The following is a 55,928-nucleotide window of genomic DNA, read 5'->3' as shown; positions in this document are numbered from 1 at the left end:
TGGCCGTGTTCGTTGCCTTCAGTTGGCAGCGCGTCGTAGTAGCGCGTGGAGGCCAGCTTCACGGTTTTCAGCGTGCTTTCCGCTGACGTACCGCCAATCACAAACGCGATATGGTAAGGCGGGCAGGCCGCAGTTCCCAGAGTGCGCATCTTCTCAACCAGATAGTTTTTCAGCTTTGCCGGGGTGATCAGCGCTTTGGTTTCCTGGTACAGATAGGTTTTGTTGGCAGAACCGCCGCCTTTTGCCATGCACAGGAATTTGTATTCGTCCCCGTCCACGCTGTAGAGATCAATCTGCGCCGGCAGGTTGGTGCCGGTATTCACCTCTTTATACATGTCCAGCGCCGCATTCTGCGAGTAGCGCAGGTTATCTTCAATGTAGGTGTTATACACGCCCTGGCTCAGGGCCGCTTCGTCACCGCCGCCGGTCCAGACGCGCTGGCCTTTTTTACCCATGATGATAGCGGTGCCGGTATCCTGGCAGGTCGGCAGCACGCCTTTGGCCGCGATTTCGGAGTTGCGCAGGAACTGCAGGGCAACGTACTTGTCGTTCTGGCTGGCTTCCGGGTCGTTGAGGATGGCGGCAACCTGCTTCTGGTGGGAAGGACGCAGCATAAATGCGGCGTCGTGGAAGGCCTGCTGCGCCAGCAGGGTCAGCGCTTCCGGCTCCACTTTCAGGATCTCCTGGCCTTCGAATTCGGCAACGGAGACGTGCTCTTTGGTCAGCAGGTAGTATTTGGTGTCGTCATGCGAAAGAGGGAAGGGGTTCTGGTAGATAAAGGGTTTGTTTGACATAGCGTATTGCTCCACATCCCCGTCATACTTCAAGCTGCATGTGCGTTGGCTGCGTTCGTTCACCCCAGTCACTTACTTATGTAAGCTCCTGGGGATTCACTCTCTTGCCGCCTTCCTGCAACTCGAATTATTTAGGGTATAAAAAAATAAAACCGCCGGAGGAGAAGTCCGGCGGTCAGGAATCAGAACATCATGGACATCCACGGATAACCAATCAGCAGCAGGGCCGCCAGGAAGATGGCACCGAAGATGGTGCCGAGGCGCCAGTAGTCTTTGGTTGGCAGGTAGCCGCTACCATAGTAAATCGGGCTTGGGCCAGTACCGTACGGGGTGATGATCCCCATCACGCCCAGCGAGGTCACCATCAGCAGAACAAACACTTCCATATTCATGCCCGGAATGGTGGAGGCGATGGTCAGCATCGCTGGCAGCAGCGCCGTGGTGTGCGCGGTGGTGCTGGCAAACAGGTAGTGCAGCAGGTAGAACGCCAGCAGCAGGACGATGGTCGCCACGCCCGGAGAGATACCGCTCATCAACAGACCGCCTTCTTTGCCTAACCAGCTGATAAAGCCGGTAGAGGAGAGGCCATCCGCCAGCGCAACCAGGGTCGCGAACCAGACGAAGGTGTTCCATGCGGCTTTGTTACCGGTGATATCGTTCCACTCCAGCACGCCGGTCCACAGCATCAGGCCCACAATGAGCAGGGCAGCCATAGCGGGTTCAATCCACGCGGCGGCGAAGATCCACATCAGCAGCGCGCAGCACACGAACACCAGCAGCAGGATTTCATTGCGGGACAGTTTGCCGAGTTTTTCCAGCTCACGGGTCGCCCACAGCGGCACTTCGTTGTTCACCTTCACTTCTGGTGGGTAGAACCAGTAGGCCAGCAGCGGCATGGCCAGAATCAGCAGGATACCCAGCGGCAGGAAGGCGAGGAACCAGGTGCCCCAGGAGATGTCGATACCTACCGTACTTTTCACCAGCGCCAGAGCCAGCAGATTCGGTGCGAGGGCGGAGAGGAACATTGAACTGGTGATACAGGCCGCGGTGATCGCCACCCACATCAGGTAAGAACCAATCTTACGCGCGCTTGGGTCGTTCGGTTTAGAACCGTACAGCGGCGGCAGGTTAGCGATGATCGGGTAGATGGTCCCGCCGCTGCGCGCGGTGTTGGACGGGGTGAACGGTGCCAGCAGCAGGTCAGCAAACGTAATCGCGTAACCGAGCGTCAGGCTGCGACGGCCGAGGTATTTCACCAGAATCAGCGCCAGACGGCGGCCGAAGCGGGTTTTGTCATAGCCTGCGGCGAACATGAAGGCACCGAAAATCAGCCAGACGGTCGAGTTACCAAACCCGCTCACCGCCCACTTAAAGGAGGCGCCTGCCAGCTTGAATTTCGGGTCAGCCAGCTGCTCAGGGCTGAACAGCACCCACTGGCTGCACAGGGCAATGGCGACCACGCCGGTCAGACCGATCACCGCGCCCGGCAGCGGTTCGAAGATCAGACCGACGATCACGCCGACGAAGATAGCGAAGTAGTGCCATGCGTAAGGAGGCAGTCCTTCCGGTACCGGAACAAACAGCAGCAGTACGGCGACGACGATGGGTAACGCCATCATCAGCAATCGTTTTGCGTTTCCATTTGATGCCTGGTTCGCCACAGGGGGCGTTACAGCAGTTTTTGTATTCATAGTTTCACGTCTTAAGTTGTCAAAAATTCGGTCGCACTGAAAAACAAAATCACTTTCTTAAGTTTCTTTGCTTTTTTTAGTTATTAAAGATGCTGTTTTGTATTTTCAGTAATAGCAATTTAACGCTTTTATTGAGGCGCTAAATTAAAAAATGTTGATGTTTTTATATTGCGCTTTTGGATGCCATAACTATTGATCGGGATCAAAAAAACAGAATTGCAGCGTTATTTTTATGCTTTTATTAATAACCACTCAGGCGTATGTGGGTATTGCGTATTTTATGAGTAAATTTTATCATTCTTGTAACATTTTTACCTTTTGTTATTTTCCATTGTATTGATTTTGAATGATTTTCATGTGTTACGGTGAAATGGTTTTACCATTGATTATTTAACGAATTTTAAATTATTGTGAATGACTGAATTACATTCGCTAACACCAATGTGTTATTTGTGTTATTGCAGGGATTAAATAGTTTTTTAACTAACGTAATAACTTTAGAAGCTAAAAAAATCATTATATTAATATCATGACATCGGCAAATAACGACGAACTAAAAAACCAATCCGATAACGAATTCTTAATTTTTAAAAGTTTGGAGTTTCTATTATGAGCACTAACGAACGCATTCTTAGCCCCTTCACATTACCGAATGGTACTGAACTGAAAAACCGTTTGTTAATGGCCCCTATGACCACCTGTACCGGCTATTACGACGGCACCGTCACCAGTGAACTGGTGGAGTACTATCGTGCCCGTTCCGGCAGTATCGGCACCATCATTGTGGAGTGCTGCTTCGTCGACGATCTCGGCCTCGCCTTCCCGGGCGCAATCGGTATTGATAATGACGAGAAAATTGCCGGGCTGGCGAAAATCGCAGAGGCCATTAAGTCCAAAGGCTCTAAGGCGCTGCTGCAGATCTACCACGGCGGCCGCATGGTTGACCCGAAACTGATTGGTGGCCGTACCCCGGTTGGCCCGAGCGCCGTAGCTGCGCCGCGTGAAGGTGCCGCAACGCCAGTTGCTCTGACCGCTGAAGAAGTTGAAGGCATGATCGGCAAGTTTGGTGAGGCCGTGCGCCGCGCCATCCAGGCCGGTTTCGACGGCGTGGAAATCCACGGGGCGAATACCTATCTGATTCAGCAGTTTTACTCACCGAATTCAAACCAGCGCGATGACGAGTGGGGCGGCAGCCGCGATAACCGCGCGAAGTTCCCGCTGGCGGTGCTGGATATCACCCATAAGATGGTGCGCCAGTACGCGGACGACGCGTTTATTATTGGCTACCGCTTCTCCCCTGAAGAGATGGAAATCCCGGGCATCCGCTTTGACGACACCATGTACCTGCTGGAGAAACTGGCGGCGCGCGGCGTGGACTACCTGCACTTCTCCGTCGGCGCCACCCTGCGACCTTCCATTGTCGACACCCAGGACCCTACGCCGCTTATCGAAAAATACTGCGCGATGCGTTCTGAAACGCTGGCGCAGGTTCCGGTCATGGGCGTGGGCGGCGTGGTGAATGCTTCAGACGTGAATGAAGCGCTTGACCACGGTTACGACCTGATTGCCGTGGGCCGCGCCACCATCGCTTATCCGGACTGGACAGACCGTATCGCGGCTGGCGAAAGCCTTGAGCTGTTTATGGACAGCACCAAACGCGAGGCGTTGAGCATTCCTGAACCGCTGTGGCGCTTCTCGCTGGTAGAAGCGATGATCCGCGACATGAGCATGGGCGAATCCAAATTCAAACCGGGTACCTTTGCTGAGAAAGTGCAGGATGACGCTAACGAACTGGTGATTAACGTCAGCCTGGAAACCGACCGCATTGCGGACATCGAGCTGGCCTCCGGCCCGAGTGAAGACGTTGAGTTTGTGACCAGCTTTGAAGAGATCCGTACCCGCATTCTGGACGCTAATACCCCGCACGTGGATGCCATCACCGGCGCAACCAGCCAGAGTGAAGCGGTGAAGAAAGCGGTCTCGAAAGCGATGCTGAAGTCCAGCAAGGCGCTGGCAGCGGAAGAGGGCGTTGACCCGAACGAAACCCGCAGCGTGGACGTGGTGGTTGTCGGCAGCGGCGGCGCCGGTCTGGCGGCGGCGATTCAGGCGCACGACGAAGGCGCGAGCGTGCTGATTGTCGAGAAAATGCCGACCATCGGCGGGAACACCATTAAAGCCTCTGCCGGTATGAACGCCGCTGAAACCCGCTTCCAGCGCGTGAAGGGCATTCAGGACAGCAAAGAGCTGTTCTACCAGGAAAGCCTGAAAGGCGGCGGCAACAAGAACAACCCTGAACTGCTGCGTCGCTTTGTCGAGAACGCGCCGCAGGCAATTGAGTGGCTGGCAACCCGCGGCATTATGCTGAACGACATCACCACCACCGGCGGGATGAGCATCGACCGTACTCACCGTCCAAAAGACGGTTCTGCGGTGGGCGGTTACCTGATTAGCGGCCTGGTGCGTAACGTTAACAAACGCAACATCGAGGTGATGCTGGATACCTCCGTCAGCGACATCCTCTTCGAAAACGGTGAAGTCACCGGCGTGCGCCTGACCACCGAAGAGAATGAAACCATCACCGTGGCAGCGAAAAGCGTGATTGTGGCAACCGGCGGCTTCAGCGCCAACAGCCAGATGGTTGTGAAATACCGTCCGGATCTGGAAGGGTTCGTCACCACCAACCACAAAGGGGCTACCGGCGGCGGCATCGCGCTGCTGGAGCGTATCGGGGCGGGCACTGTGGATATGGGCGAAATCCAAATTCACCCAACCGTCGAGCAGAAAACCTCGTACCTGATTTCCGAATCCATTCGCGGCGGGGGGGCGATTCTGGTCAATCAGAAAGGGGAGCGCTTCTACAACGAAATGTCGACCCGCGATAAAGTCTCGGCGTCAATCATCGCGCTGCCGGAGAAATACGCTTACATCGTCTTTGACGAGCACGTACGCGCCAAAAACAAAGCCGCGGATGAGTACATTGCCAAAGGCTTCGTGACCAGCGCCAGCTCGCCGAAAGCCCTGGCAGAAGCGCTCGGCATGGATTACCACGCTTTCCTCGCGACCCTGGAACGTTACAACGGTTTCGTTGAGAAACAGCACGATGACGATTTTGGTCGTACCACCGCGCTGCGTGCACCGATCAACGAAGGGCCGTTCTACGCCATTCAGATTGCGCCGGGCGTGCACCACACCATGGGCGGCGTGACCATCAACACCGAAACCTGCGTGCTGGACAGCAACCACAACGTGCTGCCAGGGGCGTTTGCGGCCGGTGAAGTGGTCGGCGGGATCCACGGCGGTAACCGTATCGGCGGTAACGCGGTGGCAGATATCATTATTTTTGGTACCCTTGCAGGACATCAGGCGGCTCTGCGTTCGAAAAAGAGGTAAGGCACCTGCTATGTAGGCCGGATGCGTGCAGCGCTATCCGGCATTTTCCCCGGCGGCGCGGTGCTTGCCGGGGCTACATCTGAGGACTCATACCATGCCTGATAGCCATCGCGTTTACAGCTACTCCGCCGTCCTGATGGGCTCACCCATCCTCCTGAAGCTCTTCTCCCATGACGAAGCCCTCGCGTCCCGCGTGTTTCGCCTGATCAAACAGTACGAAGACCTGCTTACCGTTAACCGCGCGCACTCGCAGGTGATGGATATCAACCATGCGGCCGGCCAGCATCCGGTTACCGTCAGCCGACCGGTGTTTGAGCTGATCCGCTGTGCAAAAGCGGCAAGCCTGCTCAAGGACAGCGCCTTTAATCTGGCGATCGGTCCGCTGGTGAAGCGCTGGAAGATTGGTTTTCAGGGGGACAGCGTTCCGCCTGCCGATGAAATCGCGTCGCTGCTGGCGATGACCCGCCCAGAGGATGTTCTCCTTGATGAGGCCAGCTTCAGCGTGTTTCTGACCCGGGCGGGGATGGAGATCGATCTGGGGGCCATCGCCAAAGGCTATATCGCCGACAGGGTGCGTGATTACCTTCGTAAAGAGGGGGCTGAGCTGGGGCTGATCAACCTTGGCGGAAACATCCAGACGTTAGGCTCGCCGGAGGGGGGCTGGGGCGTGGGGCTGAAAAAACCGTTCGCCGGTGACGCGCTGATCGGCACGATGACCGTAGAGAACCTGTCCGTCGTGACGTCGGGAACGTATGAGCGCTACTTCGAACAAAACGGCAAGCGCTATCACCACATTCTCGATCCGCGCACCGGCTATCCGCTGGACAACGAACTGGACAGCGTGACGATTATTTCGAAAGACTCCATCGACGGTGATATCTGGACCACGCTGATGTACGGCATGGGTGTGGAGAAGGGCTGTGCTGCCCTGCGCGCGCGACCCGATATTGAAGCAATCTTTGTGACCAAAAAAAAAGAAGTGGTGATCTCCTCGATGCACCACTTCCGCTTTACCCTGCTGGATAACGACTACCGCGTTACTGACAGTATTGCTTGAGCAGGCCGGTTTGCTCCGGCTGGAGACGGTAGCGATACACCGGCCGGCCGGTGGCGCCGTAATGAATGCTGGTGAACAGAATATTGATTTGCGCGAGCCAAATCAGGTATTTACGGCAGGACACGCGGGAAATATTGACGGCGTTTGCCAGGTCATCGGTAGAAAACTCCGTCTCCGGGTGAGCGTCAATCCACTGGCAAATCGTGCGCAGCGTTTGCGGCGTTAACCCCTTCGGCAGCTTTTTACTGTCGGCCAGTTCCGGCGCCCCGCCGTGGATCAGCCGGTCGACGTCGGCCTGCTCATAATACTGGTGCGAACCCATCAGATTGTGCTTTGCCTTCCAGCCGTTCAGCGCCTCTTCAAAGCGGGGGAACTGGAACGGCTTGATCAGATAATCCACCACGCCGTAATGAATGGAGGTCTGGATCGTGGCGGCGTCGGCAGCGGACGAGATCATAATCACATCGATTGGGCGACCGGATGCGCGAATAACGGGCAGCAAATCCAGACCGTTATCCTGCTGCATATAGACATCCAGCAGCACCAGATCGACAGGCTGTCCGGGGTTATTAATGATGGCCTCGGCCTGGTTTAGCGTGGAGGCGACGCCGCAGCAGCTAAAACCTTCAACACGGTTGACATACAGACGGTTGAGGTCGGCTACCATGGCGTCATCATCGACAATTAATACATTTATCACGCGATATTCCTCTCGCTATCCCAGGGGATGTGAACAAAAAATTGGGTAAATACGCCTGGCTCAGACTCGACGGTGATATCGCCGCCGAGGTTCTGGATTTGCTGGCGAGCAAGGAACAGCCCAACGCCGCGGTTTTCACCTTTTGTTGAGAAGCCCTTGGTAAAAATAGACTCCAGCTGAGCGGGATCAATGCCGGGGCCATCGTCGCTGACTTCACAGCTTAGCCAGCCATTCTGATAATGCAGCAGCAGGCCGATCTCACCTTCCTGCTGTCCTTCCATCGCGTCAAGCGCGTTTTCAATGAGGTTACCCAGCGCGGTGATCAGCACCGCGACCTGTTCTTCACTCGCGGTATCCGGTATCTGGCATTCATCTGCCAGCGTCAGGGTGACGCCCGCTTCTTTCGCCCGGTTGATTTTACCCAGCAGGAACCCGGCGATAACCGGGGATTTTACCTTGCTCTGTATCGTACCGATATCCGTCTGGTAATTTTGTGCCGTCTGCAGGATGTACTCTTCCAGCTTGTCGTAGCGCTTCATGTGCAGCAGGCCCAGGATCACATGCAGTTTATTCATAAACTCGTGCGTATGGCTGCGCAGGGCGTCGACGTAGTTGACCATGCCATCAATACGCTGCATCAGCTGGCTGATTTCCGTTTTATCACGGAAGGTGGTGATGGCGCCGATCACCCGATCCTGACTTTTAACGGGCACCATATTGCACAGCAACAGACGCCCGTTACAGCTGATCTCCTGATCCTGGCGCGCGACGCCCGTCTTTGAGACTTCACGCAGGCTGGCCAGCAGGGGCGCGCTGGCGTTTTCGGTCTGCTTGCCGGAGGGGAGAAGCAATATTTCTCTGGCGGTCTGGTTGATCATCGTCACCCGTCCGTGAATATCGACGGCCAGCACCCCCTCCCGAAGCGACTGTAGCATCGCCTGACGTTGTTCGAACAGGGCGGAAATTTCGTAAGGTTCGAGTCCGAACAGGATGCGTTTCAGTACCCGCACCAGGCCCCAAATTGCCATGGAGCTCATAAAAATACTGAATAAAATGGTCCAGACGGCGTTTAGCCGCCCGCGGGCAATCTGCTCTTCAACCTTATTCAGGGAGATACCGACCACCACCACGCCGATCTGCTCGTGCTGGCCGTCGTAGACGGGCGTAAAAACGCGCAGCGCTTCGGCGAGCGCGCCCCGGTTAACCGATACGTTCTCTTTGCCTTCCAGCGCGGGGGTTAAATCATCGCCGATAAAATGCAGCCCCAGCAGCGCCTCGTTCGGGTGTGAATAGCGGATCCCGCGCATATCGGTGACCACGGTGAACAGCAGATCGTTTCGTTTTGTCACCGCCTGGGCGATGGGCTGAATAATATTCTCCTGCGGTGCCTGCATCAGGCCGCGCTGTATCTCGGGGCTGTCGGCGAGGGTGCGGGCAATGCCGAGCGCAGTGTCTTTAACATCATCGCGGGTCGCCCGGGTGATTTGTACGGAGTAAAGCGCAAAGACCACCAGCAGCACAGAGGCAATAATCGCGCACACCATCAACGTGACCAGCGTGTTCAGTTTCATGGGGCGCTTGCGCGTCGAAAGGAAAGGCTGCAAATCGATCATCAACACTCCGCGATGATTAAGAAAGGGGTAATTATCGCCGATGACGCGCTTTTCTTAAAGCCATGTAAAGGCGTGGATTTGGTCCTCTTTTCGTGACCCTCCTCGCAGGTCATCTATATAAAACACTTTATAGTGTGTGGGTACTCATAATAAGGAGGCTGTTTATGAGCATTATGCTTACCGGTTCGGTCAAGGAAAGACGGCACGCCAGCACGATGAATATTGATAGATTGTCCACGCTGGACATGCTGAAAGTCATTCACCAGGATGATGCACTCATTTCTGCTGCGATTACCCCCTGTTTACCTACTCTCGCCCGCGTGGTGGACAACGCCGCTGCGACGCTCAGCCACGGCGGTCGACTGGTCATCGTTGGCGCTGGGCCGTCAGGGCGCATTGCGCAACAGGTTGCCGATGATTATGCGCCGGGCAAAACCCCGGTGGTGGCCGTTACGGCACAAGAGGGGGAAGGGAGCTACGAGCGCGGCGTTGCCGATTTGCAGGCCATCAAGTTTGGTGAACACGATATGATGCTGGCCGTGACCGTCAGCGGAAAAACGCCGTGGGTCTGGGGGGCAATGCGCCATGCGTGGTCGCTGGGTTCACCGGTCGCCATTATTACCGGTGATGCGCAAAGTGAAGCTGCACAGCTGGCGAGCATGGTTATCGCTCCGGAGCTGGGGGCCGACGTCGTCGCAGGCTATCTCAACACCAAAGCGGGGATTGCGCAGAAAATGATCCTCTCGATGATCGCCACCGGGCTGGCCGTCCGAACCGGACGGGTTTACAGCAACTTGCGGGTGGATCTTGAGGCAGGCACAACCAAATGGGCTGAACGACAAATCGCGATTGTGATGGAAGCGGGGGGATGCAGCAGGACGGAGGCAAAAGCCGCGCTGGAGAGCTGTAACCATCACTGTAAAACGGCGGTATTGATGGTGCTGACTGGGCTGGATGCGTGGAAAGCCCATGAACTGCTGGCGCAGAATAACGGGTTTATCCGCGTGGCGCTGCAGGAAGCGCCGTAATATAAAGTGAAGATATAAAAAAGGCCGCAATTGCGGCCTTTGATATTTTTGGAGATTAGAACTGGTAGGTCATGCCTACGCCAACGATGTCATCGGTGGAAATACCATTGGCTTCGTAGAAGCTATCATCGTTGTCCAGCATGTTGATTTTGTAGTCAACATAGGTAGAGAAATTCTTGTTAAAGCTGTAGGTCATTCCCAGGTCGATATAGTTAACCAGGTCCATGTCGCCATGTTGACCCTGAGGGTTGCTGGCGTTGCCTGGATAAGTCATGTCCTTGCCCCTGGAGTAAACCCATGCCAGGGATGGACGCAGGCCGAAGTCGAACTGGTACTGTGCTACCGCTTCGAAGTTCTGAGTCTGATCTGCAATACCATAATCACCGTATGGCGTCATGTTGCGGGTTTCAGCATACATCATCGCCAGGTAGACGTTATTGGCGTCATATTTCGCACCAATGGTCCATGCTTCTGCTGTTTTACCGCTGGCAAAGCGCGCATTATTCACCCCCGCAGCTTCTTGTGCGTTAGTACGGTCAGAAGACGAGTACGCAGCACCCAGGCTCAGGCCGGAGAGATCGCCAGAGAAGTCATAAGAGGTAGACATGCCGAAGCCGTCGCCGTTCTGGAAGCGTACGTCTTTATGACCGTTTTTCGTGCCTTCCTGATCTTCTGTTGCATCCTGGCCTTCGTTCGCGCCCTGATACTGCAGCGCGAAATTCAGCCCCTCAACCAGACCGAAGAAATCCTGGTTACGGTAGGTTGCCAGACCGTTAGCACGACCGTTCATAAAGTTATCGGTCCAGGTGTAAGAGTCACCGCCAAATACAGGCAGCATATCGGTCCAGGCTTCTACGTCATACACGACGCCGTAATTACGGCCATAATCAAATGAACCGTATTCGCCATATTTCAGGCCAGCGTATGCCAGACGGTTAAAGGATTTGTCACCCGCGCCTTCGGTATCGTTAGCGTAGGTTTTGTATTCCCACTGGCCGTAACCGATCAGGTCGTTAGCGATCTGGGTTTCGCCTTTGAAACCAATCTGCACATAGGTTTCGTCACCGTCGTCGCCAGGGTTGTCAGAGAAGGTGTGACGCGCATCGACTTTGCCGTACAGGTCAACTTTGTTGCCGTTTTTGTTGTACATCTCAGCCGCATTTGCTGCGCCTGCCATTAATAACGCGGGTACCAGAATTGCCAGAACTTTTCTTTTCATTATATATTCCCTTAAAAGATAATTTATATGAATATATGTAATTACTCTCCGTAATTACAGGGTTGATACTATTCCAGAAGATGTCATTTAGTTTCAAAAATAAATGTAATTAAATTCGATGAAATATTGCTAAATATTTCTATTAATCTCTTTATTTTTCCAGTGAATTAATTCATTGAATTTATATGGTGTAATTATTATTAAGTATTTCGGAATTCTATTTTTAAATTGTTTTAATTCAGCTATTTTATATTTCACTCTCATTGAAACAACAGGACATGACGATGGAACTTGCCCGGTGGCAGCACAGATTTGAGCGCTGGCTCGAGGAAAACCACAGCACCGACGATACCGCACATGATATTTCACATTTTCGACGGGTCTGGATGACGGCGCAAAAAATCATGGTTCACCACACGGTGGAGCCGCTGGTGATCCTGACCGCATGCTATTTTCACGATATTGTCAGCCTGCCGAAAAACCATCCCGAACGCAGCCGGTCATCAGAGCTGGCAGCACGCAAGACGGGTGACATTCTGCGCCGCGACTTCCCGGACTTTCCGCCAGAGCACGCTGCCGCCGTTGCGCACGCGATTGAGGCACACAGCTTCAGCGCCGGGATTGCGCCGCAGAGTATGGAAGCCAAAATTGTGCAGGATGCTGACCGGCTGGAAGCGTTAGGCGCTATCGGCCTGGCGCGCGTCTTTGCAATCTCGGGCGCGCTGGGCGTGCCGCTTTTTGACGCCGACGATCCCTTTGCCGATGCGCGTCCCCTCGACGACCGTGCGTTTGCCCTCGACCATTTTCAGACCAAGCTGTTGAGATTGCCTGATACAATGCAAACGGAAATGGGCCGCGAGCTGGCACGTCACAATGCCGATTTCCTGATCCAGTTTATGGCGAAACTCAGCGCCGAATTACACGGCGACTGCCTCGGGCTGGATAGCCAGGTGTTGAACCGCTTCCGTCGCAGTTTGCGCAACTGAACTGTGGTAATCTGTTCCCAGTCTTTATTCTCCGGTTAAAAGAATGCAGGAAAATCGATCAGTGACAGAGCCCGCGCCCGCGCAGGCTGAGAAATCAACGGCAACGGTGCAGGCCTTACTGCGCCAGCTGTTGGATATCTATGATGCTAAAACGCTGGCCAGTCTGCTGGTGGCGCACGGCGAGAGCCACTGGAGCCCGGCGATCCTTAAACGTCTGCTGACCAGCGAGCGAGCAGGGCGTCGCCTGAGTGAAGGCGAGTTTCGTTATCTGCAAAACCTGCTTCCGCGTCCTTCTGCCGCGCACCCGAACTATGCCTTCCGCTTTATCGATCTGTTTGCCGGTATCGGCGGCATTCGGCACGGTTTTGAAGCCATCGGCGGCCAGTGCGTGTTTACCAGCGAGTGGAACAAACACGCCGTGCGTACCTACAAGGCCAACTGGTACTGCGATCCGCACGAGCATCATTTCAACGCGGATATCCGCGATGTCACCCTGAGCCATAAAAGCGGCGTGAGCGATGAACAGGCCGCCGAACACATTCGTCAGACGATCCCGGCGCATGATGTGCTGCTGGCCGGCTTCCCGTGTCAGCCTTTCTCGCTGGCCGGTGTCTCTAAAAAAAATGCTCTTGGACGCGCCCACGGTTTCGCCTGTGATACCCAGGGAACGCTGTTTTTTGACGTGGCGCGCATTATTGACGCCCGTCGTCCGGCCATTTTTGTACTGGAAAACGTCAAAAACTTAAAAAGCCACGACGGCGGGAAAACCTTCCGCATTATCATGCAAACGCTGGATGAGCTGGGTTATGACGTGGCCGATTCACAGGACATGGGCGCGGACGATCCCAAAATCATTGATGGGAAACATTTCCTGCCCCAGCACCGCGAACGTATCGTGCTGGTGGGTTTCCGCCGCGATCTCAATCTCAAGGGGGATTTCACCCTGCGGGATATCCCGTCTTTGTATCCCGAGCGGCGTCCTACGGTGGCCGACCTGCTGGAACCCGTCGTTGACGCGAAATTTATCCTCACCCCGGTGCTGTGGAAATACCTCTACCGCTATGCCAAGAAACATCAGGCAAAGGGTAACGGCTTCGGTTTTGGGATGGTAAACCCGAACGATCCGCACAGCGTGACCCGCACGCTGTCTGCTCGCTACTACAAAGACGGCGCGGAAATCCTGATCGACAGAGGGTGGGACAAGGCGCTGGGTGAAAAAGATTTTGACGATCCGCATAATCAGCGTCACCGTCCGCGACGCTTAACGCCCCGCGAATGCGCCCGGCTGATGGGCTTTGAAACGCCGCAGGGTTATCGCTTCCGCATTCCGGTCTCGGATACCCAGGCGTACCGCCAGTTTGGTAATTCGGTGGTGGTTCCCGCGTTCGCCGCTGTGGCCAAACTGCTGGCCTCGCGCATCAGACAGGCGGTGGCGCTCCGTCAGGGTGAGGCCGTCAATGACGGATGTTCACGATAAGGCGACGCGCAGCAAAAACATGCGTGCCATCGGCACGCGTGACACCGCCATCGAAAAGCGACTGGCCGGGCTGCTGACGCAGGCGGGCTTTGACTTCCGCGTGCAGGATCCCGCGCTTGCGGGCCGGCCGGATTTCGTCATCGACGCCTGGCAGTGCATCATCTTTACCCACGGCTGTTTCTGGCACCATCATGACTGCTATCTGTTTAAAGTCCCGGCGACGCGCACCGATTTCTGGCTGGATAAGATTGGCAAGAACGTCGAGCGCGACAAGCGGGATCTGACCACGCTGCTGGCGCAGGGCTGGCGGGTGCTGATCGTCTGGGAGTGTGCGCTGAGAGGCAGATTAAAGCTGAACGATGCCGATCTGAGCGAACGGCTGGAAGAGTGGATCTGCGGCGGCGGCCAGACCGCGCAGATCGACACGCAGGGCATTCACCTGCTTACGGTTTCTCAACCTCGCAAGGGGTGACCACCGGTTTTGCCGGCAGCAAGTATTTGCCCAGCGTGACCAGCACGACGGCAAATACGATGATCCCAAGAGCAATCCATTCCACAGGTGAGAGCGTTTCTCCCCCCAGTCCCGTCCCGAGCAGCACGGCCACGACCGGGTTGACGTAGGCGTAGCTGGTGGCGACAGCCGGGGAGACGTTGCGGATCAGGAACATATAGGCATTAATGGCGATGATAGAGCCAAACAGCGCCAGATACCCTACCGCGAGAAAGCCCGACAGGTCCGGCAGCGCGGTCAGCGTTTCTCCCGTCAGCGCGGAGGCTAGCAGCAGGACAATCCCCGCGGCGAGCATCTCTATCGCGCCTGCCATCATGCCGGTCGGCAGTTCGATACGCGAACCGTAGACGGAACCAAACGCCCAGCTCATCGAGCCAATCAGGATAATCACCGCGCCCCACGGATTCCCGCTCAGGTTACCGCCACTGTTGAGCAGAACAATGCCGGCCAGGCCAATACCGATCCCCAGCCATTCCAGCTTGCGGGTGCGGATACCGAAAAGGCGGCTAAAGCAGAGGGTAAACAGCGGTACGGTGGCAACGACCACGGCGGCGATCCCGGACGGGACCTTCTGGTGCTCGGCAATCGTCACAAACCCGTTACCCACCGCCAGCAGCAGCAGGCCGATCAGGGCGGCGTTCAGCATCGGGCGCAGTGGGGGGAGCTTATGCCCGCGCAGCAGCAGGAAGGCCAGCAGCAGGATGCCCGCCGAGAGGAAGCGAATGCCCGCCATCATCAGCGGCGGCCAGCTTTCCACGCCGATGCGAATGACAAAGTAGGTTGAACCCCAGATGATGTACAGCGAAAAGAGTGCCCCGATGAGCGGTAGCAGTTGCCGGAAACGCATAATCCCTCACGACGAAATAAAAAGTTCGCTGATAGTAAACGCGAAAACTATCGCGCTGGCGAGCCCTTTAATTGTGTAGCGGATGTGAATTTTTTGTTGACGTCAGGTGCCTGTTTCCGGGTTGGCGCTTTTGCTCCATACTATTCACTTAATTACCAAAAAATGAAGGATTAAGATTTTGGCAGGAAGTAGCTTATTAACATTGCTGGATGATATTGCCACCTTACTGGATGACATTTCAGTGATGGGAAAACTGGCGGCGAAGAAAACCGCAGGCGTGCTGGGAGATGATTTATCGCTTAACGCCCAGCAGGTGAGTGGGGTGAGGGCAAACCGTGAACTGCCGGTGGTGTGGGGCGTAGCAAAAGGTTCCTTCCTGAATAAGGTGATTCTGGTGCCGTTGGCGCTGCTGATCAGCGCATTCATTCCCTGGGCCATCACGCCGTTACTGATGATTGGCGGGGCATTTCTCTGCTTCGAGGGCGTTGAGAAGGTTCTGCACTCCTTTAGCGCACGCAAGCAGAGCGATACGCCGGAGGTACGCCAGCAGCGTCTTGAAGCGCTGGCCGCTCAGGATCCGAAAACCTTCGAACGCGATAAGGTCAAAGGCGCCATTCGGACCGACTTTATCCTGTCCGCGGAGATTGTCGCCATTACGCTGGGCATCGTGTCCGACGCACCGCTCCTGAATCAGGTTCTTATCCTCTCCGGCATCGCCATTCTGGTCACCGTAGGCGTGTACGGCCTGGTGGGACTGATCGTGAAGCTGGATGATATCGGCTACTGGCTGGAAGAAAAGTCGAGCGCGGTAGCAAGAGGCATCGGCAAAAGCCTGCTGGTGCTGGCTCCGTGGCTGATGAAGAGTTTGTCGGTAGTGGGCACGCTGGCGATGTTCCTCGTGGGCGGCGGGATCGTGGTTCACGGCATTGCGCCGCTGCACCATGCTATCGAACATTTTTCCTCGACGCAGGGTGCCGTTGTCGCGGCGATTCTGCCCACGCTGCTGAATCTGGTGCTGGGCTTTATCATTGGCGCTATCGTGGTCGCGGCGGTCAAGCTGGTTGAAAAAATACGCGGCACGTCGCACTAATTGTTACCCGTTGTGGGATGCAAAAAGACCATTCCTCGTCTAAATTGAAACAGTTTCACCCTGATACAGGAGGCAGGTATGGTCTTTTTGGTCAGTGATGAAGTTAAGCCTAAGAAGGGCGGCCCAAGTATGATTGTCACCGGGTATTCCAGCGGAATGGTGGAATGTCGGTGGCACGATGGCTATAGCATCAAGCGGGAAGCATTTCGTGAAGATGAGCTTCAGCCGGGGGACGGGCAGCACCAGCGGGACAAGGCTTAATCACATAACGCCCGGCTTTGCCGGGCGTTTTTATCTCACGTACCGGGTGTAAGGCCGTCATCATGGAGTGTGTGTGCAGCGCGATACCTTTGTTGTAAGACAATCATTTTTGCAATGGCTGCATAAGCGTAGCAATCCGGGGTTGATTGTTAATCTCTGTTTTCTGGTCGTTTTGGTGTTTTCCACGCTCCTGACCTGGCGTGAGGTGGTGGTCCTAGAAGAGGCGTATATCTCCAGCCAGCGCAACCATCTGGATACGGTGGCCAGTTCGCTGGACAGGCAGTTACAGAACAGCGTGGACAGGATGCTGTTGTTCCGTCAGGGCATGCGTGATGCAATCCAGACGCCGCTGGCATTTGATGCATTACAGAACGCGGTGTCACGCTTTAACACCGTCCGCACGCTCCCCACCTGGCAGCTTGCCGTTGATAAAAAACGCACCCTTCCCATTAATGGCGTTTCGGACGCGTTCGTCGAAAAAACCACGCTTCTGAATCGTGACGCCGAGCGCCTCAGCCACGAAATTTCTGCCGCGCTCGAAGTGGGGTATCTGCTCAGGCTGGCGTCATCGAGAGTGCAAACGGAAGCGCGAGTGATCTACGTGTCCCGCGCCGGATTTTTCGTTTCCACGGATACGCCGGACCAGGCGGGTGATATCACCTCCCGCTATTATCATCTGGTCACGCAGTCCTGGTTTACCCAGCAGTCGGAACGGAACAATCGCGCTCGCGCGGTGCGCTGGTTTATCTCTACCCCTTCATCCTGGACCAATGATGAACGTACGATCACCGCCAGCGTTCCCATCTATTTCGATCATTACTGGTATGGCGTCGTGGCGATGGATTTTACGTTGAGCACGATGCAGCGTCTGCTGGCCGATGCGACGGAAGATCGAACGGAGGGGGAGTATCAGCTGTACGATACCCGGCTCAATATGATTGCCAGCTCAGCCCACGCGGAAAACGCGGTTAACCATTTTGACGAACGCGAAACGGCGCAGATTGCGCAGGCGATTGAGCACGCTACCGGCGGCGGGATCCGCCTCGGAAGCCGTTTCGTTAGCTGGGAGCGGCTCGATCACTTCGATGGCGTTGTCCTGCGGATCCACACCCTGCACGAAGGAGTGCAGGACGACTTCGGCAGCATCAGTATTGTTCTGGCGCTGCTGTGGGCGCTCTTTACCGCCATGCTGTTGATCTCATGGCTGGTGATCCGTCGGATGGTGAGTAACATGTACACGCTTCAGCACTCGCTCCAGTGGCAGGCCTGGCATGACCCGCTTACCCGGCTGAATAACCGCGGCGCGCTGTTCGATCGCGCCAAATTGCTGGCGGAAACCTGTCGCCAGCAGTCGCTGCCGTTCTCGGTGATTCAGATCGATCTCGACCATTTTAAGAACATCAACGACCGTTTCGGCCATCAGGCCGGTGATAAGGTGCTATCGCATACAGCAGGACTGATTGCCAGCGCGCTACGCAAAAATGATGTGGCAGGGCGTGTAGGCGGGGAAGAGTTTTGCATCGTCCTGCCAGGGATTGGTCTGGAAGAGGCGAGAGGCGTCGCCGAGCGCATTCGCTGCCGGATCGACAGCAAGGAGATCCTGGTGAAGAAGAGCACGACTCTGCGCATCAGCGCATCGCTGGGGGTCAGCAGCGCGGATGAAGCGGGTAACTACGAGTTCGAACAGCTGCAGTCCGTGGCGGATGCCCGGCTGTATCAGGCCAAACAGTGCGGCCGTAACCGGGTCGTCTGGCGGGATTAGGACAGGAAGTGATCCAGTCCCTCCTGCCAGCCCGCGGGGCCGGGCTGCCGGGTGTGATAAACCCGCCCGGGGTTATCGTCCCGTAGCGTGATGCCCTGGCGGTTAATACCCTTGATGACCACCGCGAAGTCAACGCTGTCGAGCAACGGTGCATCATTAGGGCCGTCGCCGAGCCCCAGCGTGGTGGGTTCGATCTCTTCCTGCTCGCGGTACTGCGCAATCAGCCAGTTAACCGCCACGTCCTTACCGCAGCGGGCGTCCAGAATATGCCAGAAGCGCGCTCCCTGCAGACATTTCAGACCGCTGTGCGCCAGCTGCTCTTCAAACTGAACCAGTTTCTCGTCGGTATCGCGCCAGATGAGCGTGACGGATGCTTCATGCTTGCGGGCAAGCGCCGAACGGTAGCGCGTCAGTCCGGTCCACTCGCTAATAACGCGATCGTCCACGTCGTCAAAGGTGGTGAACTTAAAGCCCGTCTGCAGGCGAATGTGTTCGACCCGCGGGCGAATATCCCGGTGCGTCATCCCCCTGATCTGGCGCTGAACCTTCTCCCAACGCACGTCAGGCTGAATTACCGCGCCGTTCTCGGCAATAAACGGCAAGCCTTCCAGGCCCAGATCCTGCTGGATATCCAGCATCTCTGCCGCGGTCTTGCTGCTGCAGAGAATAACCGGTATCTGATTATCCAGTAGCCTGTCCAGCCAGGGCATTGCTGGCTGCCACTCATAGGTATGAATATCCAGCAACGAGCCATCCAGGTCAGAAAAAATCAGCAAGGTATCCCGCAGTGAAGGCATAGTGACTCCCGTGATAGCTGCGTTGCGCTCTAAGAAAATTCCTAAAAAATGACCGAAGTGTTAACAGGAGAAATGGGAACAGTCCCTGGCAAACCCGCATTCGGCGTATGTTATTGCTCATAACAAAAAGCATTATGTTAAAAATATTATATTCATCATAAGAATATATGCTTGTCAGACAAATTCGTTGGGGATAGTGTGGCGTGTACATCAGATTTCCTGGTGTAACGAATTTTCAAGTGCTTCTTGCATAAGCAAGTTTTGATCCCGGTCATCCCCATGACCGGGATTTTTTTCGCCTTACCGATTGGCTTCAGACACGCTAAAGTCGTGAATATCAAGCTCGAAGGCCTCGGCCAGCTCACGATAGGTGTGATAATCCCTTCCGTTAACAATGACGTGGTCCGAATTGTCGTCCGTCCTGCGGACTTCTGACTCACTGATCTCATTGATGGCGGCCAGCAGGGCATCGACATCCACCTCGACTTCGCGCTTGATGGTGTCGCTGTACTCTTTATCGGTCTTCATTGCGGGGTTCCTCATTCAGCCGGGTCCATCGCTAAGTATAGACTGTAGATAAAAACGCCATTCACGCCGGGCGGCGATGTGCGTTTTTGCGTTTTGTTCTACACTGGCTCAAAACCAGAGGAGGAATGTATGAAGGTCAACGATCGGGTAACGGTTAAAACGGACGGTGGGCCACGCCGCCCGGGCGTGGTGCTGGCAATTGAAGAGTTTAGCGAAGGTACAATGTATCTGGTATCACTGGAAGACTACCCGCTCGGCATCTGGTTTTTTAACGAACTGGGGCATCCGGACGGTATTTTTGTTGAGAAGGCAGACTAGCACGGCGTCGGGTAGCACAGCGCGTGCCCGACAACCTCATAGAAGCAAAAATCTCTGGCCAGGCCAGAGATCAAAGGTAGGGTGCACAGGGTCTTAAGCAACTAACGCATGTTGACAAAAATCCCGTTCGTCACATTATCGGTCAGGCGTACCACGTGGTAGATCACTTGCTTATTATGCGTTTTAATTTTCCGTTTAATATTTCCTTTGTGTGACGAAACGGTTTTCGCTTTAATATTCATCTGGTCCGAGATCTGAATAGTTCCTTGTCCCGCCATCCACATTCGCAGCATACTTGATTCAGTCCTGCTTAATGATAGGGTGGGTAAGTTAACCGCTCCTACATTCTTAACTTCTTTATTCAAATAATCACCCAGAATGTCATCCAGCGACTCGGGTTTAATCGATTTAGAACTGATCAATAAATTTTTACGGACCAACAAATACTCATCGAAATGGATATTCGCGATCGCCATAAAAACAATAAACAGGGTTTTAGGATGCTGATTAATGATTTGCTTAATGTGCTGACTGTTGGCTGGATCGTGAATGAAACAGTCCTCATTAATAAACACCACGCCTGGTTTTAGTTCGTCACAAGCGGCTGCGAGTTCGTCAACGGTGTGTGCATCGTTGATGTCTCTCTTTCTTACCCCTCTGCTTGCCAGGTACCCGGTTAACCCTAGCCGGGTGTAGCTGCATAAATCCATAATGATCGTTGACATGGCATACCCTCACTCAATGCGTAACGATAATTCACCATCTGCCTGAGAGCTCAAAACAGCCATACGGGATGGAAAAAAATAATAAACCTGTGAGCATGACAAAGACTTTCAGGCGGACTCACTATCCCGTAAAGTTACGTATAATTTGCCAGGAATCTTCTTAAAGTAAAGTAAATATTAAGTATTGTGAGATGGTTAGAAACAATTAAACCGCGTCAGATATATCCTGGAAGATGTTTTTCGCGTTTTATTTTAGGAATATCCTCAGAAAGACAGTAGCAACAGTGCGGGCTATTATTTACGAGGCAGTTCGCTGACAATATCCGCTAACAGGTTGAATATCTCGCCGAATAAATGTTCACAGAAGGGAGCGATAAGTGGCATCAGTAATGACATTAATAAAATTCCAACCGTCAGCGTCAGCGGAAAACCAATGACAAACACCGAAAGCTGCGGCGCCATTCGGTTCAGTAAACCTAATGCCAGGTTGACGGTCAGCAGCAGGGTGATGATCGGCAGCGCCAGCATCAGCCCGTTCAGGAAGATCAGCCCCGCCGCGCGGGTGAGCGCCAGGAAAGCGTTGCTGTTCACCGGATTTTCGCCAATCGGCAGCGTATGGAATGTATCCACCAGCATGGAGATAAGCCACAGATGGCCGTTGAAAGACAGGAACAGCAGCATGGCGAGCAGATCGATAATGCGCGCCAGCACGGGCATGTTGAGATGACTACCGGGATCAACAAACGTGGCGAACGATAACCCCATCTGCAGGCCGATCAGTTCCCCTGCGGTACGCACCGCGGCGAAGGCGAGCTGCATGGTAAAGCCGACGGCGACGCCAATCATCACCTGTTGCAGGGCGACCCACACCGCGTTCGCCGAGAAGATCGGAATATCCACAGGGGGGAGAGAGGGGGCGACGATAATGGAGATGATAATGCCCAGCCCCACCTTGACGCGCTTGGGTATCGATTTCTCGCTAAGAATGGGGGCGGTGGAGATCAGCGCCATGATGCGCAGCATCGGCCAGAAATAGACGCCGAGCCACTGAACCCACTGGTCGCTGGTGAAATGCAGCATCGTCAGGTCAGCCGATGATGTACGGCAGATTGGTAAACAGGTTGCGCATATAGTCCAGCAACAGGTTCAGCATCCACGGTCCGGCCACGATAATCGCCACGAACACGGCGATGATTTTCGGGATGAACGACAGCGTCATTTCGTTAATCTGCGTGGCGGCCTGCAGAATACTGATAATCAGACCGGTAACCAGCGCGACAAGCAGCAGCGGAGCGGCAACAGCAATCGCGATTTTCATCGCCTCCGTGCCCATCATCATGACCGATTCGGGTGTCATTGCCGTTCCTTAACTGTAGAAACTCTGCGCCAGCGAGCTGACCAGCAGCTGCCAGCCGTCGACCAGCACAAAAAGCATGATCTTAAAGGGCAGGGCAATGGTCGCGGGCGGCACCATCATCATCCCGAGCGCCATCAGGACGCTGGCGATCACCAGGTCGATAATCAGGAACGGAATAAAGATGGTAAAGCCAATCTGGAACGCGGTTTTCAGCTCGCTGGTGACATAGGCAGGCAGAAGAATACGCATTGGCACAGATTCCGGTCCCTGCAGCTCGCCGGTGTTGGACAGGCGGGCAAAGAGGGCCAGGTCGGCTTCGCGCGTCTGGCGCAGCATAAATTCTCGCAGCGGCTGCGCGCCTTTATCCAGCGCCTCCTGCATGGAGATTTTATCTTCGCTGAACGGCTGGTAGGCGTCGGTATAAATCTTATCGATCACCGGCGACATTATGAAGAAGGTCAAAAACAGCGCCAGCCCAAGCAGAACCTGGTTTGGCGGTGCGGAAGGAGTGCCCAGCGCGTTTCGCAGCAGACCAAAGACGATGATGATGCGGGTGAAGCTGGTCATCATCAGCAGGATGGCCGGAATAAACGTCAGCGAGGTGATGAACACCAGCGTCTGGACCGGAAGGGACCAGCTTTGTCCGCCGCCCGCGAGAGGGGTGGAGACCAGACCGGGCAGCTGTGCATAAACCGCGGGAGCAAACAGGCCAACGCCCGCAAGCGTCAGGGATAACAAACGGCGCATCAGGATCTCCCGGAACGCTTAAGCAAACTCTTCATGACGGACTGAAAATCCGCAGGGGCGTCTGCGCGCTCGTCCACCACAGCAGGGGCGGGCGGCAGTTTATGTAATACGCTGATGTTTGAGGCCGTTACGCCCAGAACCAGACGCGCGTCGTCCACCTCGACGATGACCACGCGTTCGCGTGGCCCCAGCGTGGTGCTGGCGCTGACCTTCAGACCGCGGGCACCGGCGGTTTTACCCGCCAGGCCAAAGCGCTTCGCCAGCCAGGCGGCGATGAGAATAAAGGCAATAATACCGAACAACGCCCCGCTCACCTGGAGCAGAGGCGAGCCGGGAACGGCAGAAGGTTGCGATAGTGTTGCCTGGGTTTTCATGCTTAACGGCTCAGACGACGCATACGTTCAGACGGGGTAATGATATCGGTGATACGTACGCCGTATTTATCGGCCACCACCACCACTTCACCCTGAGCAATCAGATAGCCGTTGATCAGAATATCCAGCGGCTCACCGGCCAGACCGTCAAGGGCTACCACGGAGCCCTGCGTCAGGCGCAGCAGCTCTTTAATGGTCATGCGGGTGCGTCCCAGTTCAACGGTCAGCTTAACCGGGATATCCATAATCAGGTCGATGTCCTGCAGCGTGCCGCTGACATCACCGCCGCCGAGCTGCTGGAATACGGCATCCGCTGCGCTTTTGGCCGGGGTCGCTTTTTGCTCGTTTAACGCGTCAGCCCACAGATCGTCCAGTGCTCCGCTGTTTTCATCGGACGGATTGTTCATGTCACTCATTTGGGCTGTTCCTCATTCAGCGAATTCAAAATCGGGTTGATCAAGTGCTCAACGCGTAACGCATACTGACCGTTAATCGTGCCGTACTGGCTTGTCAGCACGGGGACACCATCCACATGGGCAATAATGCGGTCGGGTTTTTCTATCGGCAAAACATCACCGGGTTGTAATTTCAGGATCTGAGATAACCGCAGCGGGATATCGGCGAAGCTCGCCACCAGCTCAAGCTGCGAATGCTGGACCTGGCGGACCAGGTTCTCACGCCAGTTCTGGTCCTCGTTGCGGGAGTTCTCCAGCGGCGGGTTAACCAGCAGCTCGCGCAGCGGTTCGATCATGCTGAACGGCAGGCAGATGTTGAACTCGCCGGTCAGGTTACCGATCTCCACGTGGAACGGGGTGTTAACGACGATATCGTTCGGGGAGGTGGTGATATTGGTAAATTTCACCTGCATCTCAGAACGGACGTACTCCACTTCCAGCGGGTTAATCGCTTTCCACGCGTCGCTGTAAGACTCCAGCGCCAGCTTCAGCATGCGGTTAATGACGCGCTGTTCGGTGTGGGTGAATTCACGACCTTCTACTTTGGTCGGGAAACGCCCGTCGCCGCCGAACAGGTTATCCACCGCGATGAACACCAGGCTTGGGGAAAACACCACCAGACCGGTGCCGCGCAGCGGCTTCAGATGAATCAGGTTAAGGTTGGTTGGCACCGGCAGGTTGCGGGCAAACTCATGATACGGCTGAATGCGGATCGCACCGACCGTGATATCCGGGCTACGACGCAGCAGGTTAAACAGCCCCATACGGAACTGACGTGCAAAACGTTCGTTAATGATCTCCAGCGCCTGCAGACGTTCACGTACCACGCGACGCTGGGTATTCGGGTCATAGGGACGAATATCGCTATCGCCGCCAATACCCGGTTTAGGATCATCATTGTTATCGCTGTCGCCGTTGAGCAGCGCATCGATTTCTGCCTGAGAAAGAATACTGTCGCCCATGTCGTTACCGCAGAATGAATGCTGTATACAGAACGTCAGTGACTTCCTGCTTAGGTTGGCCGTTTACCAGCGGGGTCGCCAGCGTTTGTTTAATGGCGTCGACCAGCTTCTGCTTACCCACATCGGTGGCCAGCGTCGAAGCGTCCTGACGAGAGAACAGCAGCAGAAGGCGGCTGCGCACTTCCGGAAGGTAATCGTTCAGACGTGAACGAGTGGCTTCATCTTTCAGGCGCAGCGTAATGCCAACATAAAGCACACGATCCGCATCACCCAGATTGACGGTGAAGGTATCCAGCGGGAAGAAAACTGGAGCCGGCGGAGGCGGCGCTTCAGCTTTGGCTGCAGCGGTGGTAGGTTTCTGCTGCATACGCCAGTAACTATAGCCCGCGGTGGCGCAGGCGGCGAGCGTGATCAACACCAGCAGCGGGATCCAGATGGAGCGCTTACTTTTTTTGGTGATAGCGGAGTCAGTCATCTGATACGAGCTTCCTGTTTCGGTACAGCTTAATAAGGTGATTATCCCGTGTCCTGCTGTCGTCAAAGCGTGGAAAAGACGGGGATAATCACGCTACCTCTGGCGTTTAGGCGAAGATGTCTACGGCACTGTTACCGCGTGCGGCGGATTGCAGGGCAGCAGGAACAGGCAGTAGTTCATCGCTCTCTTCATTAAAACCGCCGGCGTTGCCGGAACGCGAAGCCTGGTGCTGCTGCTGGGATGAGGACTGCTGCTGCCCGGCAAAGCTCTCGCTGCTGACGCTGCTCTGCGCAAGCTGAATTCCGTTCTCCGCCAGTGAGGTCCGCAGTACCGGCAGCGCGGCTTCCAGCGCCGCACGAACATGGCTGTGCGCAGAGACCATCTGCAGCTGCGCCTGGTTATCATCCAGCTTAAGCGAAATTTGCACCTGACCCAGATCTTCCGGGTGCAGACGCAGCTCGGCTGTTTGCTGGCCCTGCTTAGTGAACAGGGTGATGTGCTGGCTCAGGGATTGCTGCCATTCGTGGGTGCCCAGAGGCTGGCTTAACACCGGCGCGGTGGCGACGGTGGCGGCCGTCTGACTGGTCGCATGGCTGGACATAATCGGTGCCAGGGTAGCCGTTGGGGAGGCTGAGGAGGAGGAACTGGCGAGCTCCTGCTTCTCTGCCGCCGCGGCCAGGGCCGGGGTTGTCGGCGCGTTGCCCGACAGGGCAGGTTCGTTATTTTTCACCTGGCTCTGATAAGGCGTAGAATTCTGCGCTTTATCATGGCTTCCCGCAGGCGCGTTCAGGGACGGTTGGTCCGCACCATTGTGCGAAAGCGTCGCGGAATTCAGCGTTGCGGTAGCCGAAACGCCGTCACTGCCCGCCACGCGAGAGGCGGTAGTTTGCTGGTGCGGCAGCATCGCCATCAGGGCGCTCAATCCGGCCAGCTCTTCTTCGCTCAGCTCGCTTTTACCGTCATCTTTGCTGTTCGCCGCATTGAGCGTCTTTAGTGCGTCACCTTTAGACAGCGGTACCAGCCCGGAAACCAGCGTATCAAGCGAGGTGATAGGCGACGTTTCATTGCCATTCATGGCGGTTTGGCGCGAGAGCAGGTCGGCGATTTTGGCCTGCAGGGTGGTATCCCCTTTGGCGTCCTGAGCCACTTTCGACAGCTTACTGCCGGCGGCTTTCAGGTCAGCCAGGGTCAGCGGCGCATCTTTGCCCTTGCCCGTTGCGTCCGACAGGGCGCCCGCCAGCAGAGAGAGAAAGTCCTGTGCACCGTCGGTGCCTTTCCCTGTTTGCATGCCGCCTGACAGGTCGCTGTCGCTCATCAGCAGTTGTTGCAGTGTGATCATTCCGGTTTCCTCATTGATGCGCGCTGGGCAAACTCATCCATTTTCTTCTGATCCAGACGGTTTTCCGCCAGGGTCGTTGCCGCGATCTGTCGGTCCTGTAAAGTCTGCCAGGCCTGCAGCCGCTGCTTCTTCTCACGCCAGAAATTCAGCGCGGTATCGACTTTCTGGGTCCACTGGTTAAGCTGCTGGCGATGCTGATCTATCGCCTTCTCCAGCGTCTGGATAAACTGCTGATAGTTAATCCAGCGCTGGCTTCCAATGCCCTGTGTCATATCGGTATTGAGGTTGGTGCGATATTCATGCTGATAGTCGATCAACATCTTCAACTGTTCTTCAGCCTGCTGGCACCCGCGTCGCATTGCGCCAAGCTGCAATGCGGCATCATCAACTTCTTTTTCAGCCAGATCTTTCAGCGTTGATAACGCGCTGTTTTGCGCCATGACCTTCGCCCTCCACCTGTGTTACACCTGCGGGAAAATCAGCTCCAGTGCCTGAATTGAATCTTCCCAGTCGGCGCGTTCAAAAATGCCTTGTTGCAAAAATGCCTCCAGCTGCGGCCACAGGGTAATCGCTTTGTCGAGCATCGGGTCGCTGCCTTTGGCATACGCCCCCACGCTGACCAGATCGCGGTTGCGCTGGAAGCTGGAGAGCAGTTGTTTAAAGTTACGCACGCGGGCGTAGTGCTTCTCGGTTATCAGCGCCGTCATTGCGCGGCTGATAGAGGCTTCAATATCAATGGCCGGATAGTGTCCGGCTTCGGCCAGACGACGCGACAGCACAATATGACCGTCAAGGATCGCGCGGGCGGAGTCGGCAATTGGATCCTGCTGGTCATCGCCTTCCGTCAGTACCGTATAGAACGCGGTGATGGAGCCGCCGCCGCTGATGCCGTTCCCCGCGCGCTCAACGAGGGCAGGGAGTTTGGCGAAGACCGAAGGCGGGTAGCCTTTGGTCGCCGGTGGCTCACCGATGGCCAGCGCGATTTCACGCTGCGCCATCGCGTAGCGGGTCAGGGAATCCATGATCAGCAGCACGTGCTTTCCGCGGTCGCGGAAATCTTCGGCAATACGGGTGGCATACGCGGCACCCTGCATACGCAGCAGCGGCGACACGTCCGCCGGCGCGGCGATGACCACCGAGCGGGCGCGGCCTTCCGCTCCCAGAATGTTTTCAATAAAGTCTTTTACTTCACGACCACGTTCGCCAATCAGACCTACAACGATCACATCAGCCTGCGTGTAGCGCGCCATCATGCCGAGCAGGACGGATTTACCCACGCCTGACCCGGCGAACAGGCCCATACGTTGCCCGCGTCCCACGGTCAGCAGGGCGTTAATCGGGCGCACGCCGGTGTCGAGCACATGCTCGATAGGGGTTCGCTGCAGGGGGTTAAACGGTTGGGTGATCAGCGCGCCGGTTTCGGTGGTGTCCGGGGAGGGCAGTCCGTCGAGCGGCTTCCCGCTGCCGTCCAGAACGCGGCCCAGCAGGGCAGGGCCAAGCGGCAGCTGCTTCCCGCTTTGCAGCCCGTCGCCAGACGTGTTTTTGGCATACACGCGCGCGCCGGGCAGAATGCCTTCCACCTCTTCAAGCGGCATCAGGAACAGGCGCTGGCCGTTGAACCCGACCACTTCGCTTTCCACTTCACGCGTTTCCAGACCGTCCTGACGCTCGATCACGCAGGTCGCGCCCAGCGGCAGCTGCAGGCCGGTGGCCTCCAGTACCAGACCGGTGGCGCGCGTCAGTCGCCCATAACGACGAACAGATGGCAGTTGCGCCATCTTCGTCTCAAAGTTGTCGAGCGTGGTGAGCCAGCGGGTGAGGCGCGCAGTCATCAGACGACTCCCGGTGCCGCCAGGCGGCACAGTTCCTGCCAGCGGGTGGCGACGCTGGCATCCAGATCGCCTTCGTCGGCAGAGACTTTGCAGCCGCCGTGATGTAACGACGGGTCACCGCGCAGGCGCCAGCCGTGCAGGTTTAGCGTCGCGCCCAGGCTCTCTTCCACGCGCTGCAGATCGTCCGGATGGACGCGCAGCTGCGGCTTCCCGCTGAACAGCGGCTCCTGCTGAAGCAGACCCTGAATTTGTTTAATCAGCGCAGTGTTATCCACTACGGGCGTCTGGCCGATCACCTGACGCGCGGCTTCCAGCGCCATCTGCATCAGTCGCGAGGCAATCACGCTGTCCAGCGCGTCCAGCGTGTGCTGAAACTCGCTGACCAGCTGCTGCATGCGGGCATGGATCGGCGCCTGCTGCTGGCGCGCCTGATCGATACCGTGCTCTAACCCTTTCGACAGACCTTCCTGGTACCCCAGCTCGTGGCCTTTCTGCCGGCCTTCGTTCAGACCGGCATTGTAGCCCTGCTCGTGCGCCTGCATTTGCAGCTGAGCCAGCATCTGTGCTTGCTGCTCTTCTTCGCTCAGCTCGGGCTGCTCGACATCCGGGTCAAGCTCCTCGGTCGGGAGCGCGGCTGGCGTGAACTCGGAGAGGGGAGGAGCCAGATCGTCCGGCGTCCAGCGCTTCCACGGCAGCTCATTAGACATAGGTGTCGTCTCCGCTGCCAATCACCATCTCGCCGGTTTCCGCCAGACGACGAACAATAAGCAGAATGGCTTTCTGTTCGTTTTCCACCTGAGACAGACGAACCGGGCCGCGGTTGGCAAGGTCGTCGCGCAGGATATCGGCCGCACGCTGAGACATGTTGCGCAGGAATTTCTCGCGCAGCGGCTGCTCGGCACCTTTGAGGGCAATAAGCAGCGACTCGGAATCCACTTCCTGGAGCAGGCGCTGGATGCTGCGGTCGTCCACTTCCACGAGGTTCTCGAACAGGAACATCTCGTCGATGATTTTCTGTGCCAGCTCGCCGTCGAATTCGCGAACCGCCGTAATGACCGCCTCTTCCTGCTGTGTTTTCATCAGGTTGATGATTTCCGCCGCCGTTCTTACGCCGCCCATTTTGCTGCGCTTGAGGTTCTGGCCGTCGAGCAGGTTGTTGAGCACCTCGGTCAGCTCCGCCAGCGCGGCAGGCTGGACGCCGCCGAAGGTGGCGATACGCAGCATCACATCGTGACGCAGGCGCTCTTCGAACAGCGCCAGAATATCGGCCGCCTGACCACGTTTAAGGTGGACAAGGATGGTGGCGATAATCTGCGGGTGCTCGTCGCGAATAAGGTCGGCGGCACTCTGTGGTTCCATAAAGTTGAGCGTTTCGATACCGCTGGCGGTATCGCGGGTTTCCAGAATGTCTTCCAGCAGGCTGGAGGCACGCTCTTCGCCCAGCGCCTTGACCAGCACGGAACGGAGGTAGTCGTTGGCGTTGATGTTCAGCGCGGCAAACTGTTCGGCTTCCTGTTCAAACTCTGCCAGCACTTCAGTCAGCTGCTTGTTGGAGATCTGACGCACGTTGGCCATGGCCGCACTGAGAATTTGCACTTCTCGCTGGGAGAGGTGTTTAAACACCTCTGCCGCGCGATCTTCGCCAATGGTCATCAGCAGGATGACGCTTTTATCGGTGCCCGTAAGCGTATTACTCATGTTCGTTACCCATCCACTGGCGAATGACCAGCGCCACGACGCGCGGATCGTTATCTGACATTTCGCGAATGCGCTGGCTCATGACCTCAGCGCCCATGCGCTGGTTAGCACGACGCTGCTGCATCTGTTCATCTTTGCTGAGACGTACTTCAACCGCTTCTTCGGTTTCCTGACGCGCATTCATCTGCTCGCGAGCCGCTTTTTCGGCTTCAGCGCGGCGCTGGAGCTGCGGACGAACGCCCTTACGCCACAGCAGCCACGCGACAATCAGCACCAGCAGCCAGCGGCCTGCGGACATCAGCTGGTCGATAAACGCCTGCTGTTGCCAGAACGGCAGTTCACCGCCGGTCTCTTCAACCGAGTTGAACGGTGAGTTCACCACGTTGAGGGTATCGCCGCGCTTCTCGGAGTAACCCATCGCTTCACGGGTCAGGTTTTCAATCTGCTTCATCTGCTCGGCGGTCAGCGGCAACGGTTTGCCATCCGCCAGCGTTTTGTAGTTCACCACTACCGCAACGGAAAGACGCTGAATATCGCCCACGTTCAGTTTAGTGTGGCGAATCGTCCGGTCCACTTCATAGTTCGTGGTTTCGTTACGACTGCTGGTACGCGGACCGGCGTTACTGGCCGTTGAGGTGGTCTGCTGATTATTTTGCTGACCGTTCTGCTGATTGGCCGGAGGCGTAGAGATCGGCGCCGCGTTAGCCGGGGCCGGCTGGTTAGACAACGCACCCGGCACGCCGCCTGGGTATGCACCGCCGACCTGTTCGTTCGAATTGATCTGGCGTGAACGCATTACCGCCTGAGCCGCATCGCCGTTCGGGCTGTATTGTTCTTCAGTTTGTTCTTTATTCGCGAAGTCGATCTGCGCGGTAACCTGCGCGTGTACGTTGCTGTTACCCACAACCGGGCCGAGGATCGCTTCAATACGACGCTGGAGACGGCTTTCGACATCGGCGGCATATTTCAGCTGCGCGTCATTGAGATCGCGACCGGCGGTGTTGGATTGCGTCAGCAGGTGACCGCTCTGGTCAACCAGCGTTACGTTACCCGGTGGCAGACCGGCGACGGCGCTGGAGACAAGATGCGTCACCGCGCTGATTTGCCCTTCGTCCAGCGCGCGGCCAGGTTCGAGGTTCACGGTAACGGAAGCCGAAGGTGATTTCTGTTCACGGACAAATAAAGAAGGTTTAGGCATCGCCAGGTGCACGCGGGCACTCTTCACCGGGCCTAATGTTTCAATGGTGCGGGCCAGTTCACCTTCCAGCGCACGCTGGTAGTTCACCTGCTCGCTGAACTGGCTGATACCGAATTTTTCCTGATCCAGGAGCTCAAAACCCACCGCGCCGCCCTTCGGCAGCCCCTGCTGAGCCAGACGCAGACGCAGTTCGTGCACCTTATCTGCCGGTACCTCAAGCGCACCGCCATTATCGGCAAAGCGATAAGGGATGTTCATCTGGGTAAGCTGGGTGACGATGGCGCCGCCATCCTGATCGGAAAGGTTACTGTAGAGTGTCCGGTAATCAGGGCTTTTCGCCCACAGGACCATCGCTACAAGGATCGCAATTGCGGCAGCGCCTGCCACGATCAACGGGATTTTAGGATTCGCGCGAAGGCGGTTCATCCACTCGAGTGATTTATTCTGCGGCGCTGTCGATGCTGTTGCACTCATTGCGCACCTCTTAAATCCTGGTGGTTTACGTTATTCGTGTAGAGAAACAAAACTGACTCCCGGGTCGGCAAACACGACAAAAGTTCCATATTGATGGCCCTGCCATTATTTGATGATTCGTGATTTTCTATGGGTCAAATAACCTGGTTTTTTCATGCTATTTACCGCCATTATCTTATTGACAAGCTGTTAGTCTTGACCGCGTAAAAAACCATCCAGGGGAAAGTCATGGCTATACAGGGCATTGAAGGGGTAATCAGTCAGTTGCAGGCAACGGCGATGACGGCCCGTAATCAGAATGTGGCAGATCAGCAGCCGAGCATCAGCTTCGCAGGGCAACTGCATGCCGCTCTTGACCGTATCAGTGATACCCAGACCGCAGCGCGCACTCAGGCAGAAAAGTTCACCCTCGGTGAGCCGGGCGTGGCGCTGAATGATGTGATGACCGATTTGCAAAAAGCCTCGGTTTCCCTGCAGATGGGGATCCAGGTGCGTAACAAGCTGGTGTCGGCCTATCAAGAGGTCATGGGAATGCAGGTTTAAGACCTGTCGATCTTCGCTGGCAGCCGCAGCGCTTTAATGCCACAATATTTTTTTCTTCGAATGCAGGAAAGATGATGAAAAAAATAGCAATTGCTGGCGCGCTGCTGGCACTGACCGGGTGCGTTCAGGTCGATAACTATAACGACGTGATTAAGCATCCTGTCCCGGCGCATCTGGCGGGGTACTGGCAGTCGAAAGGGCCGCAGAGCAACATGGTCAGCCCGAATGCGATTGCCACGCTGGTGGTGACGGAGGAGGGCGATACGCTGGACTGCCGTCAGTGGCAGCGCGTGATTGCCGTGCCGGGTAAAATCATGCTGCGTTCAGACAGTTATTACAACGTGACGCGTAAGCTCGATATCTATCCGCTGGAGCGCGATGGCTTGACGCTTGAGTACGACGGGCTGGAGCTGCAGAAGGTCGATCGCCCAACGGTTGAGTGTGCCGATTACCTGAGCAAGAATCCGCTGGCGAGTAAACTGCCCTAAAGGTAAACGCAAAACGGCAACCTCGTTGCCGTTTTTGGTGTTTGCGCCCTCTCCCTGTGGGAGAGGGACGGGGTGAGGGCATCAGGCCGCACGTTTCCTGTTCTAAAGCGCATCCTCTATTACCCACACGCTCACGCTTCCGCCTTTGCAGGTAAAAGTGCCTTCGCCATCCGCCGCCGTAGTGATGGTTTCTTCGCGATTGCCGAGAAAATCCCGCCACGTTTTGTTGCCGTAATTTTCCCCAAGACAAATCACTTTTTCACCGTCGTCCCCGTTTGACATCACCACCACGCAGCCGGGATCGTCATCCGTGCCGCTGCGGCTGAAGGCAATGCAGTTAGGATGGTCGAAAAACAGCGTCTGCACGCCGTGGGCAAAACGCTGACGCGCGAGGATCAGCTCGTGAAGCTGCTCAATGACCGGCATATCAATATGGTACGTTTCACCGTCTCCTCCCGTGTCGTCATAGCTGGCGCCGAAGAGATCCGGATAAAAGACGCTCGGCACGCCATTTTCCCGCAGCAGGATTAGCGCGTAGGCCAGCGGCTTGAACCAGGCTTCGACCGGCGCTTCGAGTGCCTGTAAAGGCTGGGTGTCATGGTTCGCGACGAGGGTCACCGCATGAAATGGATCGGCTTCCACCAGGGTACCGGTGAAGATTTGGCTCATGTCGTAATCCCGACCCTGACGTGACGCCTCGTGGAATTTCATCTGCAGGGGAGCATCAAACAGCATGGTTTTGCCTTCGACCTGGTCAATATAGGCCTGAAGTTTATCCACCTCGTGGGACCAGTATTCCGCCACGATAAACAGCGGCTGGTCGGCGACTTCCTGGACGTGCTCAATCCACTCTTTGTAAAACCAGGCGGGAATATGCTTAACGGCGTCCAGACGAAAACCGTCGCAGCGCGTCTGTTCCATGACCCAGCGGGCCCAGTATTTGAGCTCCTCGGTCACGGCGTGATTGCGAAAGTCGATATTTTCGCCCATCAGGTAATCGAAGTTACCCATCTCATCATCAACCTGATCGTTCCAGCCTTCGCCGGTGTAGTCGTTGACGATTTTAAAGATGCCGTCTTCATCGGGGTTTTCAATGTGGTCGACGCCGCTGAAGCATTTGTAGTCCCAGATAAACCGGGAATATTGCCCGGCGCGGGCAGGGAAGGTATAGCGGGTCCAGGCTTCACACTCGATGACCTCGTCATCGATTTGCGTGCGGTCCTGTTCATTCACACGCTGAACGCGGACAGATTCTTTCTCATCGGCACCCATTTTGTGGTTGACCACCACGTCCAGCAGCACGGCAATGTCGTTGCTTTTAAGGGCGTTAATGGCCTCCAGCAGCTGCGCTTTGTCGCCGTATTTCGTGGCAATACTGCCTTTCTGGTCAAACTCGCCCAGATCGAACAGGTCGTAAGAGTCATAGCCGACAGAATACCCGCCTGACGCACCTTTGTAGGCGGGCGGCAGCCAGATCATGTTGATGCCGATTTCGTTAAGATTGGGAGCTAACGCCGTGACCTCTCGCCACAATTCACCGCCAGCAGGGTAATACCAGTGAAAACATTGTAACAGGGTGGGGTTTTTCATCATCCTTGCTCCAGAAGCCGGTTGGCAGACTTCTGGAGTATGGATGAAGAAATCATAGTTGTGTGTCGCGGGTAAAACTTTCTGGATAAAGAATATTCCCTGACAGCTTTCCATAGGTAGAAGTGATGGATTGCTGTTTACCGGTTTGATCAATCAAACTGCGCAGTTCGTCCATGCGGACTTTCAACAGTGCCTTTAGCGCATTCTCATTTTCAAGGATCATTTCCAGCAGCGCACGCGCTTGCTCAACCTGAGCCGGAGGGCATGACATGATGGGCGTTTGCGAAATCTTTTCCACCAGTTGAACGTAATGCATTTCCTGCTCGATAAGCGCATCCCATTGACCAGAATGTGCGAGATTTAGCATAGCAATGCTCTGAGCATGTAGCGCCTGCCAGTGGCTAAGCGCTGCGCTGGGATTATTCATCAAAAATTATCCTGATATAGAGGACGCATTGGGGCCGATTTGCTTCCACGCATCCGCAATGTTGTTTAATAAACCCTCGACTTCAACAATTGCGTCTACGTCATTACTGACATTCGCCAGTAACAAACGTCGAACCATATATTCGTACAAGGAGGCAAGGTTACCGGACAACTCGCTCTCAACCTCCATGTTCAGTCCTGCTTTTAAACCGTTGTCGATGATGTTGATGGCTTTGGATAAGGCTTCGCCTTTTTCGCGAATTTGTCCGGCTTCCATGAACAGACGCGCGCGAACAAGGGCGCTATGCGCCCCGTCGAACAACATGACAATCAGCTGGTGTGGACTGGCATTCATGACTGCGCTTTCGACTCCTATCTGCTGATAGGATTGAACACCAGAGGTCTTATACATATCCACTCCTGAAGGCTACGACTACTTTTGTGAGAACTGTTGGGTCAGGTAGTTGGCTGTACTGGTCATTTTGGTGACTAATACGTCCAGACTGGTGAACTGGGTTTTGTAACGTGCCATGGTGGCTTCAATTTGAGCATCCATGGCATCGTAACGTTCGCCCAGCGTTTTCAGCGTTTTGTTGATCCCGTCTTTCGCGTTCTGGATCACCCCGGCGCTGCCGGTACTGGTGCTGAGCATGGTGGTCAGCGTGTTGTTCATCTGGGTCGCCATACCGGTTTTCTTTCCGTCACCGACAAAATACTGCTGTACGGCGTTCGGGTTGTCGGTCAGCGCTTTTTTCAGCTTATCGGTGTCGACTTTCAGGTTACCGACGGTACCGTCCGCGCCTTTCACCGGATCCTGGGTAATCCCCAACTGGGCCATAATCTGAATGGAGCCGGTCTGCACTTCGGTCAGCAGGCCGCGCAGCTGAGACTGAACCCCACGCACGTTCGCATCACCGACCAGCGCGCCGTTGCTGGTAGATTGGCTGCCGGAGCCTGCATCGACCGGAACATACTTCGTCAGGCTGTTAATGGTAGACTGCAGCGAGTTATACGCTGTGACCCAGTCCGTGATCGCCTTCTGGTTCGCATCCGTTGCGCGTGAAACCTCAAGGGTTTCGTCTGCCATGCTTTGCGCTTTCACGCTGAAGGTGACCCCAGGCAGCGCATCGGTAATGGTATTTGACTGGCGCTCGATCGAGATGTTGTTCACCACCACAATCGCGTTCTGTGCGGCGGTATTCACCGTCAGCGCGCCCGTTTTGGTGGTTGAATCGTAGCCAATGGCGCTTTGCAGCTTGGCGTCGCCGGTAACGCTTACCGTCATCGCACCATCGGTACCGGTGGTTTTTGATGACAGCATCAGGCGGTAATCACCGTCTTTCGCTTTAATGACGCTGGCGGTGACGTTGCCGTTCGCTTTATTAATGGCGCTCGCGATCCCGGCCAGCGACGTATCGCCATCTGCCAGGGTGACCTCTAAAGGCGTTGTGGTACCCGGCTGGGTGATGGTGATTTTACGCGTTGTACCTGTCGTATCGCCCAGCAGGTCCGTGTTGTTAGCATAGGAGCCGGTAGTGAGTGCCTGTGCTTTCGCAACCTGGTTGACGTTGACAACAAAGGAACCCACGGACGCGTCAGCCGTTGTGGTGGCAGTAAAGGCCGTGTTGGTGCTGCTAACGGACGTTGAGTTCCAGGTGGTTGCTTTACCCAGTGCAGCGGTCGCAGTCTGCAGCGATGTCATGGCGCTCTGCAGCTTGCCGTAAGCACTTAGCTGTGCGTTATACGTTGATTGCTGGGAAGTAATCGTCGTCAGCTTGGTTTTCTCTGCCGCTTCCAACTGATTATATAAATCCCCGAGTCCTGCAGAACCTATCCCGAGGTTACTGATAGTAGCCATGCATATTTTCCTTAAAATACGAAAGTAGTTCAGGACTCTTATCGGCCTCTCAAGGTAAAAGTTTACGATGGCGAGAAAAAAATAATCCAAAGAATAGACGCGTCCTGGCGGGGTAAATGAAAGGATTGCACTTTAGGGTCATTATCACAGCATTGAAAACACGAATAAGTGTGTGCCTTTTTTGTCATCTCTTTGTGCATTTAAAAAGCGTAAATAATAAGCCTCTGGCGGACCTTAATTGATTTTTTAAAAATAAAATCATTAATAATCATCGGCTTGTAATTTTTTCAAAATTGATTCTAAAGTCTTTTGGGGACCCGTCGATAACCTTGTTGACGGTGAGAGACGCTGTGAGTGTTAGGCACCGGACCTAAAACCCAATTTTTGAAGGAAACAAAATTATGGCAGTTATCAATACTAACCTGTTGTCCCTGACCACTCAGAACAACCTGAACAAATCTCAGTCTTCTCTGGGCACTGCTATCGAGCGTCTGTCTTCCGGTCTGCGTATTAACAGCGCGAAAGACGATGCTGCTGGCCAGGCGATTGCAAACCGCATGACCGCTCAGATCAAAGGGATGACCCAGGCTGCACGTAACGCCAACGACGGTATCTCCATGGCGCAGACTGCTGAAGGTTCTCTGAACGAAATCAACAACAACTTGCAGCGTGTTCGTGAACTGGCTGTTCAGGCAAGCAACGGCACCAACAGCGCATCTGACCTGGCTTCTCTGCAGGATGAAGTTACCGCTCGTCTGGCTGAAATCGACCGTGTTGCGGGCAAAACTGACTTCAACGGCATCAAACTGCTGGACGGCACTGCAGGTACTGCTGGTGTGGTTAAAATTCAGGTTGGCGTTAACGACGGCGACACCATCAACCTGGATCTGAGCGGCGCTAAAGCTGACTCTACTACTCTGGGCGTGAACGCTATCGACCTGAAAGCAATGACCGCTACTGACCTGAACACCATCGACAAAGCTATCGCTACCGTTGATAAAGCACGTTCTGGTCTGGGTGCTGTGCAGAACCGCTTCACTTCTGCAATCAACAACCTGAACAACACCTCTAACAACCTGTCTGCTGCTCAGTCCCGTATCCAGGACGCTGACTACGCAACTGAAGTTTCCAACATGTCCCGCGCGCAGATCCTGCAGCAGGCTGGTACTTCTGTTCTGTCTCAGGCAAACCAGGTTCCACAGACCGTTCTGTCTCTGCTGCGTTAATATTACGCGTGAAACCCCGCTTCGGCGGGGTTTTTTTATCTCTGCTATTTGAGAATCCACCTGTGAAACAAATCAGTGTCACTCAACCAAAGCTGGTCGCAGATTTTTCATGTGTCGGTGGGGAATGCCGTGAACATTGTTGTCAGGGCTGGACCATCGCGTTTGATAAATCCTCCGTTAACCGTTACCTGAACAGCAAAAATGCCGCCATTCGTCATACGGCGAAAACGGCGATAAAAGTTACCAAAAAACAGTATGGCAACTGGGGCGAAGTGATTTTCCATACGGAAAGTAAAAACTGCCCGTTTATGGATACTGAAAAACTCTGTTCTATTCATAGCGCCATGGGCGCGCAGGCGTTAAGCCCAACCTGTTCGTCGTTTCCACGGACAAACCGGGTCTATAAAAATGAAATCGAAAAATCGCTGAACCTCTCGTGTCCGGAAGTGACCCGACTTCTGTTGAACGATCGGGAGTCTATGTCGATGATGGAATCTGTCATTGTCCAGCAGGACGTCAATACTGCGCCAATGATTGATTTAAAAGCAAAGGTCATCAATCTCTTCTGCCAAAACCTTTTCAGCGTTGAAGCGGTCTGCGTTGAAGAGCAGGTTTACGCCGTGGTGAAATTCCTCATGGTGGCTGAAAAGCTCGAGAATCTCGAAGAGAATATCGGCACGCTTGAAACGGTTTATTTCTCGCTGGTTAACGAACTGGTGAGCGGTAAAATCAAAACGGAACTGGGCGGGTTTAATCAGAACTACAGCCTGAAATTCGCGTTAATTTCGCTTATCCAGAGCTACTTTACGAAGAAAGCGACCGCTCGCGGCGGCGCGGTATTAAACCGCTATTTTACTCAGCTTTATCAACAGTTCGAATCTGTCGGTGATGCCGTACCGGCAGAGAAGGTCATGGAGAACATCGAGTCCGTCTGGCGCGATGTGGCGGGCAGTTACCTGGCGACCAATGACCATTTATTTAAGAACTTTTTTAAATACAAACTCTGGGAGCAGGGCTTCCCACAGAACAATGGCCGCAGCATGTTGAATAATCTTTATTTAATCGTTGCGGAGTTCTATTTCCTGAAAACGTTACTTGCCGGTCAGGCTCTCGTGGCGGGAAAAATTGAACAAGATAATATTATTGATGTTATTTACAGCTTCCACTCCCTTAGCCAGCATAATCAGGAAGCGGGAAAGCTCTTTCATCAACATATAGATAGCGTCAAACTGGGCGACGATCTTTCATTGTTACAACTGTTAATTTAGGCAGAAAAGTTGCCCCTGTTGTGGGCAACCTCAGAATAACCTCATTTTATCCCCCTTTTTCATCCAATTGAACGCCCTGCAGAATCGGATAATCATGCCGATAACTCAACTAACGCAGGGCTGTTTATCGTGAATTCACTCTATACCGCTGAAGGTGTAATGGATAAACACTCGCTGTGGCAGCGTTATGTCCCGCTGGTGCGTCACGAAGCATTGCGCCTCCAGGTGCGCTTGCCGGCGAGCGTGGAACTCGACGATCTGCTACAGGCGGGCGGTATCGGGTTATTGAATGCAGTTGACCGATACGACGCTCTGCAAGGAACGGCATTTACGACTTACGCAGTTCAGCGTATTCGTGGTGCGATGCTGGACGAGCTGCGCAGCCGCGACTGGGTGCCGCGCAGTGTTCGCCGCAACGCGCGCGAAGTGGCGCATGCGATGGGGCAGCTGGAACAGGAACTGGGACGTAACGCAACGGAAACCGAAGTGGCGGAACGTCTTGGCATTGCTGTTGAAGAGTATCGTCAGATGTTGCTCGATACCAATAATAGCCAACTCTTCTCTTATGACGAGTGGCGCGAAGAGCATGGCGATAGCATCGAGCTGGTGACGGATGAGCACCAGCAAGAAAACCCGTTACACCATTTAATGGAAGGGAATTTACGCCAGCGCGTCATGGAGGCTATTGAAGCTCTGCCTGAACGCGAACAGCTGGTATTGACCCTTTATTACCAGGAAGAGCTTAACCTCAAAGAGATTGGCGCTGTTCTGGAGGTGGGAGAGTCGCGGGTGAGCCAGCTGCACAGCCAGGCCATTAAACGCTTACGAACCAAGCTGGGTAAGTTATAGGTGATTGATTCACCTGAAAAATGCCGCACAACGTATTGACAACCAGGAGTTATCATGACGGTGCAGCAATCTAAAAGACGGCCTTTAAGCCGCTACCTGAAAGACTTTAAACACAGCCAGACGCATTGCGCCCACTGTAACAAGTTACTCGATCGTATCACGCTGGTTCGCCGGGGCGAAATCGTCAATAAGATTGCGATTTCGCGTCTCGACACGTTGATGGACGAAGCAGCATGGCTCGAAGAGCAAAAAGAGTGGGTGGCGCTTTGCCGTTTCTGTGGGGATCTCCACTGCAAAGAGCAAAGCGACTTCTTCGACATCATCGGCTTCAAGCAATTCCTGTTTGAACAAACGGAGATGAGCCACGGCACCGTTCGCGAATATGTGGTTCGCCTGCGTCGCCTTGGGCAACATCTGACCGTAAACAATATTTCTCGCGATCTGCTGAAAACCGGTTATCTGGATGAAAATCTGGAGCCGTGGCTGCCTGCGACCAGCACCAATAACTACCGAATTGCGCTGCGCAAGTATGCGCAATACAAGGTACAAATGCCGGGTGCCATAAAGCAAAAAGCCCACGCCGGAACAACTTCTGATATATATTAAAAAAGAATAAGATGTAGCGCAGTCGCCTTTGACGTTACAGGCGATTTCTCTACACTACGTAAAAATTCCACTATATCGGGGTATTTATGAAATTTGCACTTCTGGGTCGTCAGGCGCTGATGGGTGTTATGGCCGTTGCGCTGGTTGCAGGCATGAGCGTGAAAACGTTCGCCGCAGAAAACCTGCTGAATAAAGTAAAAGAGCGCGGTACGCTGCTGGTCGGGCTGGAAGGAACCTATCCTCCGTTCAGCTTCCAGGGCGATGACGGTAAGCTGACCGGTTTCGAAGTGGAGTTTGCTGAAGAGCTAGCGAAGCACCTCGGCGTTAAAGCGTCACTGAAACCGACCAAATGGGACGGTATGCTGGCGTCGCTGGATTCCAAACGTATTGATGTGGTGATTAATCAGGTGACCATTTCTGACGAGCGTAAGAAGAAGTATGACTTCTCTACGCCGTACACCGTGTCCGGTATTCAGGCGCTGGTGAAGAAAGGCAACGAAGGCGGGATTAAAACTGCCGCAGACCTGAAAGGGAAGAAAGTCGGTGTTGGTCTGGGGACTAACTACGAAGAGTGGCTGCGCCAGAACGTGCAGGGCGTGGATATCCGCACCTATGATGATGACCCGACGAAATACCAGGATCTGCGCGTGGGCCGTATCGACGCCATTCTGGTTGACCGCCTGGCAGCGCTGGATCTGGTGAAGAAAACCAACAACACCCTGGCGGTAGCGGGTGATGCGTTCTCTCGTCAGGAATCAGGCGTGGCCGTGCGTAAAGGTAACGAAGACCTGGTCAAAGCGATTGATTCCGCGATTGCTGACATGCAAAAAGACGGAAGCCTGAAAGCGCTCTCCGAGAAGTGGTTCGGTGCAGACGTCACGAAATAAGTTTCTGACGTAAAAAAAGGCGCTTTTAAAAGCGCCTTTTTTATTTCTTTCGCGTCTGCGTGCATAATGAAAAATATCACATTTTGTCAGAGTTACCGGAGAACCCATGTCACTACAGAATTTAACGCGCTTTCCTCGCCTGGAGTTTATCGGCGCGCCGACGCCGCTGGAGTACCTGCCGCGATTTTCTGATTATTTAGGGCGCGATATTTTTATTAAGCGTGATGACGTGACGCCCATGGCGATGGGGGGCAATAAGCTGCGTAAGCTGGAGTTTCTGGCGGCGGACGCCCTGCGCGAGGGCGCGGATACGCTCATCACTGCCGGGGCTATCCAGTCCAACCACGTTCGTCAGACGGCGGCAGTGGCGGCAAAGCTCGGACTCCATTGCGTGGCATTGCTGGAAAACCCGATTGGCACGCGGGCAGAAAACTATCTCACCAACGGTAACCGTCTACTGCTGGACCTGTTTAATGTACAGGTCGAAATGGTGGATGCGTTGACCGACCCGACCGCCCAGCTCGATGAGCTGGCGACGCGTCTGGAAGCGCAGGGTTTCCGCCCCTACGTTATCCCTGTTGGCGGTTCGAATGCGCTGGGCGCGCTGGGGTATGTGGAAAGTGCGCTGGAAATTGCCCAACAGTGCGAGGGCGCGGTGGGCCTCTCCTCCGTGGTGGTCGCGTCCGGCAGTGCAGGCACGCATGCCGGGCTGGCGGTAGGGCTGGAGCAACTGCTGCCGGACGTCGAGCTGATTGGCGTGACGGTGTCCCGTAGCGTCGCGGATCAGAAGCCGAAAGTGGTGACTTTACAGCAGGCGGTCGCCGCGCAACTGGAGCTGAAGGCAAAGGCCGATATTCTGCTCTGGGATGACTATTTTGCGCCGGGTTACGGCACGCCGAACGAAGAGGGCATGGAAGCGGTGAAACTGCTGGCCCGCCTCGAGGGGATACTGCTCGATCCGGTGTATACCGGCAAAGCGATGGCCGGACTGATTGATGGCATTGCGCAGAAACGCTTTAAGGATGAAGGGCCGATTTTATTTGTCCATACAGGCGGGGCGCCTGCGCTGTTTGCCTACCATCCTCATGTCTAAAAGTCAGGTCGAAAAATAATAATGCAAGAAAGTATTCAACTGGTTATTGATTCTCTGCCGTATCTGCTGAAAGGTGCGGTATTTACGTTACAGCTCAGTATCGGCGGGATGTTCTTCGGGCTGGTACTGGGATTTGTGCTGGCCTTAATGCGCATGTCACCCATCCTGCCGGTGCGCTGGCTGGCGCGTTTTTATATCTCCGTCTTTCGCGGTACGCCGCTTATCGCCCAGCTCTTTATGATCTACTACGGCTTACCGCAGTTTGGTATCGAGCTGGATCCGATTCCCGCAGCGATGATCGGTCTGTCGCTCAATACTGCGGCGTATACCTCTGAAACCCTGCGTGCGGCCATCTCCTCCATTGACAAAGGCCAGTGGGAAGCGGCGGCCAGTATCGGGATGACGCCATGGCAGACGCTTCGCCGGGCCATTCTGCCGCAGGCGGCGCGCGTGGCGCTTCCACCGCTGAGCAACAGCTTCATCAGTCTGGTGAAAGATACTTCCCTGGCGGCAACGATTCAGGTACCGGAGCTGTTCCGTCAGGCACAGCTCATCACCTCCCGTACGCTTGAAGTTTTTACCATGTATCTGGCTGCCTCGCTGATTTACTGGGTGATGGCGACGGTGCTGTCTGCCCTGCAAAACTATTTCGAAAACCAGCTTAATCGCCAGGAGCGTGATCCAAAATGAGTGCTATCGACGTCAAAAACCTGGTGAAAAAATTCCACGGTCAAACGGTGCTCCACGGGATCGATCTTGAAGTCGAGCAGGGCGAAGTGGTGGCAATCATTGGGCCGAGCGGCTCAGGGAAAACCACGCTGCTGCGCAGCATTAACCTGCTTGAACAGCCGGAAGGCGGTACCATTCGGGTCGGGGAGATAACGATTGATACCGGGAAATCTATCAGCCAGCAGAAAGGGTTGATTCGCCGTCTGCGCCAGCATGTCGGCTTCGTTTTCCAGAACTTCAACCTCTTCCCGCACCGTACGGTGCTGGAGAACATTATTGAAGGGCCGGTTATCGTTAAAGGTGAGCCTAAAGAGGAAGCGACGGCGCGCGCTCGCGAGCTGCTGGCCAAAGTCGGGCTGGCGGGGAAAGAGACCAGCTATCCGCGGCGTCTGTCGGGAGGGCAACAGCAGCGCGTGGCGATAGCGCGCGCGCTGGCGATGCGCCCGGACGTGATCCTGTTTGATGAACCGACTTCAGCGCTCGATCCGGAACTGGTGGGTGAGGTGCTGAACACCATTCGCCAGCTGGCGCAGGAAAAACGGACGATGGTGATCGTGACGCATGAGATGAGCTTTGCCCGCGATGTTGCTGACAGAGCCATCTTCATGGATCAGGGGCGGATTGTGGAGCAGGGGCCGGCGAAAAGCTTATTCGCCAACCCTCAACAGCCGCGAACCCGTCAGTTCCTTGAAAAATTCCTTATGCAGTAGCATTTTTGCACGCATTTGCTCCAGAAAATTACCCTGGAGCAAATTATTCTCCCTCTTTGTGGAAGCCTCTGTTTTTTTATTCCATCCGGCTCAGGTAAACCTTATCGATAGTAAAGTTAATTGTGCTATTGCCGATATTTTGTGGTTAGAAAAAAGTTTTCTGTGTTAGCTTATATTCACCATAATAATGATTATCTGTTCAGAGGCTTCATTTAGTAAGTATGAAGGATTTAGACTTTTTCACCTGGCGACGGGATTGCTCCCTCCGGTTTCAGGAGTTGACCTGTGCCGCCGAGGTATATCAGGAGCTGGAGCGACAAACTCAGGCGCTGGAATTCGATTATTACGCGCTCTGCGTGCGCCATCCCGTGCCATTTACCCGCCCTAAGATCTCCCTGCAAACCACTTACCCCAAGCTGTGGATGGCGCAATATCAATCCGCGAACTATTTCGCGATCGATCCGGTTTTAAAAGCGGAGAATTTCATTCAGGGGCATCTCCCCTGGACAGACGCATTATTCGCTGAGGCGCAGGAATTATGGCATTGCGCCCAGGACCACGGTTTACGCGCGGGAATAACGCAGTGCCTGATGCTGCCGAATCATGCGCTCGGCTTCCTCTCTGTTTCTCGTACTCGTGTACAGGAAGGACCATTAGCCCATGAGGAAATAGAACTGCGGTTGCAAATGCTGGTGCAAATGGCCTTAACCTCTCTGATGCGTTTTGACCATGAGATGGTCATGCCACCCGAAATGAAATTCAGCAAGCGCGAACGTGAAATTCTGAAATGGACTGCGGAAGGGAAGACGTCAGCGGAAATAGCGATCATTCTCTCGATCTCAGAGAATACCGTTAACTTCCATCAGAAGAATATGCAGAAGAAATTTAACGCGCCCAATAAGACCCAGATCGCATGCTACGCGGCGGCAACGGGACTGATCTGACTCCGTAAAACGTTCTGCGTGACAGACGAGCGAACGGCTGAATGCACTGCATCCAGCCGTTTTTTGTTACTGGCGGTACGCTTGCTTGATTTGTTTAACGGTGTTAGCAAATACCGCTGATTCAGCCTGGTCTTCCATCTCCGCGATTTGTTTTTCCATTTTAATGATCACACGACCGGCATCAGCCTGGCCCATCGCCTGCAGCATCAGCGTCAGCAGTGCTTTCAGGCAGTTTACTTCCTGTGCCAGTTCCTGGTTATTCTCCGCAGTGGCAAATTCAGGTGTGCTCATTTATTTTCCTCATTATTAAACGGCGCTAAAGCGCGACGACGAAAGTCAAGGCGGCGGAGTATACCACAAGCTGAAGCAAAAAATGCAGCGGTTGTTTTTCGTACTTTTACGTGGGTGTTTAATTGCGTAAACAGAACGTACCGGTAAACTGAAGCGCTGTTACAGGCTATTAATTGCTTATGCCCGGCTCGCTTGCCGTTAATTATTGTTACAAAAATTTGAGAACTGTTTTTTTTGCAGGGAAAGCCTGCAAGTTTTTTGTAACTTTTTGAATACAGATGATTAAAAAAAGCCGCAAGAGCCCTAAAAACACGGCCTCTCTTTCCACCGCCTGTACAGGCTAATTTCCAAAAACGAGAGCAAAATCGAATAGCCGGTTTTTTAACGTTTTAATCTTGTCAGGAAAACCGTTAATATAAACCAAATTATCACTCAGTAGCGTTATCCCTATTCTGGAGACATTTCCTTTGATCAACGTCCTTCTTGTTGATGACCACGAACTGGTGCGCGCAGGGATACGACGCATTCTTGAAGATATTAAAGGTATTAAAGTTGCCGGTGAGGCATGCTGTGGTGAAGATGCGGTAAAATGGTGCCGTACTAACTCCGCCGATGTGGTGCTGATGGATATGAACATGCCCGGTATCGGTGGTCTTGAGGCAACACGCAAAATCGCGCGTACCTTTGTAGACACCAAAGTCATCATGCTGACCGTGCATACCGAAAATCCACTGCCCGCGAAAGTGATGCAGGCGGGGGCCGCGGGTTACCTGAGTAAAGGTGCTGCACCGCAGGAAGTCGTCAATGCTATCCGTTCCGTGTTTGCCGGACAGCGTTATATTGCGTCCGACATCGCTCAGCAGATGGCGCTGAGTCAGATTGAGCCCGAGAAAACCGAATCACCGTTTGCCAGTTTGTCCGAGCGTGAATTGCAGATTATGCTGATGATCACCAAAGGTCAGAAGGTGAATGAGATCTCGGAACAGCTGAATCTCAGCCCGAAAACGGTAAACAGCTATCGTTATCGGATGTTCAGTAAACTGAACATTCATGGTGACGTCGAACTGACGCATCTGGCCATCCGACATGGTTTGTGTAATGCGGAGACGTTGTTAAGTCAGTGAGTGATGTGTTCGATTCAAAAGCATTTCTGAAAACCGTAACCAGCCAGCCTGGCGTCTATCGCATGTATGACGCTGGCGGTACGGTTATCTATGTGGGGAAGGCTAAAGATCTTAAAAAACGTCTCTCCAGCTATTTTCGCAGCAATCTGGCCTCCCGTAAGACCGAAGCGCTGGTCTCACTCATTCAGAATATTGATGTTACCGTCACGCATACAGAGACAGAAGCGCTGCTGCTTGAGCACAACTATATTAAGCTCTACCAGCCGCGCTATAACGTCCTGTTGCGGGATGATAAATCCTACCCGTTTATCTTTCTAAGCGGCGACACCCATCCTCGCCTCGCCATGCATCGCGGGGCAAAACATGCGAAGGGTGAATATTTCGGGCCGTTCCCTAACGGTTATGCCGTGCGTGAAACGCTGGCGCTGCTGCAAAAAATCTTCCCGATCCGCCAGTGTGAAAACAGCGTTTACCGTAACCGCTCGCGCCCGTGCCTGCAGTACCAGATTGGCCGCTGCCTGGGACCGTGCGTGGCCGGACTGGTGAGTGAAGAAGAGTATGCCCAGCAGGTGGAGTACGTGCGCCTGTTCCTGGCCGGTAAAGACGATCAGGTCTTAACGCAGCTGATCGCGCGGATGGAAAAAGCCAGCGCTGCTCTGGAGTTCGAAGAGGCCGCGCGTATCCGCGACCAGATTCAGGCGGTGCGCAGAGTCACGGAGAAACAGTTTGTCTCAAATACCGGTGACGATCTTGATGTCATCGGCGTCGCCTTTGACGCCGGGATGGCCTGCGTGCATGTGCTGTTCATACGCCAGGGCAAAGTGCTCGGCAGCCGCAGCTATTTTCCGAAGGTCCCTGGCGGTACCGAGCTGGGTGAAGTGGTGGAAACCTTTGTCGGCCAGTTCTATCTGCAGGGGAGCCAGATGCGCACGTTGCCTTCTGAGATCCTGCTCGATTTTAATCTTGATGATAAAACCCTGCTGGCCGATTCGCTCTCTGAACTGGCGGGCCGCCGGGTGAATGTTCAAACCAAACCGCGCGGCGATCGTGCGCGTTATCTCAAGCTGGCGCGAACCAACGCGGCGACGGCACTCACCACTAAGCTGTCGCAGCAGTCGACGGTGCACCAGCGTTTAACGGCCCTGGCGGCGCTGCTGAAGCTTCCGGAAGTGAAGCGGATGGAGTGTTTCGACATCAGTCATACGATGGGGGAACAGACGGTAGCGTCCTGCGTGGTGTTTGATGCGAATGGCCCACTGCGCGCCGAGTATCGCCGCTATAACATCACCGGGATCACGCCGGGTGATGACTATGCGGCGATGAATCAGGTGCTGCGCCGTCGCTATGGTAAAGCCATAGAGGAGAGCAAAATCCCGGATGTGATCCTGATTGACGGCGGGAAAGGGCAGCTCGGCCAGGCGAAAGCAGTATTTGAGTCGCTTGATGTCAGCTGGGATAAAAACCATCCGCTGCTGCTGGGTGTCGCAAAAGGGGCCGATCGTAAGGCCGGGCTGGAGACATTGTTCTTCGAGCCGGAAGGTGAGGGCTTCAGTCTGCCACCGGACTCCCCGGCGCTGCACGTCATCCAGCATATTCGCGATGAATCGCACGATCACGCCATCAGCGGTCACCGCAAAAAACGGGCGAAGGTGAAAAACACCAGTTCACTGGAGACGATCGAAGGCGTGGGGCCAAAACGTCGTCAGATGCTGCTGAAGTATATGGGCGGATTGCAAGGTTTACTCAACGCCAGCATGGAGGAAATTGCAAAAGTGCCGGGTATTTCGCAAGGGCTGGCAGAAAAGATCTACTACTCGTTGAAACATTGAGGGCTCTGTAGCAACATAGAGCTAAATTTTACTGACAACAAATAGTTACCGTCACTATGCAATATAATATCCCTACGTTGCTCACTCTTTTTCGTGTTGTACTCATCCCGTTCTTTGTGCTGGCGTTTTACCTGCCGGTTGTCTGGGCACCTTTTGCCTGCGCATTGCTCTTCCTGATTGCAGCGGTAACAGACTGGTTTGATGGCTATCTGGCGCGCCGCTGGAATCAAAGCACCCGTTTCGGTGCCTTCCTCGATCCGGTAGCGGACAAAGTGATGGTCGCTATCGCCATGGTGCTGGTGGCCGAGCACTATCATACCTGGTGGGTAACGCTGCCTGCGGCAACCATGATCGGCCGTGAGATCATCATCTCTGCACTGCGCGAGTGGATGGCGGAGCTGGGGAAACGCAGCAGCGTAGCGGTCTCGTGGATTGGTAAAGTCAAAACGACGGCGCAGATGGCCGCGCTGGTCTGGATGCTCTGGCGTCCGAACGCCTGGGTTGAGTGGGCGGGGATTGGCCTCTTGTGGGTCGCGGCAGTGCTGACGCTGTGGTCCATGCTGCAATATTTGAACGCTGCGCGCGGGGATTTGCTTGATCAGTGATCGTTTCGCCGTAAATTTCAGCAAACGATCCGGGGATGTAAAAAATAACGTTGACTCATAACGTCATATCAGTAGAATGCAACGCATCGAACGGCGGCACAGTCAGCCGGACGATAATGAAATCAAGTGGTTAGACAATTACTTGATGACATGCGGGAATAGCTCAGTTGGTAGAGCACGACCTTGCCAAGGTCGGGGTCGCGAGTTCGAGTCTCGTTTCCCGCTCCAGATTAAAGACATACGCAGTAGCGGGTGTCAGTTTGAAAAGTTTTACGGCGCGTTAGCAAAGCGGTTATGTAGCGGATTGCAAATCCGTCTAGTCCGGTTCGACTCCGGAACGCGCCTCCACTTTCTTCCCTGGCCGGATGGTGGAATCGGTAGACACAAGGGATTTAAAATCCCTCGGCGTTCGCGCTGTGTGGGTTCAAGTCCCACTCCGGCTACCATGGGAAAACTAGAATAAAATCAATGATAAGCAGTGTCGTGTAAACCACCGAAAGGTGGTTTTTTATTGTCTATTTTTCACCATTCATCTTCGACACAAGAAGAGGGCATTACTGCCCCGCGATCATCAACCAAACGCGCACCACGCGATAAGTTACCAGCTGATTTCATCCCATCCGATGCTTTTCCGTCATCTCATTATGGTAGGAAGCAGTTAACCCTGACCCTCTAACGCCAGGCGCACCAATCGGTGGGCTTTTTGATGGAGTATGAGCAATTGAGGTCTTCAACGTTCGTCAAAAACCTTGAGTATCGCAATTCGGTATATAAAGTAACCAAGGACAATGAGAGCACCTGACGCTGCACCCCAGATAAAACGGGATTCGTCTTTTGAAAATGAAAAGAAGTAAATACAGGACAATAGGCCCGCAGAAGCAATTCCCATTCCCAACCCGCGCAAAATTCGGGATGCTATTAACTTGATAATGTCCTGAGCGTTCATAACCCACCAAAAAAGTATTTACATACTTCGTTAAATTCATGCTTGTTTACATCTGCTACGCTGCATGCGTCAAGAAAAGGTTTCAATTTTTCTTCAACAAGAAAATACAGAAGATCTAAATCACCCATACTCTTAAGTCGGTAGTAGAGTACAGGGTTCTGGTTTTCAAGCTTTCTAGCCGTATAGATAGCTCTCGATGTTTCTGCGCCAATTGTGAGAGCGCTTCCGATGACCACGCCTGCGGCGAACGAGGTCATAATGCGTGACGATACGGCAGCACCTAGTTTTACTCCGGTTAGCTCAGCGAATATGAATTTACCAGCCATTACGCCGGTAAAATTTTGTGCAATCCCCTGAATATTATCCATGTTAACTTTTGACATGAACTCTCTGATAACAGCGTTAACTATTTTTTGAGTTTCCTGAGTAACCGATATTCCTCGTTTGAACATGTTCGCCATCCTCACACGACCATCAAAATTAGCATGGCGATGAGCCGTGTCTATGAAGTCATAACCGAGGTAATACATGCTAACCGGAAAATAGAGCATTCCCTGCGCTACAGAAACCTGGAAGCCGGAATCGCCAGCACCCAGACTCTTCAGCCAGGATTTCGCGCTGTCCATTTCTAACCTTCCTTATAGTTTTAAAATCCCTCGGCGTTTGCGCTGTGTGGGTTCAAGTCCCACTCCGGCTACCATGGGAAACAAAGAATAATCAAAGCAATAAGCAGTGTCGTGAAACCACCGAATGGTGGTTTTTTTGTGCCTCCAGTTTAGCGCGAAGTGAGCGTATCTCATCGTCATCACGATCGTGCTGTGCCCGAGAATTTGCTGCCATACCAGAACGTTAAGCCTAATTCTCTAATATCAAGCCCGGAAAGCAGGGCGATTTTCAGCAAACCTGCAACCAATCTTAAACAAAGATTTCACTCGCCAGACACAGGTTGCCGCCGCTGATAAACTGGTTGGTATCCACCCTGGAGAGCGGAAGGTTATTGTCATGCAATATGAAGAACAGCAGCTTATCAACGGCCTTTTCGAGCGTCTGAAACAGGCCGGACAACAAAACAGCCAACGGGACGCAGATGCAGAGCGTCAGATCGCCGAATTCGTCAGACAGCAGCCTGCGGCCCCCTACTATATGGCGCAATCGATTTTGATTCAGGAAGCGGCGCTGAAACGCCTGCAGGCCCGCGTTCTGGAGCTTGAAAGCGAATTAGCCGCGCAAAAAAGCAAACCCTCGACGGGCGACAGTTTCCTCGGCGGCCTGTTTGGTGGTGGGAAAAGTAACCCGCAGCCTGACAACAGCTGGAATGCCCAGCCGCAACAGCCACCGGCGCAGGATTACTCACGGGCGCCAGCGCCGGCTACTCGCGGCGGCGGTTTTATGGCTGGCGCACTCCAGACAGCCGCTGGCGTGGCCGGTGGCATCGCGCTGGCCGAGATGCTTACCAGCATGTTCCATCAGTCGCGGCCGGAAGAGATCGTGAACATTATCGAAGAACCGACAATGCCTGTCGGTGGTGAACCGTTGGTCGGTAATCAATACGGCGACGTTAATAACGTCTCTGACACCCGTTTCCTCAACCAGAACGATCCGTTCGGCAATAATAACGACACCTGGCAGAACGACGATGTAGATGACGACTATAGCAATGACGACGACAGTTTTATTTAACGACGTTATCGTGAAACCACAGAAATGAAGTGAACCCCGAAAGTTGGGTATCCAACTTTCGGGGTTTTGCGTTTCCGAGTCAAAAAAGCCTTCGAGGCTAAGCCTGAAGGCTCATAAGTCACATTCTTTTTACTGCTTTTCTTACTAACAAACCTGTAAGTACTGCCGGAAGCAATCCAAACAAAGAGGCGATATCGACTAACGTATCCTCCAGTGCTTCTATCCCGTATGTGCCGAAAAGATCCATCACGGCATAAGCCCATTCGGCAGGTGTCAAATCACACCCCGCCCAAATACGCCTTCCTCACGTCCTGATTGCCCAGCAATTCCTCACCGCTGCCGCTCAGCCGGATCTGTCCGTTCACCATCACATACCCCCGGTCAGATAGCTTCAATGCGTGGTGCGCATTCTGCTCCACCAGAAAAATGGTCATGCCGCTGCGGGCCAGCTCGCGCAGCGTCTGGAAGATCTGCTTCACCACAATCGGGGCTAAGCCCAGGCTCGGTTCATCCAGCAGCAGCAGCTTCGGACGGCTCATCAGCGCCCGGGCGATCGCCAGCATTTGCTGTTCCCCGCCTGACATGGTCATCGCGCGCTGTTTACGCCGCTCTTTAAGACGAGGGAAAAGGTCAAACATGGTTTGCATATCTTCAGCGGCAAACTGGCTGCCGATGGGAATGGTCCCCATCAGCAGGTTCTCTTCAACGGTCATATCCGGGAAGATTCGTCTGCCTTCCGGCGCCTGCGCAATGCCGCCGGACGCGACGTAGTGGGTGGACTTATGGCTGATATCTTCACCGCGGAAAAGGATCTGTCCGTTGCGAATACGAGGCTGACCAAAGATGGACATCAGCAATGTCGATTTACCCGCGCCGTTTGCGCCAATCAGCGCCACGGTTTCACCCTTATTCACCTCGAGGGAGACCTGCTTCAGCGCCTGAATGACGCCGTAAAACACATCCACCTCGCGAAAAGCCAGCAGCGGTTCGTTCATAGGGTGACCTCGCTTTCATCCGTGCCCAGATAGGCGGCAATGACCTTTTCGTCATGCTGGATCTGCTCGGGTTTTCCTCTGGCAATCACATCGCCGTGGTCGAGCACGATAATGTCGTCCGAAATGTCCATCACCATCCCCATATCATGCTCAATCAGTAATACCGTGATGTCATGGTGATCCCGCAGAAAGCGAACAATGCTGCTCAGCTTATGCGTTTCAACCGGGTTCAGCCCTGCGGCGGGTTCATCCAGACAGATCATTTCTGGCCCAGTGCACATTGCCCGCGCAATTTCCAGACGCCGCTGCTGGCCGTACGACATCTCTCCCGCCAGGCGATTGGCGCACTCCACCAGATCCACCACTTCCAGCCAGTAGAAGGCTCTGTCCAGGGCGTCGCTTTCCGCCCGCCGGTAGGACGGCGTATTCAGGATCCCGGCGAGCAGATTGCGGTTCACCCGCATATGCTGCGCGACCAGCAGGTTTTCCACGACCGACATCTCGCGAAAAAGACGAATATTTTGAAACGTGCGCGCCAGCCCGGCTCGGTTGACCAGGTGGGTTCCGCCAAACATTTTGTAGAACAGACGTTGCCCGAACTGCGCGGGGTTAATCCAGTCACCCGGCTGGAATTTTTGTCCAAGGACCTGAATCACGTTGGTCGTTTTATTGCGGGTGTTAAACAAAATGTTGCCGCCGGAGGCTCTGTAGAAGCCCGTCAGGCAGTTAAACACGGTTGTTTTTCCCGCCCCGTTTGGCCCAATCAGGGCGGTAATGGAGCCGCGCTGCACGTCCAGGTTGACGTCGTTTAGCGCCTTAATCCCACCAAAGTGCATCATAAGATGCTCAACGCGTAATATCGTTTCGTTCATGGTGCGACGCCCTTACGCACGGCAAACCCGCTGCGGTTAATGCGGATCAAACCGCGTGGACGCCAGATCATCATCACCACCATCAGCATGCCAAACAGCAGGACGCGATACTCGGCAAAACTGCGCAGCAGTTCCGGCGTGACCGTGAGCACAAAGGCGGCCAGCACCACGCCCAGCGTCGAGCCCATACCGCCCAGTACCACAATGGCGAGGATCAGTGCCGATTCAAAGAAGGTAAAGGAGGTTGGATTCACGAACCCCTGATAGGTGGCGAAGAACACCCCGGCAATGCCCGCGGTCGACGCGCCCAGCGTAAAGGCGGACAGCTTCACCAGAACATGGTTCAACCCCATTGAGCGGCAGGCAATTTCGTCTTCACGCAGGGCTTCCCACGCCCGACCAATCGGCATCCGCGTCAGGCGGTGCTTAATGTAGAGCACCAGCATCACCACCAGGAACAGTACCGCGTAGATAAAGATAAACTTCATGTTCGGGTTGTAGGTCAGGTGGAAAAACTCGTGGAAGGGCACGCCGCCTTCTTTCGCGCGTCGTCCAAATTCCAGACCGAAAAAAGTCGGGGGAGGGGCAGACACGCCGTTGGGGCCGCCGGTGAAGGTCAGCCAGTTGTTCAGTATCAGGCGAATGATCTCCCCGAACCCGAGGGTGACGATGGCCAGATAGTCACCGTGCATGCGCAGCACCGGGAAGCCGAGCAGGGCGCCTGCGGCGGCGGCCATGATTGCCGCCAGCGGCAGCATACTCCAGAAGCCTAAGCCGAGATACTGGTACCCCAGCGCCAGACCGTACGCCCCAATCGCGTAGAACGCGACATATCCCAGATCCAGCAGACCGGCCAGGCCCACGACGATGTTCAGCCCCAGACCGAGAAGCACGTAGATCAGCCCGAGAATGGCGACGGTCAGCACATATTTAGTGGCGACAAACGGAAAGCAAATCGCAAGGGTAATCACCAGAGGAATAATCCAGCGCATGCGGCTTTTGTATTCCGGCGGCCGGACATAAACGCCCGCGCTATCGGCCTCGAAGCGCGCCTGGAAACGGGCCCCCGGGGCGGTACCTAAAAAGGCGCTCAACAGAAAGCGTCCGAACATGACGATGCCAACCATCCAGGCCAGTCTCTGCCCGGCGAAGTTAAAGCTGTACCCGTCCAGCACCACGCCCGCGATGGGGCCGAAGATAATCAGCGCAATCAGCCCGGAAAAAATCGCGTCCAGAATGCAGCGTTTAAGTGAAAAACCGTGTGATGTCATCATTTTCTCCCTCACACTTTGGCCACAATCGGGCGTCCAAGCAGGCCCTGAGGACGGAAAATAAGGATCATGACCAGCAGGCCGAACGAGAAGACATCTTTATAGTCCGAGTTCACCATGCCCGAGAACTGCGCTTCCGCCACACCCAGGATAAGGCCACCGAGCATCGCGCCGGGAAGGGAGCCGATGCCGCCAAGTACCGCCGCCGTGAAGGCTTTAATACCGATCACAAACCCGACGTAGAAATCAAAGGTGCCGTAGTTCATGGTGATCAGCACCCCCGCCAGGCCCGCCATCGCCGCGCCGATGACAAAGACCAGCGAAATAATCCGGTCGGTATTAATGCCCAGAATGGAGGCCATTTTGCGATCCTGCTGGACCGCACGGCACATCCGCCCCAGCCGGGTACGGTTGATTATCCAGGTGAGCACCAGCATGCCGGCAAACGAGGCAACCAGGATAAACACTTTGGTGTAGGTTATCTGCACGAACCCTTCGCCCAGATGCAGGCGAATGACGCCGTCCAGCATGGTCGGTACCCCTTGCTGGCGCGGGCCCTGGCTCAGCTGCGCGTAGTTTTGCAGGATAAGCGACATCCCGATGGCGGAGATCAGCGGCGCTAGGCGCGTGGAGTTGCGCAGCGGCTTGTAGGCGATACGCTCGATAGTCCAGCCGTACACCCCGGTGACCACAATGGTGAACACCAGCGTGCCGAGGATCAGCAGCGGGAAGGACTGCAGGCCGAAGAACGAGAGCAGCGCCAGGCCAATGGCGCAGAGATAGGCGGAAATCATATACACTTCGCCGTGGGCGAAATTGATCATCCCGATAATGCCGTACACCATGGTGTAGCCGATGGCGATCAGGCCGTAGACGGAACCCAGCGTTAAGCCATTGATTAACTGTTGCAGGAAGAATGTACTCATCTTAGCGCGCTCGTTTTATAGGCTGCGCGAGCCGCGCAGCCTGATGTTTATTACGCGCCGACGGGCAGGCCCGCCGACGTTGAGCGTGACTCCGTCCCGTTACTGCACTTCCTTATATTTCCCTTTGTCGTCCCACTGGTAAACCACGTAGTCAGACACTTTCAGATCGCCTTTGCTGTCCCAGGCTTTTTTGCCCATCACCGTGTCGACGGAATTGGCCTTCAGCCACTCGCTGGCTTTGGCCGAGTCCTTGCCGCCGGTGGCCTTGAAGGCCGCGGCAATGGCCTGTACGGAGGCATAGGAGTAGAGGGTGTAACCTTCCGGCTCGAATTTACCGGCGCGGAATTTCTCGATAACCGCTTTACCGTCCGGGATCAGGCGCGGGTCTTTACCGAAGGTCATGTAAATGCCATTGGTATACTGCGGGCCGCCCGCGGCGGTCACCATCTCCTCGTTGACAATACAGT

The 55,928-nt window shown here is 54.6% G+C and carries 58 protein-coding genes, 3 tRNA genes and 1 pseudogene (2 of these 62 cut by a window edge); 28 read left to right on the top strand and 34 right to left on the bottom strand.

What is annotated here, in order from left to right; genetic code table 11:
* Nucleotides 1-794, bottom strand: partial view of a class I fumarate hydratase FumA gene (fumA, locus tag GXP72_RS14765; RefSeq protein WP_208763041.1) — the 5' portion only. 856 nt of this gene lie to the left of the window's left edge; only the first 794 of its 1,650 coding nucleotides appear in the window; it begins with the start codon at nt 792-794; the stop codon falls past the left edge of the window.
* Between the two features lie 182 nt (nt 795-976).
* Nucleotides 977-2,485 (bottom strand): anion permease, encoded by a 1,509-nt coding sequence (locus GXP72_RS14760; RefSeq protein WP_073961501.1) that lies wholly within the window; start codon nt 2,483-2,485, stop codon nt 977-979.
* A 609-nt stretch (nt 2,486-3,094) separates the two neighbouring features.
* On the opposite strand from GXP72_RS14760, the gene GXP72_RS14755 reads away from it, so the two are divergent.
* Both GXP72_RS14755 and GXP72_RS14750 read left to right on the top strand, forming a co-directional pair.
* Entirely contained in the window at nt 3,095-5,875 is a 2,781-nt protein-coding gene (locus GXP72_RS14755) for a flavocytochrome c (protein WP_090419695.1), read from the top strand.
* Between the two features lie 94 nt (nt 5,876-5,969).
* Nucleotides 5,970-6,932 (top strand): FAD:protein FMN transferase, encoded by a 963-nt coding sequence (locus GXP72_RS14750; protein ID WP_208763040.1) that lies wholly within the window; start codon nt 5,970-5,972, stop codon nt 6,930-6,932.
* On the opposite strand, the gene dcuR is transcribed toward GXP72_RS14750, so the two are convergent.
* Nucleotides 6,913-7,632, bottom strand: coding sequence for a two-component system response regulator DcuR (gene dcuR / locus GXP72_RS14745; RefSeq protein ID WP_023336197.1), 720 nt, complete (start codon nt 7,630-7,632; stop codon nt 6,913-6,915). The two genes, GXP72_RS14750 and dcuR, sit on opposite strands and share 20 nt — an antisense overlap.
* Nucleotides 7,629-9,245, bottom strand: a complete 1,617-nt coding sequence (locus tag GXP72_RS14740; protein WP_208763039.1) for a sensor histidine kinase — start codon at nt 9,243-9,245, stop codon at nt 7,629-7,631. The genes dcuR and GXP72_RS14740 overlap by 4 nt, the downstream gene beginning before the upstream one ends.
* 164 nt (nt 9,246-9,409) lie before the next feature.
* On the opposite strand from GXP72_RS14740, the gene GXP72_RS14735 reads away from it, so the two are divergent.
* A complete protein-coding gene (locus GXP72_RS14735; RefSeq protein ID WP_208763038.1) occupies nt 9,410-10,273 on the top strand; it encodes an N-acetylmuramic acid 6-phosphate etherase in 864 nt (287 codons plus the stop codon).
* A gap of 55 nt (nt 10,274-10,328) precedes the next feature.
* On the opposite strand, the gene ompC is transcribed toward GXP72_RS14735, so the two are convergent.
* Nucleotides 10,329-11,492, bottom strand: a complete 1,164-nt coding sequence (ompC, locus tag GXP72_RS14730; RefSeq protein ID WP_024909742.1) for a porin OmpC — start codon at nt 11,490-11,492, stop codon at nt 10,329-10,331.
* Between the two features lie 284 nt (nt 11,493-11,776).
* Here ompC and GXP72_RS14725 point away from each other — a divergent pair, with 284 nt between their 5' ends.
* The 3 genes from GXP72_RS14725 (at nt 11,777) to GXP72_RS14715 (ending at nt 14,427) form a co-directional block, all read left to right on the top strand.
* Nucleotides 11,777-12,478, top strand: a complete 702-nt coding sequence (locus GXP72_RS14725) for a phosphohydrolase (protein ID WP_090419710.1) — start codon at nt 11,777-11,779, stop codon at nt 12,476-12,478.
* A 61-nt stretch (nt 12,479-12,539) separates the two neighbouring features.
* Nucleotides 12,540-13,955 carry a DNA cytosine methyltransferase gene (locus GXP72_RS14720; RefSeq protein WP_061714842.1) on the top strand — a complete coding sequence of 472 codons (1,416 nt, stop codon included), beginning with the start codon at nt 12,540-12,542 and terminating at the stop codon, nt 13,953-13,955.
* Nucleotides 13,936-14,427 carry a very short patch repair endonuclease gene (locus tag GXP72_RS14715; RefSeq protein WP_048990623.1) on the top strand — a complete coding sequence of 164 codons (492 nt, stop codon included), beginning with the start codon at nt 13,936-13,938 and terminating at the stop codon, nt 14,425-14,427. The genes GXP72_RS14720 and GXP72_RS14715 overlap by 20 nt, the downstream gene beginning before the upstream one ends.
* On the opposite strand, the gene yedA is transcribed toward GXP72_RS14715, so the two are convergent.
* A complete protein-coding gene (yedA, locus tag GXP72_RS14710; RefSeq protein WP_157189394.1) occupies nt 14,399-15,313 on the bottom strand; it encodes a drug/metabolite exporter YedA in 915 nt (304 codons plus the stop codon). The two genes, GXP72_RS14715 and yedA, sit on opposite strands and share 29 nt — an antisense overlap.
* A 178-nt stretch (nt 15,314-15,491) precedes the next feature.
* Here yedA and GXP72_RS14705 point away from each other — a divergent pair, with 178 nt between their 5' ends.
* The 3 genes from GXP72_RS14705 to dgcQ all read left to right on the top strand — a co-directional run bounded on the left by GXP72_RS14705 (nt 15,492) and on the right by dgcQ (nt 18,426).
* Nucleotides 15,492-16,403, top strand: a complete 912-nt coding sequence (locus GXP72_RS14705) for a DUF808 domain-containing protein (RefSeq protein WP_032646386.1) — start codon at nt 15,492-15,494, stop codon at nt 16,401-16,403.
* Nucleotides 16,404-16,481: 78 nt separating this feature from the next.
* Nucleotides 16,482-16,664, top strand: coding sequence for a DUF2158 domain-containing protein (locus GXP72_RS14700; protein WP_208763037.1), 183 nt, complete (start codon nt 16,482-16,484; stop codon nt 16,662-16,664).
* Nucleotides 16,665-16,737: 73 nt separating this feature from the next.
* On the top strand, nt 16,738-18,426 hold the full coding sequence (gene dgcQ / locus GXP72_RS14695) for a cellulose biosynthesis regulator diguanylate cyclase DgcQ (RefSeq protein ID WP_208763036.1): 1,689 nt from the start codon (nt 16,738-16,740) through the stop codon (nt 18,424-18,426).
* Here dgcQ and GXP72_RS14690 read toward each other — a convergent pair.
* Both GXP72_RS14690 and yodD read right to left on the bottom strand, forming a co-directional pair.
* Complete coding sequence (locus GXP72_RS14690; protein ID WP_208763035.1) at nt 18,423-19,223, bottom strand: mannosyl-3-phosphoglycerate phosphatase-related protein; 801 nt, start codon at nt 19,221-19,223, stop codon at nt 18,423-18,425. The two genes, dgcQ and GXP72_RS14690, sit on opposite strands and share 4 nt — an antisense overlap.
* A gap of 300 nt (nt 19,224-19,523) precedes the next feature.
* On the bottom strand, nt 19,524-19,751 hold the full coding sequence (gene yodD / locus GXP72_RS14685; RefSeq protein ID WP_148769029.1) for a YodD family peroxide/acid resistance protein: 228 nt from the start codon (nt 19,749-19,751) through the stop codon (nt 19,524-19,526).
* Between the two features lie 129 nt (nt 19,752-19,880).
* On the opposite strand from yodD, the gene dsrB reads away from it, so the two are divergent.
* Nucleotides 19,881-20,069 carry a protein DsrB gene (gene dsrB, locus GXP72_RS14680; RefSeq protein WP_008500312.1) on the top strand — a complete coding sequence of 63 codons (189 nt, stop codon included), beginning with the start codon at nt 19,881-19,883 and terminating at the stop codon, nt 20,067-20,069.
* A gap of 101 nt (nt 20,070-20,170) precedes the next feature.
* On the opposite strand, the gene rcsA is transcribed toward dsrB, so the two are convergent.
* The 14 genes from rcsA to fliF all read right to left on the bottom strand — a co-directional run bounded on the left by rcsA (nt 20,171) and on the right by fliF (nt 31,705).
* Complete coding sequence (gene rcsA, locus GXP72_RS14675; protein ID WP_008500313.1) at nt 20,171-20,794, bottom strand: transcriptional regulator RcsA; 624 nt, start codon at nt 20,792-20,794, stop codon at nt 20,171-20,173.
* A 294-nt stretch (nt 20,795-21,088) separates the two neighbouring features.
* Nucleotides 21,089-21,874, bottom strand: a complete 786-nt coding sequence (gene fliR, locus GXP72_RS14670; protein WP_008500314.1) for a flagellar biosynthetic protein FliR — start codon at nt 21,872-21,874, stop codon at nt 21,089-21,091.
* Nucleotides 21,875-21,881: 7 nt separating this feature from the next.
* Nucleotides 21,882-22,151 (bottom strand): flagellar biosynthesis protein FliQ, encoded by a 270-nt coding sequence (gene fliQ / locus GXP72_RS14665; RefSeq protein WP_008500315.1) that lies wholly within the window; start codon nt 22,149-22,151, stop codon nt 21,882-21,884.
* 9 nt (nt 22,152-22,160) lie between these two features.
* Nucleotides 22,161-22,898 carry a flagellar type III secretion system pore protein FliP gene (gene fliP / locus GXP72_RS14660; protein WP_024909733.1) on the bottom strand — a complete coding sequence of 246 codons (738 nt, stop codon included), beginning with the start codon at nt 22,896-22,898 and terminating at the stop codon, nt 22,161-22,163.
* Nucleotides 22,898-23,272 carry a flagellar biosynthetic protein FliO gene (gene fliO, locus GXP72_RS14655; protein ID WP_032641435.1) on the bottom strand — a complete coding sequence of 125 codons (375 nt, stop codon included), beginning with the start codon at nt 23,270-23,272 and terminating at the stop codon, nt 22,898-22,900. Before fliO ends, fliP begins: the two co-directional genes overlap by 1 nt.
* 2 nt (nt 23,273-23,274) lie before the next feature.
* Nucleotides 23,275-23,688, bottom strand: coding sequence for a flagellar motor switch protein FliN (gene fliN, locus GXP72_RS14650; RefSeq protein ID WP_008500318.1), 414 nt, complete (start codon nt 23,686-23,688; stop codon nt 23,275-23,277).
* The gene (fliM, locus tag GXP72_RS14645) at nt 23,685-24,689 is read right to left on the bottom strand and encodes a flagellar motor switch protein FliM (RefSeq protein WP_023336184.1); all 1,005 of its coding nucleotides are present in this window, start codon (nt 24,687-24,689) and stop codon (nt 23,685-23,687) included. The genes fliN and fliM overlap by 4 nt, the downstream gene beginning before the upstream one ends.
* A gap of 4 nt (nt 24,690-24,693) precedes the next feature.
* On the bottom strand, nt 24,694-25,164 hold the full coding sequence (gene fliL, locus GXP72_RS14640; RefSeq protein WP_024909761.1) for a flagellar basal body-associated protein FliL: 471 nt from the start codon (nt 25,162-25,164) through the stop codon (nt 24,694-24,696).
* A gap of 106 nt (nt 25,165-25,270) precedes the next feature.
* Nucleotides 25,271-26,503, bottom strand: coding sequence for a flagellar hook length control protein FliK (gene fliK, locus GXP72_RS14635; protein WP_208763034.1), 1,233 nt, complete (start codon nt 26,501-26,503; stop codon nt 25,271-25,273).
* A complete protein-coding gene (gene fliJ, locus GXP72_RS14630) occupies nt 26,500-26,943 on the bottom strand; it encodes a flagellar export protein FliJ (RefSeq protein WP_023312304.1) in 444 nt (147 codons plus the stop codon). The genes fliK and fliJ overlap by 4 nt, the downstream gene beginning before the upstream one ends.
* Nucleotides 26,944-26,964: 21 nt before the next feature.
* Nucleotides 26,965-28,335 carry a flagellar protein export ATPase FliI gene (fliI, locus tag GXP72_RS14625; RefSeq protein ID WP_008500325.1) on the bottom strand — a complete coding sequence of 457 codons (1,371 nt, stop codon included), beginning with the start codon at nt 28,333-28,335 and terminating at the stop codon, nt 26,965-26,967.
* Nucleotides 28,335-29,042 carry a flagellar assembly protein FliH gene (gene fliH, locus GXP72_RS14620; protein WP_061714848.1) on the bottom strand — a complete coding sequence of 236 codons (708 nt, stop codon included), beginning with the start codon at nt 29,040-29,042 and terminating at the stop codon, nt 28,335-28,337. Before fliH ends, fliI begins: the two co-directional genes overlap by 1 nt.
* Nucleotides 29,035-30,033 carry a flagellar motor switch protein FliG gene (gene fliG / locus GXP72_RS14615; protein ID WP_023312301.1) on the bottom strand — a complete coding sequence of 333 codons (999 nt, stop codon included), beginning with the start codon at nt 30,031-30,033 and terminating at the stop codon, nt 29,035-29,037. The genes fliH and fliG overlap by 8 nt, the downstream gene beginning before the upstream one ends.
* Nucleotides 30,026-31,705, bottom strand: a complete 1,680-nt coding sequence (gene fliF / locus GXP72_RS14610) for a flagellar basal-body MS-ring/collar protein FliF (protein ID WP_024909764.1) — start codon at nt 31,703-31,705, stop codon at nt 30,026-30,028. The genes fliG and fliF overlap by 8 nt, the downstream gene beginning before the upstream one ends.
* Before the next feature lie 228 nt (nt 31,706-31,933).
* Here fliF and fliE point away from each other — a divergent pair, with 228 nt between their 5' ends.
* Together fliE and yedD are read left to right on the top strand one after the other, a co-directional pair.
* Nucleotides 31,934-32,248 (top strand): flagellar hook-basal body complex protein FliE, encoded by a 315-nt coding sequence (gene fliE, locus GXP72_RS14605; protein ID WP_008500329.1) that lies wholly within the window; start codon nt 31,934-31,936, stop codon nt 32,246-32,248.
* Nucleotides 32,249-32,322: 74 nt separating this feature from the next.
* A complete protein-coding gene (gene yedD / locus GXP72_RS14600; protein WP_024909765.1) occupies nt 32,323-32,736 on the top strand; it encodes a lipoprotein YedD in 414 nt (137 codons plus the stop codon).
* A 102-nt stretch (nt 32,737-32,838) separates the two neighbouring features.
* On the opposite strand, the gene amyA is transcribed toward yedD, so the two are convergent.
* From amyA to fliD, 4 genes are read right to left on the bottom strand one after another with little or no spacing between them, the layout of a single operon-like run.
* On the bottom strand, nt 32,839-34,326 hold the full coding sequence (gene amyA / locus GXP72_RS14595) for an alpha-amylase (protein ID WP_208763922.1): 1,488 nt from the start codon (nt 34,324-34,326) through the stop codon (nt 32,839-32,841).
* A gap of 52 nt (nt 34,327-34,378) precedes the next feature.
* Nucleotides 34,379-34,753 carry a flagella biosynthesis regulatory protein FliT gene (gene fliT / locus GXP72_RS14590; protein ID WP_024909767.1) on the bottom strand — a complete coding sequence of 125 codons (375 nt, stop codon included), beginning with the start codon at nt 34,751-34,753 and terminating at the stop codon, nt 34,379-34,381.
* 6 nt (nt 34,754-34,759) lie between these two features.
* Entirely contained in the window at nt 34,760-35,164 is a 405-nt protein-coding gene (fliS, locus tag GXP72_RS14585; RefSeq protein ID WP_023312296.1) for a flagellar export chaperone FliS, read from the bottom strand.
* 21 nt (nt 35,165-35,185) lie between these two features.
* On the bottom strand, nt 35,186-36,610 hold the full coding sequence (gene fliD / locus GXP72_RS14580; RefSeq protein WP_244319921.1) for a flagellar filament capping protein FliD: 1,425 nt from the start codon (nt 36,608-36,610) through the stop codon (nt 35,186-35,188).
* Nucleotides 36,611-37,011: 401 nt separating this feature from the next.
* On the opposite strand from fliD, the gene GXP72_RS14575 reads away from it, so the two are divergent.
* The 9 genes from GXP72_RS14575 (at nt 37,012) to sdiA (ending at nt 44,922) form a co-directional block, all read left to right on the top strand.
* Nucleotides 37,012-37,836 (top strand): flagellin, encoded by an 825-nt coding sequence (locus GXP72_RS14575; protein WP_023312294.1) that lies wholly within the window; start codon nt 37,012-37,014, stop codon nt 37,834-37,836.
* A gap of 62 nt (nt 37,837-37,898) precedes the next feature.
* Entirely contained in the window at nt 37,899-39,104 is a 1,206-nt protein-coding gene (gene fliB / locus GXP72_RS14570; RefSeq protein WP_032646306.1) for a flagellin lysine-N-methylase, read from the top strand.
* Between the two features lie 129 nt (nt 39,105-39,233).
* Nucleotides 39,234-39,953: an RNA polymerase sigma factor FliA gene (locus tag GXP72_RS14565; RefSeq protein ID WP_014170714.1), complete on the top strand. Its 720-nt coding sequence runs from the start codon at nt 39,234-39,236 to the stop codon at nt 39,951-39,953.
* Nucleotides 39,954-40,007: 54 nt separating this feature from the next.
* Entirely contained in the window at nt 40,008-40,559 is a 552-nt protein-coding gene (gene fliZ, locus GXP72_RS14560; protein WP_008500339.1) for a flagella biosynthesis regulatory protein FliZ, read from the top strand.
* Nucleotides 40,560-40,645: 86 nt separating this feature from the next.
* Complete coding sequence (gene tcyJ, locus GXP72_RS14555; RefSeq protein ID WP_023336163.1) at nt 40,646-41,446, top strand: cystine ABC transporter substrate-binding protein; 801 nt, start codon at nt 40,646-40,648, stop codon at nt 41,444-41,446.
* 106 nt (nt 41,447-41,552) lie between these two features.
* A complete protein-coding gene (dcyD, locus tag GXP72_RS14550) occupies nt 41,553-42,539 on the top strand; it encodes a D-cysteine desulfhydrase (RefSeq protein WP_032646305.1) in 987 nt (328 codons plus the stop codon).
* Nucleotides 42,540-42,560: 21 nt separating this feature from the next.
* Entirely contained in the window at nt 42,561-43,229 is a 669-nt protein-coding gene (tcyL, locus tag GXP72_RS14545; protein ID WP_014884380.1) for a cystine ABC transporter permease, read from the top strand.
* On the top strand, nt 43,226-43,978 hold the full coding sequence (gene tcyN / locus GXP72_RS14540; protein ID WP_008500343.1) for an L-cystine ABC transporter ATP-binding protein TcyN: 753 nt from the start codon (nt 43,226-43,228) through the stop codon (nt 43,976-43,978). The genes tcyL and tcyN overlap by 4 nt, the downstream gene beginning before the upstream one ends.
* A 221-nt stretch (nt 43,979-44,199) precedes the next feature.
* Nucleotides 44,200-44,922, top strand: a complete 723-nt coding sequence (gene sdiA, locus GXP72_RS14535) for a transcriptional regulator SdiA (RefSeq protein ID WP_157189388.1) — start codon at nt 44,200-44,202, stop codon at nt 44,920-44,922.
* A gap of 66 nt (nt 44,923-44,988) precedes the next feature.
* Here sdiA and GXP72_RS14530 read toward each other — a convergent pair whose 3' ends face one another.
* A complete protein-coding gene (locus tag GXP72_RS14530; RefSeq protein ID WP_008500345.1) occupies nt 44,989-45,213 on the bottom strand; it encodes a DUF2594 family protein in 225 nt (74 codons plus the stop codon).
* Nucleotides 45,214-45,680: 467 nt separating this feature from the next.
* On the opposite strand from GXP72_RS14530, the gene uvrY reads away from it, so the two are divergent.
* The 6 genes from uvrY (at nt 45,681) to GXP72_RS14500 (ending at nt 49,217) form a co-directional block, all read left to right on the top strand.
* Nucleotides 45,681-46,337: a UvrY/SirA/GacA family response regulator transcription factor gene (gene uvrY, locus GXP72_RS14525; protein ID WP_013096026.1), complete on the top strand. Its 657-nt coding sequence runs from the start codon at nt 45,681-45,683 to the stop codon at nt 46,335-46,337.
* A complete protein-coding gene (gene uvrC / locus GXP72_RS14520) occupies nt 46,334-48,166 on the top strand; it encodes an excinuclease ABC subunit UvrC (RefSeq protein WP_048990602.1) in 1,833 nt (610 codons plus the stop codon). The genes uvrY and uvrC overlap by 4 nt, the downstream gene beginning before the upstream one ends.
* A 56-nt stretch (nt 48,167-48,222) precedes the next feature.
* Nucleotides 48,223-48,771: a CDP-diacylglycerol--glycerol-3-phosphate 3-phosphatidyltransferase gene (gene pgsA / locus GXP72_RS14515; protein WP_023336158.1), complete on the top strand. Its 549-nt coding sequence runs from the start codon at nt 48,223-48,225 to the stop codon at nt 48,769-48,771.
* 152 nt (nt 48,772-48,923) lie between these two features.
* A tRNA-Gly gene (locus GXP72_RS14510) sits at nt 48,924-48,999 on the top strand.
* Nucleotides 49,000-49,045: 46 nt separating this feature from the next.
* Nucleotides 49,046-49,119, top strand: a tRNA-Cys gene (locus GXP72_RS14505).
* 11 nt (nt 49,120-49,130) lie between these two features.
* A tRNA-Leu gene (locus tag GXP72_RS14500) sits at nt 49,131-49,217 on the top strand.
* Between the two features lie 496 nt (nt 49,218-49,713).
* On the opposite strand, the gene GXP72_RS14495 is transcribed toward GXP72_RS14500, so the two are convergent.
* On the bottom strand, nt 49,714-50,343 hold the full coding sequence (locus GXP72_RS14495) for a hypothetical protein (protein ID WP_232473024.1): 630 nt from the start codon (nt 50,341-50,343) through the stop codon (nt 49,714-49,716).
* Nucleotides 50,344-50,355: 12 nt separating this feature from the next.
* Nucleotides 50,356-50,568: pseudogene (locus tag GXP72_RS22725) on the bottom strand (hypothetical protein); the annotation flags it as partial.
* Between the two features lie 151 nt (nt 50,569-50,719).
* Between GXP72_RS22725 and GXP72_RS14490 the strand changes: the two are divergent.
* Nucleotides 50,720-51,397 carry a DUF2076 domain-containing protein gene (locus GXP72_RS14490; RefSeq protein ID WP_208763033.1) on the top strand — a complete coding sequence of 226 codons (678 nt, stop codon included), beginning with the start codon at nt 50,720-50,722 and terminating at the stop codon, nt 51,395-51,397.
* Nucleotides 51,398-51,675: 278 nt separating this feature from the next.
* On the opposite strand, the gene GXP72_RS14485 is transcribed toward GXP72_RS14490, so the two are convergent.
* The 5 genes from GXP72_RS14485 to GXP72_RS14465 form a co-directional block, all read right to left on the bottom strand.
* Complete coding sequence (locus GXP72_RS14485; RefSeq protein WP_061714855.1) at nt 51,676-52,392, bottom strand: ABC transporter ATP-binding protein; 717 nt, start codon at nt 52,390-52,392, stop codon at nt 51,676-51,678.
* Complete coding sequence (locus GXP72_RS14480) at nt 52,389-53,264, bottom strand: ATP-binding cassette domain-containing protein (RefSeq protein WP_208763032.1); 876 nt, start codon at nt 53,262-53,264, stop codon at nt 52,389-52,391. Before GXP72_RS14480 ends, GXP72_RS14485 begins: the two co-directional genes overlap by 4 nt.
* A complete protein-coding gene (gene livM, locus GXP72_RS14475) occupies nt 53,261-54,535 on the bottom strand; it encodes a high-affinity branched-chain amino acid ABC transporter permease LivM (protein ID WP_024909780.1) in 1,275 nt (424 codons plus the stop codon). The genes GXP72_RS14480 and livM overlap by 4 nt, the downstream gene beginning before the upstream one ends.
* 11 nt (nt 54,536-54,546) lie before the next feature.
* Complete coding sequence (locus tag GXP72_RS14470; protein ID WP_032646250.1) at nt 54,547-55,461, bottom strand: branched-chain amino acid ABC transporter permease; 915 nt, start codon at nt 55,459-55,461, stop codon at nt 54,547-54,549.
* Nucleotides 55,462-55,560: 99 nt separating this feature from the next.
* Nucleotides 55,561-55,928, bottom strand: partial view of a branched-chain amino acid ABC transporter substrate-binding protein gene (locus GXP72_RS14465; protein ID WP_023312277.1) — the final stretch only. Its footprint extends 754 nt past the window's final position; the window shows 368 of its 1,122 coding nt (coding positions 755-1,122); its start codon lies beyond the right edge, outside the window; its stop codon occupies nt 55,561-55,563.

This window comes from Enterobacter sp. SES19 (assembly GCF_011765665.1).
In the GTDB taxonomy this organism is placed as follows: domain Bacteria; phylum Pseudomonadota; class Gammaproteobacteria; order Enterobacterales; family Enterobacteriaceae; genus Enterobacter; species Enterobacter pseudoroggenkampii.
Note: the sequence above shows the minus strand (reverse complement) of the source record. Positions and strands in the feature narration are given on the sequence as shown.

Bases quoted from the DNA above. Each gene is read 5' to 3' on its own strand.
- GXP72_RS14700 (WP_208763037.1), top strand. From the start codon at position 16,482: ATGGTCTTTTTGGTCAGTGATGAAGTTAAGCCTAAGAAGGGCGGCCCA.
- sdiA (WP_157189388.1), top strand. From the start codon at position 44,200: ATGAAGGATTTAGACTTTTTCACCTGGCGACGGGATTGCTCCCTCCGG.
- yodD (WP_148769029.1), bottom strand. From the start codon at position 19,751: ATGAAGACCGATAAAGAGTACAGCGACACCATCAAGCGCGAAGTCGAG.
- ompC (WP_024909742.1), bottom strand. From the start codon at position 11,492: ATGAAAAGAAAAGTTCTGGCAATTCTGGTACCCGCGTTATTAATGGCA.
- pgsA (WP_023336158.1), top strand. From the start codon at position 48,223: ATGCAATATAATATCCCTACGTTGCTCACTCTTTTTCGTGTTGTACTC.
- amyA (WP_208763922.1), bottom strand. From the start codon at position 34,326: ATGAAAAACCCCACCCTGTTACAATGTTTTCACTGGTATTACCCTGCT.
- GXP72_RS14755 (WP_090419695.1), top strand. From the start codon at position 3,095: ATGAGCACTAACGAACGCATTCTTAGCCCCTTCACATTACCGAATGGT.
- livM (WP_024909780.1), bottom strand. From the start codon at position 54,535: ATGACATCACACGGTTTTTCACTTAAACGCTGCATTCTGGACGCGATT.
- tcyJ (WP_023336163.1), top strand. From the start codon at position 40,646: ATGAAATTTGCACTTCTGGGTCGTCAGGCGCTGATGGGTGTTATGGCC.
- GXP72_RS14735 (WP_208763038.1), top strand. From the start codon at position 9,410: ATGAGCATTATGCTTACCGGTTCGGTCAAGGAAAGACGGCACGCCAGC.
- fliZ (WP_008500339.1), top strand. From the start codon at position 40,008: ATGACGGTGCAGCAATCTAAAAGACGGCCTTTAAGCCGCTACCTGAAA.
- fliR (WP_008500314.1), bottom strand. From the start codon at position 21,874: ATGCTGCATTTCACCAGCGACCAGTGGGTTCAGTGGCTCGGCGTCTAT.
- GXP72_RS14490 (WP_208763033.1), top strand. From the start codon at position 50,720: ATGCAATATGAAGAACAGCAGCTTATCAACGGCCTTTTCGAGCGTCTG.
- tcyN (WP_008500343.1), top strand. From the start codon at position 43,226: ATGAGTGCTATCGACGTCAAAAACCTGGTGAAAAAATTCCACGGTCAA.
- GXP72_RS14530 (WP_008500345.1), bottom strand. From the start codon at position 45,213: ATGAGCACACCTGAATTTGCCACTGCGGAGAATAACCAGGAACTGGCA.
- GXP72_RS14740 (WP_208763039.1), bottom strand. From the start codon at position 9,245: ATGATCGATTTGCAGCCTTTCCTTTCGACGCGCAAGCGCCCCATGAAA.
- fliF (WP_024909764.1), bottom strand. From the start codon at position 31,705: ATGAGTGCAACAGCATCGACAGCGCCGCAGAATAAATCACTCGAGTGG.
- GXP72_RS14690 (WP_208763035.1), bottom strand. From the start codon at position 19,223: ATGCCTTCACTGCGGGATACCTTGCTGATTTTTTCTGACCTGGATGGC.
- GXP72_RS14575 (WP_023312294.1), top strand. From the start codon at position 37,012: ATGGCAGTTATCAATACTAACCTGTTGTCCCTGACCACTCAGAACAAC.
- fliE (WP_008500329.1), top strand. From the start codon at position 31,934: ATGGCTATACAGGGCATTGAAGGGGTAATCAGTCAGTTGCAGGCAACG.
- fliI (WP_008500325.1), bottom strand. From the start codon at position 28,335: ATGACTGCGCGCCTCACCCGCTGGCTCACCACGCTCGACAACTTTGAG.
- fliD (WP_244319921.1), bottom strand. From the start codon at position 36,610: ATGGCTACTATCAGTAACCTCGGGATAGGTTCTGCAGGACTCGGGGAT.
- fliQ (WP_008500315.1), bottom strand. From the start codon at position 22,151: ATGACACCCGAATCGGTCATGATGATGGGCACGGAGGCGATGAAAATC.
- GXP72_RS14495 (WP_232473024.1), bottom strand. From the start codon at position 50,343: ATGGACAGCGCGAAATCCTGGCTGAAGAGTCTGGGTGCTGGCGATTCC.
- fliJ (WP_023312304.1), bottom strand. From the start codon at position 26,943: ATGGCGCAAAACAGCGCGTTATCAACGCTGAAAGATCTGGCTGAAAAA.
- GXP72_RS14725 (WP_090419710.1), top strand. From the start codon at position 11,777: ATGGAACTTGCCCGGTGGCAGCACAGATTTGAGCGCTGGCTCGAGGAA.
- fliN (WP_008500318.1), bottom strand. From the start codon at position 23,688: ATGAGTGACATGAACAATCCGTCCGATGAAAACAGCGGAGCACTGGAC.
- fliT (WP_024909767.1), bottom strand. From the start codon at position 34,753: ATGAATAATCCCAGCGCAGCGCTTAGCCACTGGCAGGCGCTACATGCT.
- tcyL (WP_014884380.1), top strand. From the start codon at position 42,561: ATGCAAGAAAGTATTCAACTGGTTATTGATTCTCTGCCGTATCTGCTG.
- fliL (WP_024909761.1), bottom strand. From the start codon at position 25,164: ATGACTGACTCCGCTATCACCAAAAAAAGTAAGCGCTCCATCTGGATC.
- yedA (WP_157189394.1), bottom strand. From the start codon at position 15,313: ATGCGTTTCCGGCAACTGCTACCGCTCATCGGGGCACTCTTTTCGCTG.
- GXP72_RS14485 (WP_061714855.1), bottom strand. From the start codon at position 52,392: ATGAACGAACCGCTGCTGGCTTTTCGCGAGGTGGATGTGTTTTACGGC.
- fliS (WP_023312296.1), bottom strand. From the start codon at position 35,164: ATGTATAAGACCTCTGGTGTTCAATCCTATCAGCAGATAGGAGTCGAA.
- rcsA (WP_008500313.1), bottom strand. From the start codon at position 20,794: ATGTCAACGATCATTATGGATTTATGCAGCTACACCCGGCTAGGGTTA.
- fliP (WP_024909733.1), bottom strand. From the start codon at position 22,898: ATGCGCCGTTTGTTATCCCTGACGCTTGCGGGCGTTGGCCTGTTTGCT.
- GXP72_RS14715 (WP_048990623.1), top strand. From the start codon at position 13,936: ATGACGGATGTTCACGATAAGGCGACGCGCAGCAAAAACATGCGTGCC.
- GXP72_RS14760 (WP_073961501.1), bottom strand. From the start codon at position 2,485: ATGAATACAAAAACTGCTGTAACGCCCCCTGTGGCGAACCAGGCATCA.
- dsrB (WP_008500312.1), top strand. From the start codon at position 19,881: ATGAAGGTCAACGATCGGGTAACGGTTAAAACGGACGGTGGGCCACGC.
- dcyD (WP_032646305.1), top strand. From the start codon at position 41,553: ATGTCACTACAGAATTTAACGCGCTTTCCTCGCCTGGAGTTTATCGGC.
- GXP72_RS14750 (WP_208763040.1), top strand. From the start codon at position 5,970: ATGCCTGATAGCCATCGCGTTTACAGCTACTCCGCCGTCCTGATGGGC.
- fliH (WP_061714848.1), bottom strand. From the start codon at position 29,042: ATGTCTAATGAGCTGCCGTGGAAGCGCTGGACGCCGGACGATCTGGCT.
- GXP72_RS14480 (WP_208763032.1), bottom strand. From the start codon at position 53,264: ATGAACGAAACGATATTACGCGTTGAGCATCTTATGATGCACTTTGGT.
- fliG (WP_023312301.1), bottom strand. From the start codon at position 30,033: ATGAGTAATACGCTTACGGGCACCGATAAAAGCGTCATCCTGCTGATG.
- fliM (WP_023336184.1), bottom strand. From the start codon at position 24,689: ATGGGCGACAGTATTCTTTCTCAGGCAGAAATCGATGCGCTGCTCAAC.
- fliO (WP_032641435.1), bottom strand. From the start codon at position 23,272: ATGAAAACCCAGGCAACACTATCGCAACCTTCTGCCGTTCCCGGCTCG.
- yedD (WP_024909765.1), top strand. From the start codon at position 32,323: ATGAAAAAAATAGCAATTGCTGGCGCGCTGCTGGCACTGACCGGGTGC.
- fliK (WP_208763034.1), bottom strand. From the start codon at position 26,503: ATGATCACACTGCAACAACTGCTGATGAGCGACAGCGACCTGTCAGGC.
- GXP72_RS14470 (WP_032646250.1), bottom strand. From the start codon at position 55,461: ATGAGTACATTCTTCCTGCAACAGTTAATCAATGGCTTAACGCTGGGT.